At 60.9% G+C, this 54173-nt stretch carries 65 protein-coding genes, 2 tRNA genes and 1 pseudogene (1 of these 68 running past the window's edge); 51 read left to right on the forward strand and 17 right to left on the reverse strand.

What is annotated here, in order from left to right; all coding sequences use genetic code 11:
• Both BLP99_RS26660 and BLP99_RS26665 read right to left on the reverse strand, forming a co-directional pair.
• Window positions 1-252, reverse strand: a pseudogene (locus BLP99_RS26660) (IS110 family transposase); the annotation flags it as partial.
• A gap of 120 nt (window positions 253-372) precedes the next feature.
• The gene (locus BLP99_RS26665) at window positions 373-540 is read right to left on the reverse strand and encodes a hypothetical protein (RefSeq protein ID WP_168199556.1); all 168 of its coding nucleotides are present in this window, start codon (window positions 538-540) and stop codon (window positions 373-375) included.
• Between the two features lie 193 nt (window positions 541-733).
• On the opposite strand from BLP99_RS26665, the gene BLP99_RS22400 reads away from it, so the two are divergent.
• From BLP99_RS22400 to BLP99_RS22600, 41 genes are all read left to right on the forward strand, one after another.
• Window positions 734-1468, forward strand: a complete 735-nt coding sequence (locus BLP99_RS22400) for a LexA family transcriptional regulator (RefSeq protein WP_072388731.1) — start codon at window positions 734-736, stop codon at window positions 1466-1468.
• 468 nt (window positions 1469-1936) lie between these two features.
• Window positions 1937-2119: a Com family DNA-binding transcriptional regulator gene (locus tag BLP99_RS22405; protein ID WP_072459447.1), complete on the forward strand. Its 183-nt coding sequence runs from the start codon at window positions 1937-1939 to the stop codon at window positions 2117-2119.
• 9 nt (window positions 2120-2128) lie between these two features.
• A complete protein-coding gene (locus tag BLP99_RS22410) occupies window positions 2129-2710 on the forward strand; it encodes a DUF642 domain-containing protein (RefSeq protein WP_072459446.1) in 582 nt (193 codons plus the stop codon).
• Between the two features lie 57 nt (window positions 2711-2767).
• On the forward strand, window positions 2768-3196 hold the full coding sequence (locus tag BLP99_RS22415; RefSeq protein ID WP_072459445.1) for a hypothetical protein: 429 nt from the start codon (window positions 2768-2770) through the stop codon (window positions 3194-3196).
• Between the two features lie 129 nt (window positions 3197-3325).
• The gene (locus BLP99_RS22420; protein ID WP_072387887.1) at window positions 3326-3676 is read left to right on the forward strand and encodes a phage holin family protein; all 351 of its coding nucleotides are present in this window, start codon (window positions 3326-3328) and stop codon (window positions 3674-3676) included.
• A 36-nt stretch (window positions 3677-3712) separates the two neighbouring features.
• Window positions 3713-4225, forward strand: coding sequence for a hypothetical protein (locus BLP99_RS22425; RefSeq protein WP_072387885.1), 513 nt, complete (start codon window positions 3713-3715; stop codon window positions 4223-4225).
• A 3-nt stretch (window positions 4226-4228) separates the two neighbouring features.
• Window positions 4229-4840, forward strand: a complete 612-nt coding sequence (locus tag BLP99_RS22430) for a phage baseplate assembly protein V (protein ID WP_072387883.1) — start codon at window positions 4229-4231, stop codon at window positions 4838-4840.
• A gap of 10 nt (window positions 4841-4850) precedes the next feature.
• Window positions 4851-5183, forward strand: a complete 333-nt coding sequence (locus BLP99_RS22435) for a phage baseplate protein (protein ID WP_072432261.1) — start codon at window positions 4851-4853, stop codon at window positions 5181-5183.
• On the forward strand, window positions 5180-6175 hold the full coding sequence (locus tag BLP99_RS22440; protein ID WP_072459442.1) for a baseplate J/gp47 family protein: 996 nt from the start codon (window positions 5180-5182) through the stop codon (window positions 6173-6175). The genes BLP99_RS22435 and BLP99_RS22440 overlap by 4 nt, the downstream gene beginning before the upstream one ends.
• Window positions 6172-6816, forward strand: a complete 645-nt coding sequence (locus tag BLP99_RS22445) for a phage tail protein I (protein ID WP_092181801.1) — start codon at window positions 6172-6174, stop codon at window positions 6814-6816. Before BLP99_RS22440 ends, BLP99_RS22445 begins: the two co-directional genes overlap by 4 nt.
• Window positions 6813-7343: a phage tail protein gene (locus BLP99_RS22450; protein ID WP_072459440.1), complete on the forward strand. Its 531-nt coding sequence runs from the start codon at window positions 6813-6815 to the stop codon at window positions 7341-7343. The genes BLP99_RS22445 and BLP99_RS22450 overlap by 4 nt, the downstream gene beginning before the upstream one ends.
• A 24-nt stretch (window positions 7344-7367) precedes the next feature.
• Entirely contained in the window at window positions 7368-7988 is a 621-nt protein-coding gene (locus tag BLP99_RS22455; protein ID WP_072459439.1) for a hypothetical protein, read from the forward strand.
• A 9-nt stretch (window positions 7989-7997) separates the two neighbouring features.
• Window positions 7998-8255, forward strand: a complete 258-nt coding sequence (locus BLP99_RS22460) for a tail fiber assembly protein (protein ID WP_072459438.1) — start codon at window positions 7998-8000, stop codon at window positions 8253-8255.
• Between the two features lie 86 nt (window positions 8256-8341).
• Window positions 8342-8569 carry a hypothetical protein gene (locus BLP99_RS22465; protein ID WP_072459437.1) on the forward strand — a complete coding sequence of 76 codons (228 nt, stop codon included), beginning with the start codon at window positions 8342-8344 and terminating at the stop codon, window positions 8567-8569.
• A gap of 2 nt (window positions 8570-8571) precedes the next feature.
• Window positions 8572-9738: a phage tail sheath protein gene (locus BLP99_RS22470; protein ID WP_072387869.1), complete on the forward strand. Its 1167-nt coding sequence runs from the start codon at window positions 8572-8574 to the stop codon at window positions 9736-9738.
• Complete coding sequence (locus tag BLP99_RS22475) at window positions 9738-10244, forward strand: phage major tail tube protein (RefSeq protein ID WP_076405346.1); 507 nt, start codon at window positions 9738-9740, stop codon at window positions 10242-10244. The genes BLP99_RS22470 and BLP99_RS22475 overlap by 1 nt, the downstream gene beginning before the upstream one ends.
• A gap of 152 nt (window positions 10245-10396) precedes the next feature.
• Complete coding sequence (locus BLP99_RS22480) at window positions 10397-10981, forward strand: phage tail assembly protein (RefSeq protein ID WP_072432265.1); 585 nt, start codon at window positions 10397-10399, stop codon at window positions 10979-10981.
• A gap of 128 nt (window positions 10982-11109) precedes the next feature.
• Window positions 11110-13185: a phage tail tape measure protein gene (locus BLP99_RS22485; RefSeq protein WP_076405344.1), complete on the forward strand. Its 2076-nt coding sequence runs from the start codon at window positions 11110-11112 to the stop codon at window positions 13183-13185.
• A complete protein-coding gene (locus BLP99_RS22490; protein ID WP_072387861.1) occupies window positions 13185-13568 on the forward strand; it encodes a phage tail protein in 384 nt (127 codons plus the stop codon). Before BLP99_RS22485 ends, BLP99_RS22490 begins: the two co-directional genes overlap by 1 nt.
• Window positions 13561-13773, forward strand: a complete 213-nt coding sequence (locus BLP99_RS22495) for a tail protein X (protein ID WP_072387859.1) — start codon at window positions 13561-13563, stop codon at window positions 13771-13773. Before BLP99_RS22490 ends, BLP99_RS22495 begins: the two co-directional genes overlap by 8 nt.
• A gap of 9 nt (window positions 13774-13782) precedes the next feature.
• Window positions 13783-14799: a contractile injection system protein, VgrG/Pvc8 family gene (locus tag BLP99_RS22500; RefSeq protein ID WP_072387857.1), complete on the forward strand. Its 1017-nt coding sequence runs from the start codon at window positions 13783-13785 to the stop codon at window positions 14797-14799.
• A 90-nt stretch (window positions 14800-14889) separates the two neighbouring features.
• On the forward strand, window positions 14890-15456 hold the full coding sequence (locus BLP99_RS22505; protein ID WP_076405342.1) for a phage tail terminator protein: 567 nt from the start codon (window positions 14890-14892) through the stop codon (window positions 15454-15456).
• On the forward strand, window positions 15453-15635 hold the full coding sequence (locus tag BLP99_RS22510) for a DUF2635 domain-containing protein (protein WP_003198311.1): 183 nt from the start codon (window positions 15453-15455) through the stop codon (window positions 15633-15635). Before BLP99_RS22505 ends, BLP99_RS22510 begins: the two co-directional genes overlap by 4 nt.
• On the forward strand, window positions 15635-17131 hold the full coding sequence (locus BLP99_RS22515) for a phage tail sheath subtilisin-like domain-containing protein (protein WP_072459432.1): 1497 nt from the start codon (window positions 15635-15637) through the stop codon (window positions 17129-17131). Before BLP99_RS22510 ends, BLP99_RS22515 begins: the two co-directional genes overlap by 1 nt.
• A 66-nt stretch (window positions 17132-17197) precedes the next feature.
• On the forward strand, window positions 17198-17545 hold the full coding sequence (locus tag BLP99_RS22520) for a phage tail tube protein (protein WP_003198314.1): 348 nt from the start codon (window positions 17198-17200) through the stop codon (window positions 17543-17545).
• Window positions 17542-17838, forward strand: a complete 297-nt coding sequence (locus BLP99_RS22525) for a phage tail assembly protein (RefSeq protein ID WP_072432271.1) — start codon at window positions 17542-17544, stop codon at window positions 17836-17838. Before BLP99_RS22520 ends, BLP99_RS22525 begins: the two co-directional genes overlap by 4 nt.
• A gap of 130 nt (window positions 17839-17968) precedes the next feature.
• On the forward strand, window positions 17969-19543 hold the full coding sequence (locus BLP99_RS22530) for a phage tail tape measure protein (protein WP_076405338.1): 1575 nt from the start codon (window positions 17969-17971) through the stop codon (window positions 19541-19543).
• Window positions 19530-20768 (forward strand): DNA circularization protein, encoded by a 1239-nt coding sequence (locus BLP99_RS22535; protein WP_072459430.1) that lies wholly within the window; start codon window positions 19530-19532, stop codon window positions 20766-20768. Before BLP99_RS22530 ends, BLP99_RS22535 begins: the two co-directional genes overlap by 14 nt.
• 3 nt (window positions 20769-20771) lie before the next feature.
• Window positions 20772-21812 (forward strand): phage baseplate assembly protein, encoded by a 1041-nt coding sequence (locus BLP99_RS22540; RefSeq protein WP_072387845.1) that lies wholly within the window; start codon window positions 20772-20774, stop codon window positions 21810-21812.
• Between the two features lie 130 nt (window positions 21813-21942).
• A complete protein-coding gene (locus BLP99_RS22545; RefSeq protein WP_072387843.1) occupies window positions 21943-22452 on the forward strand; it encodes a phage baseplate assembly protein V in 510 nt (169 codons plus the stop codon).
• Window positions 22452-22850 carry a phage GP46 family protein gene (locus BLP99_RS22550; RefSeq protein WP_072432275.1) on the forward strand — a complete coding sequence of 133 codons (399 nt, stop codon included), beginning with the start codon at window positions 22452-22454 and terminating at the stop codon, window positions 22848-22850. The genes BLP99_RS22545 and BLP99_RS22550 overlap by 1 nt, the downstream gene beginning before the upstream one ends.
• A complete protein-coding gene (locus BLP99_RS22555) occupies window positions 22840-23880 on the forward strand; it encodes a baseplate J/gp47 family protein (protein WP_076405332.1) in 1041 nt (346 codons plus the stop codon). The genes BLP99_RS22550 and BLP99_RS22555 overlap by 11 nt, the downstream gene beginning before the upstream one ends.
• Complete coding sequence (locus tag BLP99_RS22560) at window positions 23868-24467, forward strand: YmfQ family protein (RefSeq protein WP_072387837.1); 600 nt, start codon at window positions 23868-23870, stop codon at window positions 24465-24467. Before BLP99_RS22555 ends, BLP99_RS22560 begins: the two co-directional genes overlap by 13 nt.
• 11 nt (window positions 24468-24478) lie before the next feature.
• Window positions 24479-25639: a phage tail protein gene (locus BLP99_RS22565; RefSeq protein ID WP_072459428.1), complete on the forward strand. Its 1161-nt coding sequence runs from the start codon at window positions 24479-24481 to the stop codon at window positions 25637-25639.
• A complete protein-coding gene (locus BLP99_RS22570; RefSeq protein WP_072387833.1) occupies window positions 25636-26145 on the forward strand; it encodes a phage tail protein in 510 nt (169 codons plus the stop codon). Before BLP99_RS22565 ends, BLP99_RS22570 begins: the two co-directional genes overlap by 4 nt.
• Window positions 26146-26175: 30 nt before the next feature.
• Window positions 26176-27270 (forward strand): phage tail protein, encoded by a 1095-nt coding sequence (locus tag BLP99_RS22575; RefSeq protein WP_072459427.1) that lies wholly within the window; start codon window positions 26176-26178, stop codon window positions 27268-27270.
• Window positions 27271-27278: 8 nt separating this feature from the next.
• Window positions 27279-27839: a tail fiber assembly protein gene (locus tag BLP99_RS22580; protein WP_092181837.1), complete on the forward strand. Its 561-nt coding sequence runs from the start codon at window positions 27279-27281 to the stop codon at window positions 27837-27839.
• A 112-nt stretch (window positions 27840-27951) separates the two neighbouring features.
• Window positions 27952-28863 (forward strand): gp53-like domain-containing protein, encoded by a 912-nt coding sequence (locus BLP99_RS22585; protein ID WP_072387829.1) that lies wholly within the window; start codon window positions 27952-27954, stop codon window positions 28861-28863.
• Window positions 28864-28875: 12 nt separating this feature from the next.
• Entirely contained in the window at window positions 28876-29310 is a 435-nt protein-coding gene (locus BLP99_RS22590) for a phage tail assembly chaperone (protein ID WP_072387827.1), read from the forward strand.
• Between the two features lie 22 nt (window positions 29311-29332).
• The gene (locus BLP99_RS22595; RefSeq protein ID WP_072387825.1) at window positions 29333-29896 is read left to right on the forward strand and encodes a glycoside hydrolase family 19 protein; all 564 of its coding nucleotides are present in this window, start codon (window positions 29333-29335) and stop codon (window positions 29894-29896) included.
• Window positions 29878-30414 (forward strand): lysis system i-spanin subunit Rz, encoded by a 537-nt coding sequence (locus BLP99_RS22600; RefSeq protein WP_176776523.1) that lies wholly within the window; start codon window positions 29878-29880, stop codon window positions 30412-30414. Before BLP99_RS22595 ends, BLP99_RS22600 begins: the two co-directional genes overlap by 19 nt.
• Window positions 30415-30454: 40 nt before the next feature.
• Here BLP99_RS22600 and BLP99_RS22605 read toward each other — a convergent pair whose 3' ends face one another.
• On the reverse strand, window positions 30455-31117 hold the full coding sequence (locus tag BLP99_RS22605) for a glycosyltransferase family 25 protein (RefSeq protein WP_072459425.1): 663 nt from the start codon (window positions 31115-31117) through the stop codon (window positions 30455-30457).
• Between the two features lie 168 nt (window positions 31118-31285).
• On the opposite strand from BLP99_RS22605, the gene BLP99_RS22610 reads away from it, so the two are divergent.
• The 3 genes from BLP99_RS22610 (at window position 31286) to recX (ending at window position 33398) form a co-directional block, all read left to right on the forward strand.
• The gene (locus BLP99_RS22610; RefSeq protein WP_072387823.1) at window positions 31286-31786 is read left to right on the forward strand and encodes a CinA family protein; all 501 of its coding nucleotides are present in this window, start codon (window positions 31286-31288) and stop codon (window positions 31784-31786) included.
• Window positions 31787-31869: 83 nt separating this feature from the next.
• Entirely contained in the window at window positions 31870-32922 is a 1053-nt protein-coding gene (recA, locus tag BLP99_RS22615) for a recombinase RecA (protein ID WP_072387821.1), read from the forward strand.
• Between the two features lie 8 nt (window positions 32923-32930).
• The gene (gene recX / locus BLP99_RS22620; protein ID WP_072387819.1) at window positions 32931-33398 is read left to right on the forward strand and encodes a recombination regulator RecX; all 468 of its coding nucleotides are present in this window, start codon (window positions 32931-32933) and stop codon (window positions 33396-33398) included.
• A 43-nt stretch (window positions 33399-33441) separates the two neighbouring features.
• Here recX and BLP99_RS22625 read toward each other — a convergent pair whose 3' ends face one another.
• Window positions 33442-34560 carry an LOG family protein gene (locus tag BLP99_RS22625; RefSeq protein WP_072387817.1) on the reverse strand — a complete coding sequence of 373 codons (1119 nt, stop codon included), beginning with the start codon at window positions 34558-34560 and terminating at the stop codon, window positions 33442-33444.
• A gap of 444 nt (window positions 34561-35004) precedes the next feature.
• Here BLP99_RS22625 and BLP99_RS22630 point away from each other — a divergent pair, with 444 nt between their 5' ends.
• Entirely contained in the window at window positions 35005-35199 is a 195-nt protein-coding gene (locus BLP99_RS22630; protein WP_072387815.1) for a hypothetical protein, read from the forward strand.
• On the opposite strand, the gene BLP99_RS22635 is transcribed toward BLP99_RS22630, so the two are convergent.
• Complete coding sequence (locus BLP99_RS22635) at window positions 35200-35622, reverse strand: quorum-sensing-regulated virulence factor family protein (protein ID WP_072387813.1); 423 nt, start codon at window positions 35620-35622, stop codon at window positions 35200-35202.
• A gap of 149 nt (window positions 35623-35771) precedes the next feature.
• Between BLP99_RS22635 and BLP99_RS22640 the strand changes: the two genes are divergently transcribed.
• The 3 genes from BLP99_RS22640 to BLP99_RS22650 all read left to right on the forward strand — a co-directional run bounded on the left by BLP99_RS22640 (window position 35772) and on the right by BLP99_RS22650 (window position 37846).
• A complete protein-coding gene (locus BLP99_RS22640; RefSeq protein WP_072388725.1) occupies window positions 35772-36539 on the forward strand; it encodes a tRNA-uridine aminocarboxypropyltransferase in 768 nt (255 codons plus the stop codon).
• A 216-nt stretch (window positions 36540-36755) separates the two neighbouring features.
• Window positions 36756-37409: a response regulator transcription factor ErdR gene (gene erdR / locus BLP99_RS22645; RefSeq protein WP_072459424.1), complete on the forward strand. Its 654-nt coding sequence runs from the start codon at window positions 36756-36758 to the stop codon at window positions 37407-37409.
• Window positions 37410-37480: 71 nt separating this feature from the next.
• The gene (locus BLP99_RS22650) at window positions 37481-37846 is read left to right on the forward strand and encodes a diacylglycerol kinase (protein ID WP_072387808.1); all 366 of its coding nucleotides are present in this window, start codon (window positions 37481-37483) and stop codon (window positions 37844-37846) included.
• A gap of 4 nt (window positions 37847-37850) precedes the next feature.
• Here the strand turns inward: BLP99_RS22650 and BLP99_RS22655 are convergent, their stop codons facing one another.
• Window positions 37851-38777, reverse strand: a complete 927-nt coding sequence (locus BLP99_RS22655) for a LysR family transcriptional regulator (RefSeq protein WP_165887761.1) — start codon at window positions 38775-38777, stop codon at window positions 37851-37853.
• 122 nt (window positions 38778-38899) lie between these two features.
• Between BLP99_RS22655 and fpr the strand changes: the two genes are divergently transcribed.
• On the forward strand, window positions 38900-39679 hold the full coding sequence (gene fpr / locus BLP99_RS22660; RefSeq protein WP_016966062.1) for a ferredoxin-NADP reductase: 780 nt from the start codon (window positions 38900-38902) through the stop codon (window positions 39677-39679).
• Window positions 39680-39770: 91 nt separating this feature from the next.
• On the opposite strand, the gene tsaA is transcribed toward fpr, so the two are convergent.
• The 5 genes from tsaA to rimO form a co-directional block, all read right to left on the reverse strand.
• A complete protein-coding gene (tsaA, locus tag BLP99_RS22665; RefSeq protein ID WP_092181804.1) occupies window positions 39771-40469 on the reverse strand; it encodes a tRNA (N6-threonylcarbamoyladenosine(37)-N6)-methyltransferase TrmO in 699 nt (232 codons plus the stop codon).
• 129 nt (window positions 40470-40598) lie between these two features.
• Window positions 40599-41060, reverse strand: a complete 462-nt coding sequence (locus BLP99_RS22670; protein ID WP_072387804.1) for a YehS family protein — start codon at window positions 41058-41060, stop codon at window positions 40599-40601.
• A gap of 63 nt (window positions 41061-41123) precedes the next feature.
• The gene (locus BLP99_RS22675) at window positions 41124-41834 is read right to left on the reverse strand and encodes an rRNA pseudouridine synthase (RefSeq protein ID WP_072387802.1); all 711 of its coding nucleotides are present in this window, start codon (window positions 41832-41834) and stop codon (window positions 41124-41126) included.
• 82 nt (window positions 41835-41916) lie between these two features.
• Window positions 41917-42390, reverse strand: coding sequence for a GNAT family N-acetyltransferase (locus tag BLP99_RS22680; protein ID WP_072387800.1), 474 nt, complete (start codon window positions 42388-42390; stop codon window positions 41917-41919).
• Between the two features lie 180 nt (window positions 42391-42570).
• Complete coding sequence (gene rimO, locus BLP99_RS22685; protein WP_072387798.1) at window positions 42571-43911, reverse strand: 30S ribosomal protein S12 methylthiotransferase RimO; 1341 nt, start codon at window positions 43909-43911, stop codon at window positions 42571-42573.
• Window positions 43912-44179: 268 nt separating this feature from the next.
• Here rimO and BLP99_RS22695 point away from each other — a divergent pair, with 268 nt between their 5' ends.
• Window positions 44180-46081: a potassium transporter Kup gene (locus BLP99_RS22695; RefSeq protein ID WP_072387796.1), complete on the forward strand. Its 1902-nt coding sequence runs from the start codon at window positions 44180-44182 to the stop codon at window positions 46079-46081.
• Window positions 46082-46182: 101 nt separating this feature from the next.
• Here BLP99_RS22695 and BLP99_RS22700 read toward each other — a convergent pair whose 3' ends face one another.
• From BLP99_RS22700 to BLP99_RS22715, 4 genes are all read right to left on the reverse strand, one after another.
• Window positions 46183-47469 carry a virulence factor family protein gene (locus BLP99_RS22700; protein ID WP_072387795.1) on the reverse strand — a complete coding sequence of 429 codons (1287 nt, stop codon included), beginning with the start codon at window positions 47467-47469 and terminating at the stop codon, window positions 46183-46185.
• Complete coding sequence (gene mprF / locus BLP99_RS22705; protein ID WP_072387794.1) at window positions 47469-50108, reverse strand: bifunctional lysylphosphatidylglycerol flippase/synthetase MprF; 2640 nt, start codon at window positions 50106-50108, stop codon at window positions 47469-47471. The genes BLP99_RS22700 and mprF overlap by 1 nt, the downstream gene beginning before the upstream one ends.
• A gap of 168 nt (window positions 50109-50276) precedes the next feature.
• Window positions 50277-50353: transfer RNA gene (locus tag BLP99_RS22710), tRNA-Met, on the reverse strand.
• 303 nt (window positions 50354-50656) lie between these two features.
• Window positions 50657-50733: transfer RNA gene (locus BLP99_RS22715), tRNA-Met, on the reverse strand.
• Between the two features lie 280 nt (window positions 50734-51013).
• Between BLP99_RS22715 and dinB the strand changes: the two genes are divergently transcribed.
• Complete coding sequence (dinB, locus tag BLP99_RS22720; protein ID WP_072387793.1) at window positions 51014-52075, forward strand: DNA polymerase IV; 1062 nt, start codon at window positions 51014-51016, stop codon at window positions 52073-52075.
• 197 nt (window positions 52076-52272) lie between these two features.
• Here dinB and BLP99_RS22725 read toward each other — a convergent pair whose 3' ends face one another.
• Both BLP99_RS22725 and BLP99_RS22730 read right to left on the reverse strand, forming a co-directional pair.
• Window positions 52273-53226 carry a hypothetical protein gene (locus BLP99_RS22725; RefSeq protein ID WP_072387791.1) on the reverse strand — a complete coding sequence of 318 codons (954 nt, stop codon included), beginning with the start codon at window positions 53224-53226 and terminating at the stop codon, window positions 52273-52275.
• Between the two features lie 17 nt (window positions 53227-53243).
• Window positions 53244-54173, reverse strand: the 3' portion of a protein-coding gene (locus tag BLP99_RS22730) for a proline--tRNA ligase (protein WP_072387790.1). It continues 786 nt past the right edge of the window; the window shows 930 of its 1716 coding nt (coding positions 787-1716); its start codon lies beyond the right edge, outside the window; it ends in the stop codon at window positions 53244-53246.

The raw sequence follows: 54173 nt of genomic DNA on the forward strand, positions 1-54173 counted from the left end.
GACGAACGGCTTAACGTATTGCGGGGCAATCAGTTTTACCTCGTGGCCCAATGCCTCAACCTGTCGAGCCAGCCAGTGGGCACCGCCACACGACTCCATCACCACCGTGCAGGCCGGCAGTTGGGCCAATGTGCCGAGCAATTGGCTGCGGCTGGTTTTCTTGCGCAAAACCTGATGACCTTTGGCGTCCTGGCCGTGCAGATGGAAACTGTGTTTACCAATGTCGATGCCGAGAAGCGTCATCGTGTTCATGAGAGATCCTCCGCCGAAAACGAGAAAAGCCCTGCAAGCGTAAACCTGCAGGGCTTCTCGGTCAGGCTGACCATCTCATTAAACCCGACGCTTGGTCGGGCTTCTCTTGAAATCTGGATATTAGGTTCGTTTCGCCTCGGCTTGCATCATCAACTGATTCTGCTGCTTGGTAGCTTCAATCAAAACCTCGCTGTAAACACGCTTCTTTTGGTCCGATTTTGCATTGCGAATAAAATCGGCAAAGGTGCTTTTGGCCCCTTTAGTCAAACCTAGCTTGATCGAGATCATAGGTGCGCTCCGGATGGTGGCCCGAGCGTGGCCTCTAGGTCGGCAGGGATAGGGTAGTCAATTTTATCGCCACCAGCTTTATAAAGTCGTCCCGAGTTGTCGATATGCTTGAGCAATGGATCCACATGGAAATGTGCAGATATATGCAGTTCAGCATTTGTATTCCGCAAAAAGAACAAGCATCATGCGCGTTATGCAAAAACGCAACGTTTCTACCGTATTAAGAGCATTGCTCGATCAGCACGGGATCTCCCCCACGGAGCTTCACCGGCGTACCGGCGTGCCTCAGTCCACCCTCTCGCGGATCCTCAGCGGCAAGATCGTCGATCCTTCGGATAAGCATATCTCGAAGATCGCCGAGTATTTTGCCGTGAGCACCGACCAGTTGCGCGGGCGCGCCGATCTTTCGCCCGTTGGCAGCGGGCGCCGCGACGAGCCGCATTCCGAACTCAAGGACATAAGCCTGTGGGACGACGATACCCCTGTCGAAGAAGACGAGGTCTCGGTTCCCTTTCTGCGTGAGGTTGAATTGGCTGCTGGATCAGGAAGATTCGTCATCGAGGAGAGCGAGCGCTCCAGCCTGCGCTTTGGCAAGCGCAGCCTGCGCCATAACGGCGTGCAGTTCGACCAGGCCAAATGCGTGACGGTGCGCGGCAACAGCATGCTGCCAGTACTGCGCGATGGGGCCACGGTCGGGGTGAACGCAGGCAAATGCGGGATCGGCGACATTGTCGACGGCGACCTCTACGCCATCAATCACAACGGCCAGCTGCGGGTGAAACAGCTCTACCGCTTGCCTACCGGTATCCGCCTGCGCAGTTTCAATCGCGAAGAACACCCAGACGAGGACTACACCTTCCAGGAAATGCAGGATGAGCAAATCGTCATCCTCGGTCACGTCTTCTGGTGGGGCATGTACGCCCGCTAACCTCTTCGCTGTCAGATAAAACCCGCCGTCGTGCGGGTTTTTTTTCGCCTCTCGAAAGCCCGCAACCCCGTATCTGCAAGGGGTCCATGCATTTACGCATTCTTCGTGCATAAATAAATGCATTTTCGCATTGACTGGATATGCATACATGCATATTCTGTGTCCAAGCCGCTCGACAAAGTGGCTGGCAACAACCGCTCTTTAGTTTCACCCACAGGCAGCGATGAACCGGCCTCAACGGTTCAGAGGGTTGGCAACTGGCCCAGGTGTGCAGCGTAAAGCACCAGAAGCAGTTATCCGGCGGGCAGGGACCGCGGCCGGAGGAACAATTTGAATGGATCCGTACCGCGCCAGTCGCGCCGAAAGATCAAGCGCATTACTGAAAAGCCTGGGGCAACCGGGCTTTTTGGAATGCCTGCACCGTAAGGTGCGTTCAAACACATCACCACCGCCAATGGAGGGCTTCCGATGCTGAAGGATTTCAGATGTGGTCACTGCAAAAGGCTTCTGGCCCGCGTGGGCGAGAACACCGAACTCCAGATCAAATGTACCCGGTGTGGGACGTTGAATCATGTGAAGGCCCTGAGCCTCGAGTTATCGCCGTCGAGCGACATGAATGCGGATTGCCCCGCGCAAAACATCGACTCTTGAGGTGAAAGCATGAAAAAAATCAAACGTCTTATCGGCTCGTTGGTTCTGTCCATGGCGCTGTTGGCGGCTAGCGGTGCTGCCTTCGCAGCCAATATGGTTGTGAACGGCAGCTTTGAATCCCCCGGTTGTGGCAATGACTGCGTACTGAATACCCCGTCCCAAGCCGACTTCGTGACCGGATGGACTACGTTTCTGTCAGGCGTTGAGTACATCAATGTCAGAGCTGCCATTGGCAGTTCGGTCGCCGCCGAAGGTGTAATGAGCGTCGACCTCGCCAACTACACCTATCAAAACGGTGGGGGCATCCAGCAGAACATCAACACGGTTGTAGGCGCACATTATCGCCTGACGTTCAGTGCCGGCAATTCCAAGTACGTGAACCGTACGGGAATCGGCATCATCAATGTCAAGGTGGCAGGCCAGACCACCCGTTTCGACACCCCTGTCGCCACCAGTAATGCGACCGTATGGGAAACCAGAACCTACGATTTTACCGCCGTGAGCGATCAAACCACGTTGAGCTTCTGGAATGAGCAGGATCCGAATGCTCACTTCGCCTTTATCGATAACGTCATTGTCGAGCGACTGTAACGTCGTCGGCCTTACGCACGATCCCGTCAAGCTTGATCTATCCAAAGGAAATCAATAATGAACAAACTGCTCAGCGTATTGCTCGCAGCCGTTCTGGCTACCCAGGCCATCCAAGCCATGGCCGACACCTCGCCTGTCGGTTCCTGGCAATTCGCTTCCTACCATGTTCCGGGCGGTGGTTTTTATGCCAACCAGACGATCTGTTTCAAAACAGACAATACCTGGTACTCGAGTTCCCAGGCCGGCTGGAAGGGCGCATGGTTCCAGAACGGGGACGATCTCCAATGGAACGGGAGTGTGCCAATGCCGGGTGCAGGGAGCGCTAACAATCTCGCGACCATTGCCATGGGTAAGTTAGCTGTCGCTGGTTCGATGTCGGGTAACTACGCGGAATGGGCCGCACCCAGTGCGCTGCCACTGCCCTGGGACAGGCACTACACCTACACCATGACTTACAAAGGCGCGACCTGCGCTGCGCCAAAGTGATTTCAATCTTCAGTGACCTGGCCAACGTTTGAACGCTGCTTCCAGTGACTCAATGGGTTGCAACGACCCAATCTCTTTCAACTTCAAACAACTTACCCGCCCAATCTTAATCACCCCAGGAAACGAGACATGACAAACGAGCAACAAGCGTTGCTGGACATGCCGATCTGGCTGGTCATCGTGCTCGCCCTGGTGGGCGGGGTGTCCGGCGAGATGTGGCGTGCCGACAAGGAAGGGGCGCGCGGTTGGTCCCTGTTACGGCGCCTGGCCTTGCGCTCCGGTGCCTGCGTGATCTGCGGTGTCTCGGCAATCATGCTGCTGTATGCCCTCGGCATGTCGATCTGGAGTGCTTGCGCCCTGGGTTGCCTGACCGCCATGGCTGGCGCCGACGTGGCCATCGGGCTGTACGAGCGCTGGGTCGCCAAGCGGATTGGTATCTGCGAAATGCCACCGCCGGATTCCCGTTCCGACCAACAGTGAGCCCGGTGCCCCAGCCCACAGCAAAGAGGCCATCCAATGCCCGTTCTCATTGAAAAACCATCGCAGTTGTTTTCCGCCATTGCCGAGACGCTGCGTACCACGTTTCCCGGCCTGAAGGTCGGGAGCCTCCAGGACTTCGACGACACCGGCGATCAGCCTTGGGTCTTGATCGCCATCGAGCGCGATGCGTCAGGCAACCGTGCCAACGACGCACGCATTGCCCATGTCCTGACGCTGTCCATGCAAGTCGTGTCGCCGGGCGCGGGGTTGGCGGCCTGCGATCTGGCCAGTGAGTTGAAACGCCTGATCGTCGACAACCGCTGGGGTCTGTCGGCCGAGCAATGCAGTCGGCCAGCGGATGTCGAGGGTATCGCGTCCGTCTTTAGCGGCGGGACCCGGTCCTATACCGCCTGGACCCTTTCATTCACTCAAACCCTGTACCTGGGTCCGACGCTGCTGGACGACCCCTCGGGTATCCCGAAATTTGCCCGTACCTGGGAAGTGTCGAACATCGACGACCCGGATCAATACACCTCACTTGAGGCCTGAACCATGTTCGATGGACTTGTACGCCTGCACCTGGGGCCGATCATCGAGCGCCTGGCCGAGGTGGAAGCCGAGCTGGAAGACCTGCATCGACGCGCCGACAGCTTCTGCCGCATCGGTGTCTGTCAGGAAGTGGATGCGGCCAGCAACACGTGTCGGGTCAGCCATGGGGATCTGTTGACCCCGGCGATCCGGTTCTTCAACCCGAGTGCCGGTGCCCAGAGCGAATCGCGGATCCCCTCGATTGGCGAGCAGTGCCTGCTATTGAACCACGGTGGTGGCGATGGCGGCGGTCAGTCGGTGGCGTTGTTCGGTCTCAATGGCGGTCAGTTTCCGCCCGTCTCGACACAGGCCTCGCTGACGCGTCGGCTCTATCAGGACGGCACGGAGAGCGGCTACGACCATACCAGCCATGTCCTGCACTGGAACAACGGCCCCACCGCATTCGCCGGTTCCCGTGAATCCCTGGAACTGAGCATCGGTCCGGCGCGGCTGGCGATGAGCCCAGAGACGATAGAACTGCAACTGGGCGCCGTCGGCATTCGGCTCGACGCCTCCGGTGTGCACCTGAGCGGCCCGTTGGTGGATCACCAGGGACGCGTCATCAGTACCGCATAAAGAGCTTCCCATGATCGGAATCGATAGAAACACCGGCGTGACGGTGGACGACTGGCTGCAGTTCGTGCAGCGCGCCACCCGGGCGTTGACCACGCCTCTGGGCACGCGTCAGAAACGCCCCTTGTACGGCTGCGCACTGACGCAACTGCTGGGACAGAACCTCGGCGACGATCTGCTGATCCTGGCCCAGAGCCACGCGGCCCAGGCGTTCTACAACCCGCACAACGGCATCGGTGACTTCGAACCGCAAGTCATCGTGGCCAGCCGGCATGGTGCCGGGCTGCTGCTGCGCTTCGCCGGCATCTGGAAAAACCGCAAACAGACTTTCGAGGTGGTGACATGAGCATGTTGATCCCCGGCCAGAATCAGTTGGCCGAACCTGCCATCGTGACCGTCGAAGCGTTCGAGGATCTGCTAGCAGAATTCAAGACCTTCGTGGTGGAGTACGTTGCCGCACGCTCTCCCACCAGCGCGGCGAAGCTGGTGGACAGTCTTGAAAACGAAAGCGAACTGCTGACCCTGGCGCTTGAGGCGTTCTGCGTACGGCTGCAAACCCACGAACGCAAGTACAACGCCCGCATCAAGCAGATGTTGGCGTGGTGGGCCACGGGCACCAACCTCGACGCTCGTCTCGCGGACATGGGCCTTGAGCGTCAGTTGCTTGACCCAGGCGACCCGGCAGCGTTCCCGCCCATCCCCCCGGTCTACGAGAGCGATGACGATGCGCGGTTGCGCTACTACCTGGCGCCCCATGCGCCAGCGGCCGGCTCGCGCATGCAGTATCGGCGGGAGATTTTTACCTTGGGTGAACGGCCAGTGGTGAAGGTGGACAGTGCGGCTGGCGGTGTCGTGAACGTGACCTACACATTCGATCCGGACGGTCTCGCCGCGCAGGTCAAGGACGGCAACGGACGCCGGACAGCCCCGGGTGAAGTCACCGTGACGGTGTTGTCCCGGGAGGGTGATGGCACGCCGTCCGAAGCGCTGCTGGACGGTGTTCGCCGGCACTTCGCCCGGCCTGACGTACGACCGGAAACCGATCTGGTCATCGTGCAGGCCGCGCAGATCAAGCCTTACAAGATCCGCGTCGTGGCGAAGATCAATGCCGGCCCGGATTCAGGCTTGACCCAGGTTGCCGCAGAACGGCAATTGCGGGACTACGCCGAGGCGTGTCATCGACTGGAAGGTCGGGTGGACCCGAGCTGGATCGACTACACGCTGCACAGCGCCGGCGCGGTCCAGCTCGAGATTCTCGAACCGCTGGAGCCGATCGTGACCACGGCTTTCCAGGCACCGTATTGCACGGGCGTCGAGGTCGAGGTGCAAACACTATGAGTGACGACACTCCAACCGCAAGCCTGCTGCCAGTCAACAGCTCGGCGCTGGAAAGGGCGCTGGATATCGGTTTTTCCCGGTTGCTTGAACGCATCGCTCCGCCGTTTCCCGAGTTGATGAACCCGGAGGCCACGCCTTCGGCTTTCTTGCCCTACCTTGCGGCGGATCGTGGGGTCGGCGAGTGGGAGGCGCAAGCAGCGGACCCGGAGAAGCGCCTGACGGTTTCATTGTCCTGGCAGATCCAGCGTCAGGCCGGCACTCGCCTGGCGTTGAGTCATGCCGTCGAATCGCTGGGGTTCACGCCTCATGTCACCGCCTGGTACGAACAGCGTCCCCGTGCCCGTCCCTATACCTTCGATGTGCAGGCGATCATCGGCAAGGACTGGTCCAGCGGCGACCATAGCCGCCTGATTCGGCGGATCAATACGGCCAGGAGCGAGCGCGACCAGGCCACCATCACCGTCGTGCATCAAACCAATGGCGGCCTGGCAACTGCCTTGATCGTGCATGAGCCGATGAGTGATGGCGAGCTGTTTCTATGCGGCGCGCTGCCGTCACTCGGTCTCGGCGCGAGGCTTACCAGCATCGGGGTTTCCCAACCCTACACCATTAACGATTACGACCTCAGGGCGCAGTCATGACAGAAGATATTACGCGCTTGGTTCGCTTCACTTCCGCCGGTCTGGAAGAAGTGTTGCAGGCAAAGAAGCAAGGCTTGAAAGGTGAGATCACCCACATCGGTGCCGGTACCGCTCGCTACGATCCCACAGGGACGGAGACCGCGCTTCGCGATGAGCGACAGCGTGTCGCAATCGTGGATTACGAAGATCTCGACCCAGGGCAACTGAGGATGGCCGCGTTGTTCGATGGCCCGGACGAGTACGAAATCGGCGAGTTCGGGTTTTACCTCTCCACCGGCACGCTGCTGGCCGTGTATTCGGTGGCTGGAAAGTTGCTGACTTACAAAGCCGCAGCGGCTCGTGTGCTGCAAAAATTCACGCTGGATATTTCTCCATTGCCGGCGCAAAGCGTCACGGTGGTAGTCGGAGCCGAAAACCTGAACATCCTGATCAGCGAGGAAATCGCCGCGCTGGCCACGGCCAATATCGACAACATGGCGCGGCATGTCGGCTTGATGTTCAGGGTGATGTCGCTTGAAGCCCAATAATCAATAGCACAAGGAATTTGAAACGTGAGTCTGGAAACCACTATCGCGTCGCTGGTGACAGCGGCTAATAACTTGACCACCGTGGTCAACGGGAAGATCGGCAGCATCAACACGACCATGGCTACGGCTGTAGCCCAGTTCAATGAATGGCGTAGCCTGAAGGATGTCGAAGGGGATCCGACGGCGCTGGGCACGATTCGTCGCAATCTGCTGCAAGGGCATGTCTATGGGACTGGTGGCGTCTACGGTGCAACGGCACAAGGTGATTTCGTATCGACAAACCTGGGGGCCAGCGCGAATGTTTACATGCACTTCAGAGTGCCGCTGAACATCAACGTCAACTCGGAAATGTTCTGGTTCAACATCAAGGGCTACAGCTATGGCACGGCCAAGATAATCGACGAAACCTTGGTGGGATATTGCTATCAACCCACACGAGTCCTGCAGAACGTCTCCACTTTCGGGAATATGACGCCTGCTGTCTATGTCGATACCAACGGCAATATTGTCATGCGGATTCTGATTCCCAACATTTACTACACCACTGTGCGTATCGACACCATGCGCGTGGGTAATGGCCGATTGTTCAACCAGGGCGACTTGAGCACCAAATTGTCCTTGGCCGATACCGTCGTCTTCAGTTAAGGAGCAAACATGTCTGAAATATCCAACGCCGGTCCTCTTGAAATCCCACTGGCAGTACCGACGCTTGAAATTGAGTTGGCAGCCATTCGCTCCCGTCGCAATCAACTTTTGCGAGATACGGACTTTACTCAACTGCCGGATTTTCCCGCGACAGATACCCAAAGGGCGGAGGTCAAGGCTTACCGCCAGGCCTTGCGGGATATTCCCGAAGAGGTCGACGACCCGTCCAGGTTGGTCTGGCCCGTAATGCCAGCTTTCATTAAGTAAACCCGACCGCGACAGCGGTTTTTTTTCGCCCGCAGAAAGCCCCGTGATCGGGGCTTTTGTGTTTTTGCGTCTGAAGGAACCCATAAATGCCCATTCGTAAGCAATACACCGTGCTGGTGCCATTCCCCACCGGAGGGGGGCACTGGTCGAGTATCGGTCAGCAACTGGAGCTGCTGGATGTCGAGGCCAATGCCTTGCGCAGCGCCGGTCGTCTTGAGCTGACCAGAGTCCTGGAGACGCGTAACCAGGCTGCTGACAAGCAAGCCATCACAACCAACCCGGCCAAAAAGGCCGCCACCAAGAAGGCTGAATAACCATGGCTGAGGTTTTGAACTTCGAGCACAACGGCATTACCGTCAATGCCACCGAATCTCCCGAGGCCATGGGTGGCCTGGGTGACAACGTCATCGGGCTGGTCGGCACCGCGCCGAACGCCAACCCGCTGATTCCGAAAAACACCCCGTTCCGTATCAACAGCTTCACCACCCAAGCTCAGTTGGACCCGACCGGTGCGGAGGCGGGCACGCTGTTCCAAGCGGTCTACCAGATCCTCAAAGTGGTCAAGGTGCCGGTGTATGTGGTCATCGTCGAAGAGGGCGCCACGCTGGCCGACACGCAGAACAACGTGATCGGCGGTATCGAGGCGCAGACCGGGCGCAAGTTGGGCCTGGCGGCGTTGAGCGGGGTGGCCGAGGACCTGACCATCATCGGCGCGCCAGGCTTTACCGGCACCAAGGCCGTGGCCAGCGAGTTCGCTTCGTTCGGCAAGCGCATCAAGGCGCGTGTGGTGCTCGACGGCAAGGACGCCTCGGTCGCCGATCAAGTGACCTACAGCCAGGAACTGGGCGGCGCGGACCTGGGTTTCGACCGTTGCCTGGTGGTGCACAACATGCCGGCGGTGTACTCCAAGGCTGCGAAGAAAAACGTTTTCCTGGCCCCGTCGAGCCTGGCCATCGCCGCCCTCGCCAAGGTCAAGCAATGGGAGAGCCCGGGTAACCAGGTGACCTATGCCGAAGACGTTTCGCGCACCGTCGAATACAACATCCTCGACACCTCCACCGAGGGCGATCTGCTCAACCGCTACGGCGTCAGCTACTACGCCCGGACCATCCTCGGCGGCTTCTCGCTGCTGGGCAACCGTTCCATCACCGGCAAGTTCATCAGCTACGTCGGCCTGGAAGATGCCATCAGCCGCAAGCTGGTCAAGGCCGGCCAGAAGGCCATGGCCAAGAACCTGACCAAGTCCTTCATGGACCAGGAAGTCAAGCGCATCAACGACTGGCTGCAAACCCTGGTGGCCGATGAAACCATTCCGGGCGGCAGCGTGTACCTGCATCCGGAACTGAACAGCGTCGAGAAGTACAAGAACGGCACCTGGTACGTGGTCATCGACTACGGCCGCTACGCGCCGAACGAACACATGATTTATCAACTCAACGCCCGCGATGAAATCATCGAGCAGTTCCTGGAGGACGTTCTCTAATGTTTACCAACCGCGTAAGACAGGCCATCGCGGCCACCCTGCAAGGCCTGCCGTTGTCGGCGACCGTCGAGGAATTCACCCCGCCGAAGATCGAATTCGAAATGGAGTCGATGACTGGCGGTCGCTTCATCGCCGAGGAAATGGCCAAGAGCGGCAAGGCGCTGACGGCCAAGTTGTCGCTGCAAGGCGTCGGCCCGCAAATCATGCTGGCATTGGGTGTGAGCGTAGGGGACGACATTCTGCTGAACGTGCGCGAGGCCGGTCAGGACCAGGACGGCAACACCTGGTCCACCTATCACACCGTGGGCGGCAAGTTGAAATCCCTCGAGGAAACCGCCCTGAAGATGAACGAGAAGCCCAGGACCAATCTGGAGCTGTCCTGCCGCACGTACAACCGCCTGGAAAACGGCGTTCCGGTGATCGACATCGACGTGCGCACCCAGAAGTTCGTGCTCAACGGCGTCGACATCCTCGGCGATGCTCGCCGTGCGGTGTTGCTGCCTTAAACGGATGCCCGTCAGTTGCACCCAATCCCTGTGGCAGCGAGCCTGCTCGCGATAGCGGTGTGTCAGCCAACATCGATGCTGACTAGCCCGACGTCATCGCGAGCAAGCTCGCTCCCACAGGGTGTCCTCTGATTCACCAAGGAACTGATTCCATGTCCTGGACGCCTCCCGTTCATGTCTTGCTGTCGCCGATCACCGGTGACGACGGTTCGCAGATCGAGCAGCTTCAACTCAAACCCTTGTTCTATGCCGCGCAAAAAGAGGCCCTGGCCCGTGCCGGCGATGACGAGGACGATCAATTCTTCGAACTGGCCAAACTGGCCACCGGCCTTTCGGTCAAGGAGCTGGACCAGCTCAAACGCCCGGACTACGTGAGCATTGCGCAGTACGTGCACGAGATGTCGACCCGCCCGGCGTCGTACTTCTTGGGGCAAGTCGCTGACGCTCAAACAGCGCCCGCCGACCCCGACCAAGTGCAACTGCTGCAACCGCTCAACGTCGCTGGCCGCAGCCTGATCTCGCTGACCCTGGAAATGCCCGTGCTGCGAGCGACCAAGGTGATGAAAAAACTGAAGACGGCCAAGGAGCGCGCCGAGTTCATCACCGCCCATTGCACCGGGCTGATGATTCCCGACCTGGACCTGTTGACCGTGCCTGACTGGACTCAGCTTCAGGTGCGCATCGACGATTTTTTAAACAAACCGGCGGACTTCTTTCGGAGCGCGACATCGAAGTGATCCTCGATGTGGTGCCGCTCATTTACTCGGTAAGTGAGGCGGAAATCCTGGAGTGGGACGCCGGCAAGGCCTTGCGCCGCTACGACATCGCGATCGCTCGCCTTGGCGTGAAACAGGAGTAAAGCGCGATGGCAGACAGTAAATATTCGCTCTCCTTTGCGGCGAGCGTCGATATGCCGACACTCGGCAGTGTGGCTGATGCGTCGGGGCTGAATCTGGCGTTGAGCACCGCCAGCCTCGACATCCGGCTGCTGGTATCGGAGCAAGTGAAGCTGCGCGAGACCCTGGCAACGCTGAACACCACGCTCTTGGGGCAACAGTTGCTCAAGGTGAATGCAGCAGCGCCAGCGGCGAATGCGGAGCCGAAGTCGAAACTCAGGGCCGAGGTCGATCAGCTGGCGCCCCCCGACGTCCTCAAGCCTGCCATGGCGATGCAAACGGCCATGGTCGACCTGAACCAGAAGTTGCGGCTGTCGCCGGAACAACTGCAGGTGATGGCCAACGAAAACCAGAAGATCGCCGGCGAAAAGCAAACCGCATCCAGCGGGGCGACCGCTGTGCAGCTGGCACAGATCCAGCTGGCGGCGGTCAATGCGGGGCTGGTCAAGAACGTCAAGCCCGAAGACCGCCAGCAAGTGCTGACGGATTTCGCCCGCGACAGTGCGGTGATGGCGTCGGCCTACAAAATCGAGCTGAAGGACGCCGGCGCGCTTATGGCTGGCTTGCGCACTTCATTAAACCTGGATCGAGGGAAGAGTCTCGAATTGGGCAACGCGGCCAACCGTCTTGGCGCCAGTGCCAGTTTGCAGACCTCGGCGGCGGACATCGGTTCGGTTGCCCAGCGCGGTGGCAAGGCCGGCATCGAAGCGGGCATGACACCCGAGCAGATCGCCGCCATCGCGGCCGCGCTGTTGAACGCCTCTGTCGGCAAGGACGAAGCGAGCGCCTCGCTGAAAATCCTGGGAACCGCGTTGGGCAAGGGCGACAAGGTCACGCCGGAACAGCGAACGGCCTGGGCTCGATTGGACATCGAACCGGGGGCACTGGCCAGCAGGCTGCGCACGGATGCATCGGGTGCGATCAAGGATGTTCTGGCGACGCTGCAAAGCAAGCCTGCCGAGCAGCAGGCCTCATTGCTCAAGACGCTGTTCGATGGCGACGAGGGCATCGGCAAGTTGCTGAAGTCGCCCGAGGACTTGAAAACCGCGCTCACCGTGGCATCCGATAAGGGCGATGGTGACAAGGGGGCGATGGCCCAGACCGCCGATACCCGGGGAAACACCTCGCAAGCACGCTGGAATGCACTGGATGCCAGCGTGACCCGTCTCGATACGGCGATCGGCAGCGCTGTCACGCCCATCACCGATCTGGCGATGCTTGGCGTGGACGCGCTGGCGACGGGATTGAGTGTCGCGGCCGAGTCGCTGCCGAAAATCACTGCGGCGTTGGCCTTGTTCGGCGCGGCGCTCGCATCACCGTTTCGCGGCGCCATTGTGGACAAAGTGACGTCGGGTGTCGCCTCTACCCGCGAGGCATTGCTGAAGCCCGATGCGGCGATCCAGCCAGCGGCAAGCGATGCGTCCGGAACTCAAGCCAAGGACGGCGGGCAGAAGCAACCGGGCGCAGGAACAGCCGAGACTTCCCGTCCTGATATGCGCAGCCGGCTGGGGATCTCCGCCGCTCGAGCGAGAACTTTCACCGGCAGGCTGGGCGCCCCTCTGGTGCTGGCCAGCGCTGGCTATGACGGCGTCAAGGCCCTGCAAGCCGGTGATTACAAGGCGGCTTCGGGGGCGGCCGGAGCCGGTCTTGGCGGGCTAGCGGGCGGATATGCCGGTGCCGCCACCGGCGCGATGCTCGGCAGTTTCGTTCCGGTGATCGGCACCGCGATCGGTGCGTTGGTCGGCGGTGCGCTGGGTTCCTATTTGGGCAGCAAGGGCGGCGAATCCCTGGGGGAGGCTATCTACACCGGGGCTGATCGCCTCAAGTCGCCGGACCAAGTCAACAAAGACCTGGTCAGCACCATGATTAGCCCCCAACAAAACACCATGACCGCGAACATCTACATCAACGGCCAGGACCAGGCCAGTGCCAGCCAGTTGGCGAACCTGGTCGTGCAGCAGCTTGCCGGCCAGTTCGCCCTGACAACCGTGCCCAACTCACTGGCCATGCGCAGTGACGCGGCCCTGACCGACGGAGGTCGCTGATGCGTCAACAAATGGCATTGGGCAGTTTCATCTTCGGCCTGTCCCGCAACTTTGCCTACCACAGCCTGCTGCGCACCTCGGACGGTGGCTGGAAAAGCATCGACATTCTTACCAGCAAACCCAAGTCCAGCCAGACCGGCCAAGGCCCGCAAGGGCTGACGATCACGGGCAAGTCGATGTACGCCACCGCCATGGATCGCCTCGATGAGTTGCGAGCGTTGCAGGCGCAGCGTGTGCCATTGCCGCTGGTGGACGGCATCGGCCGCAACTGGGGCCTCTGGCAAATCAACAAGGTGACGGAAACCCAGACCGAGATCATCGATGACGGCACCGCGATGGTGGTGGGGTGGGTGATCGAATTGACGGAGTTCGCCAATGCGTAGGGTTCGAAGCATCGCCGGTGATTCGGTGAATCTGTTGCTGTATCGAGAGCTGGAGCGTTGTGACGATCTGGTCGAAGCGGCGTTCTGGCTGCTCAATCCGGAACTGGCGGAATGGGGCCCGGTATTACCGGCGGGCGTAGGGGTGGTCTTGCCGGAAGTGGACCTCAAGCCCGTGGCAACCCCACCGGTTTCGGCCTGGGATTAAGGAGGCGGCATGTCATTGGGTTTCACGCCTGCGGTGGAAATTTATGGTGCGAACGCCGCGCTGCTCAACGATCGATTGCTCAATTGGACCCACGTCGACGCGGCGGGATTCGAATCCGATCAACTGACGCTCACCATCAGTCTGGATGGGCTTGAAGGGTTGCCCAGCCTGGGCGGGAAAATCGGCCTGCGGGTCGGCTACCTGGAGTCGGGGCTGGTGGACAAGGGCGAGTTCGTCATTACCCGGCGCACGCCGACGCTGTTCCCGTTGCGCCTGACATTGGTGGCCATGGCCGCGCCGTTCAGTGCGGCGGACCAGACCGGATTCAAACAGCGCCGCTCCGTCAGCCATGGCCCGACGACCTTGGGCGCGCTGTTTCGTCAACTGACCTCCAGGCACGGCTTTTCTGCGCGCGTGGCGCCGGACTTGTCGCTGATCAAGATCGAACACATCGACCAGTCCAACGAAACCGACATGGGTTTCCTGACGCGCCTGGCCCACCGTTACGACGCGGTCGCCAAGCCGGTCAACGAGTTGTATGTACTGGCGCGGCGCGGTCAGGCGAAGTCGTTGTCGGGCAAGGTCCTGCCCGAGATACAACTGTCGGTGACGACGAACAATCGACCCGGCGACCATGCCTTCATTTCGGCCAGACTGGATGAAACCGCCCGAGCGAAGTACCAGGGCTGCAAGACCAGTTGGTGGGATGCGGCAGCTGGCAAGCTGCGGGTCGAGGAGAGTGGCATCGCCCCGTTCAAGACCCTGCGCCAGCGCTTCCAGAGCGCAGACGATGCCCGCGCCGCCGGTGAAGGAGAGGTGCGTCGGATGCTGCGCGAAGCCCTCAAGGTGGCGATCGAATGCCCGGGCAATCCGGCCTTGTCCGCCGAAGGCATCGTGCTGCTGGATCCTTCCTGGCCGGATTTCATGCGTGGTCGCTGGTCGATCGACAAGGTCACCGCCAGCGGCGACCGGGAAAAAAGCTATCGCTGCTTGATTAACGCGACCTGCCTGGATGCCAAGGCCTGACCCCCGTTCTGCAAACACAGCAGAACCCACCAGTAGGAGCGAGCTTGCTCGCGATATCACGCAGCACTTTCCAACACCTGGAGTTCCTCCATGAAGATCACTCCGATCCTCACGCAACTGCGTGAGCAATGCCCAACCGTGGCCAATCGAGTGGCCGCCGGTATCGACCTTGGCACATTGCAGCCTCCCTGCGCCTACGTAGCGCCGATCAACGATCTGGCCAGCGCAAACACGGCGCAGAACGCCACCCGGCAAGCGATCCGCGACCGCTTCGAAGTGACCTTGGCTCTCGATTCCACCGACGTGACAACAGCACTGGATCAATTGCACGACCTGCGTGCCGAACTGTGGCGCGCGCTGGTGGGGTTCAAACCCGCTGGCGACTACACCGGCATCGAGTACGACGGCGGTGAGCTGGTTTCCCTCAACAGCAGCCGTGTGGTGTACCGGCTGCGCTTTTTCAGCGAGTTCCAGCTGGGTCGCAACTTGATGAGCCAGCCTGCCGAAAGCTGGCACGAGCGTGAACTGGACGGCTTGTCGTCCTACACCGGGGCCACCGTACGGGTCGATGCCATCGATCCGGCAGACCCCAACCTGAAACGTCCCGGCCCCGACGGGCGCGTGGAACTGACTTTTTCTGGAGACGTAACCCCATGAGCAAACGCATCACCGTGCTGCCGGCCCCGGGCCGTGCCGTACCGGACCCGGAAGCGGGCGATCTGTTGCCCCTCGAGGGCCGTGAAGTGCCGGACAACGCCTGGTGGCGTCGACGTCTGGCCGATGGCGATATCACTACCAAAGCCGTGAAAGCGGCCAAACCACAGGGAGCCAAATGATGGCGATCGGATTCAGCAATATTCCCGCGGACATTCGTGTGCCGCTGTTCTACGCCGAAATGGACAACTCGGCCGCCAATAGCGCGTCATCGGCCATGCGCCGGTTGATCGTCGCCCAGGTCAACGACAGTGTCGCCCCGGCCGATGTCGGCAAACTGGTACTGGTGTCCAGCGTCGCGCTGGCCAAGAACATCGGCGGGCAAGGCTCGATGCTTGCCTCGATGTACGAAACCTGGCGCAAGACCGACCCGCTCGGTGAGATCTGGTGCCTGCCGCTGCACAACGTCGAAGGCGCCGTCGCCAAAGGCGTGCTGACTTTCACCGGCACCGCGACTGAAAGCGGTGTGCTCAACCTGTACGTTGGCGGTGTGCGCGTGCAGGCCGCCATCGTCAACGGCGCCACTGCCACCCAGGCCGCCACGGCGTTGGCCTTGAAAATCAACGCCGCCGCCGACCTGCCGGTGAGCGCTGCGGCCGCCGAAGGCGTCGTGACCCTCAGCGCCAAATGGACCGGCGACAGCGGCAATGACATCAGCCTGCAATTCAATCGCCTGGGCAAGAGCAACGGCGAAGACACCCCGGCGGGGCTGACCACCGCCGTCACCGCCATGACCGGCGGCGCCGGTATGCCGGACCAGACCGCGGCCGTTGCAGCCTTGGGCGACGAGCCATTCGAATTCATCGCCATGCCCTGGTCGGACGTGGCCAGCCTCGACACCTGGCAAGCGGTGATGGACGACAGCACCGGCCGCTGGTCCTGGGCCAAGCAATTGTTCGGTCATGTCTACAGTGCCAAGCGCGGCACCCTGGGTGCCCTGGTGGCGGCCGGTCAGGCGCGCAACGACCAGCACATGACGATCCAGGCCCTGGAGCCGGGCGTACCACAACCGTTCTGGGTCCAGGCCGCCGCATTGGCCGCCCGCACCGCGGTGTTCATCTCGGCGGATGCCAGCCGCCCGACCCAGAGCGGCAGCCTGCCGGGCCTGGATCCGGCACCGGCCAGCGAACGCTTCACCCTGACCGAACGCCAGTCGCTGCTCAACTACGGCATCGCCACGGCGTACTACGAAGGTGGCTACGTGCGCATCCAGCGTTCCATCACCACGTATCAGAAGAATGCCTTCGGCCAGGCCGACAACTCCTACCTGGACAGCGAAACCATGCACCAGTCGGCGTTCATCGTGCGCCGCCTGCAAAGCGTGATCACCAGCAAGTACGGTCGCCACAAACTGGCCTCCGACGGCACCCGTTTCGGCGCCGGCCAGCCCATCGTGACCCCGAGCACCATCCGCGGCGAACTGATCGCGCAATACGCCAAGCTCGAACTGGAAGGCCACGTGGAAAATGCCGAGCTGTTCGCCGAGCACCTGATCGTCGAGCGCGACACCCAGGACCCGAGCCGGGTCAACGTGCTGTTCCCGCCGGATTACATCAACGGCCTGCGGGTGTTCGCGTTGCTCAACCAGTTCCGCCTGCAGTACGACGACGCGGCCTGACCGTTCCGTTCGAACATCTGAATCCAGCCCACCGCGCGTGGGCTTTTTATTGCAAGGAGAAACACCATGGGTCAACTGATTGCGGGCACCTGCTACGTCAAAGTGGACGGCGCTCAACTGACCATCAATGGCGGCTGCGAAGCGCCCCTGATGTTCACAAAACGCGAAACCGTCGTACCGGGTTTCTACAAGGAAACCGACATCGCCCCGTCCTTCAAGGTGACGGCCCTGCACACCGCGGACTTCCCGCTCAAGCAACTGGTGGCCGGCACCGACATGACCGTTACCTGTGAATTCAACAACGGCAAGGTCTACGTGCTGGCCGGCGCCTACCTGGTGGAGGAGCCGGTGTCCAAGGGCGACGACGCCACCATCGAACTGAAATTCGAAGGCATCAAGGGGACCTGGCAATGACCGATGTCGTGACGTTGCGCGTGGCCATCGAGGCCCACGGCGAGTCGCTGAACGAACTGACCTTGCGCCGTCCGACGGTGCAGGAGGTCCGGGCGATCAAGGCGCTGCCGTACAAGATCGACAAGAGCGAGGAGGTGAGCCTGGACATGGACGTCGCGGCCAAATACATCGCGGTGTGCGCCGGCATCCCGCCGTCGTCGGTCAACCAGTTGGACCTGGCTGACCTCAATGCCCTGAGCTGGGCCGTCGCGAGTTTTTTCATGAGTGCGGCGTCGCAGCCATCGGCGACCTGATCGCCGCCGCCTATGACCTGGCCTGGTTCTGGAAGGTTGACCCCGAACAGATGATGGCCAGGCCACTGGATGTGCTCCGCGAATCACTGGAGCACGCGCAACGGATCAATGCGATGCAGCAGGTGCAGTGATGGCAGACACACAAAACGTAGAGAAAAGAGCGGTGCTGCTGACCGGCATCGACGAGCTGTCACCCAAGCTCGCCGGCCTTCGTGCGAAGGTTGCGAGTTTCAAGCAGAACCTCGACGCCACGGGCCTGGGCAGCCTGGATATTTCCGGCCTGCTGCCCAGCGGCGGCCTGGCCCAGCCCTTTATGGACGGGCTCAAGTCGGCCCTGGCCTTCAAGGACGAAGCGGGTGCAGCGAGCGCGGCGGCCAGCGCCGTCCAGGCCCCTGAAGCGCCCCGCATGGCGGCACAGAGCCTGGATGGATTGAAGACTTCCATCAGCAATGTGTCGGTGCAGTTCGGCTCGGCCCTGGGGCCTGCGGTCAACGCGGTGGCGCTCAGTTTGCAGCCTATGGTCAGCGGCGTGGCCCAAGTACTGCAGGACAACCCGCAACTGGTACAGGGCCTGGCGAATGGCGTCGTGGCGTTCAACGCGATCCAGATGGCGGTCAGCGGTGCGAGCCAGGCGTTCGAAGTGGTGAACCTGGCCTTGAAGATGAACCCCATCGGCTTGATTGCCATGGGCATCGCCTTGGCGGCAGGGATGATCATCGCCCACTGGACGCCGATTTCAGCGTTCTTCGCCGGGCTCTGGCAGAGGCTCGCGCCGATCGTCCTGCCGATGGTCGAGTTCTTCAAGACGATGTTCGCCTTTACCCCGATGGGGCAGGTGATCAGCAACTGGGGGCCGATCAGCAGCTTTTTTGGTGCCCTCTGGAATTTGATCGTGGCGGCGGCAACGCCGGTCATCGGTTTCATGCAGACGCTGTTCGCCTGGTCACCCTTGGGCTTGATCGTTGCCAATTGGACGCCCCTGACCGGGTTGTTCGCGGCGATCTGGGACCTGCTCAAGGCCTTGACCGTGCCGGTGATGGACGCCTTGAAAGGGCTGTTCGACTGGACGCCGTTGGGGCTGATCATGGCCAACTGGGGCACGATCGGTGAAGTCTTCGCCGGGATCTGGGAAGGCGTGCGCAACCAGGTGTCGATCATGCTGGCGGTTTTCAGCGGTCTGTTCGACTGGTCACCCATCCAGGGCCTCGTCAAGCAGTGGGGGCCGGTGGGCGAGTGGTTCAGCCAGTGGTGGAACGAGTTGCAGGCGGTGATTGCGCCGATCAAGGCGTTTTTCAACGGCGGCTTCGGCGAGATGATCACTTCGTTCACCGCTAAGGTCGAGGGATTGACCGAAGCGCAGCGCGCCACCAACGCCGAAGGCAAAGGTGAGCTGGCGCCGGCGTTTTTTGGCGGGGCCAGCGAGCAGTCTCCGGGCCTGTCGTCCAGCCTGGCGCCAGCGTCCACCAACATTCCAGCGAAAATCCCGCTGGCGCCGGGTACGTTGCCACACACCTCCAGCGCCCTGGTGCAACAAAGCGCCGCCAATAACCGCACGCAACTCGAAGGCGGCCTGACCGTGCGCTTCGAAAACGCACCGGCCGGGCTGCGCGCCGATCCGCCCCGGACCAATCAACCGGCCCTGGCGGTGAGTTCGCGCATCGGCTATCGCTCACTTTCCACAGGAGGCTCCAATGAGCTGGCGTGATCGTTTGTTGCCGGCGTCGTTTCGTGGCGTCGGGTTCTGGGTCGACCAGGCGAAAAACCCGGTCGGCCACAAGGGCCAACTGCATGAGTATCCCCAGCGGGACCAGCCGTTTTTCGAAGGGCTGGGTCAGCAGGCAAGAATTCATGAGCTGACGGCGTTCATCGTCGGTCCCGATTGCCTGGAGCAGCGCGACAGGCTGCTCAAGGCGCTGGAGCAGGGCAGCGGCGAACTGGTGCATCCGTGGCTGGGGCGCCTGCAGGTCAAGGTCGGTGAATGTGACATGACCCAGACCCGCCAGGACGGCGGGCTGGTGACCTTCGCCCTGAAGTTCTACCCCGACCAGCCGCTGCAGTTCCCCTCGGCCGCGATCAACAGCCAGAAACTGCTGCTGGTGTCGGCCGACAGCCTGCTGGGCTCGGCGGTGCGGCGCTTCGAGCAAGCCATGACGTTGATCAAGGCGGCCCGGATCGGCATCGCGGACCTGCGCAACAGCCTCAAGGAGGTGTACGGCGTCATCGAGCAGGAACTCAAGCCGTTGATCGAGACCTATCGGCAACTCAGCGATCTGGTCAAGGCGGTCAAGGAGTTGCCCAGGGAAGTGGCGGCCGAGTTCGAGGGACTGCTGGGAGATATTCGCGAGTTGAAGGACTTTGCCCGGGACGGCTATCGCGGCGTGATCGCCAGCGTGTCGCAACAGGTACAAGCCATTCGCCAGGCGGATGCGCCCAAGCTCACCACCGGCAAGGACACCATGGCGGCGGCCCAGGCCGTGGCCGATCTGGTGCAGGACACGCTCCTGGTACAGGCGGCGCAATGGATTGCGGCGATGCCTGTGGCGGCGCCCGCGGTGAAACTGGGCGCCACCCCATCGGTGGCGCAGCAGGCCGTGCAGCCGGTCCAGCGCCGGGACGTGCCGGTGGCCGACGATGTGCTGGCCCTGCGCGATGCCCTCAACGACGCCATCTGGCAGGCGTCCCTCAAGGCCGATCCGGATCACTACCAGGCGTTGAACCATCTGCGCCAGCAAATGGCGGCACACCTGACGGCGGTGGCCTCGTCGGGCGTCAGGCTGATCAGCCTGTCGTTCAAGCAGAGCCTGCCGGCGCTGGTGGTGGCCTACCAGCAGTTCGCCGATGCCACCCGGGTGACCGAAGTGACCCAGCGCAACGGCGTGGCCCATCCGGGTTTCCTGCCGCCCAATGACCTGAAAGTCGCGGGGGATTGAGCCATGAACGAGCTCGACAATGCGGTCACGCTCACCGTCGGCGGGCTGGATTACGGCGGCTGGAAAAGCGTGGAAATCAGTGCGGACCTGGAGCGGCAGTTTCGCACGTTCAAACTCGACATCACCTGGCAATGGCCGGGACAGACCCAAGCGGTACCCATTCGCCCCGGTGATGAATGCCAGGTGCGCATCGGCTCCGACCTGGTGCTCAGCGGTCATGTGTTCAAGGCGCCAGTGAGCTACGACGGGCGCCAGATCAGCCTGAGCATCGAGGGCGGTTCCAAGACCCAGGACCTGGTGGACTGCGCGGCGATCAACCGCCCCAGCCAATGGCGCGGGCAAACGGTGCTGAGCATCGTCCAGGCCCTGGCGTCGCAGTATGGGGTGGGGGTAGTCAGCGAAATCCCCGAGACCGCTCGGTTGAGCACCCACAGCATCGTGCCCGGGGAAACCGTTTTCCAGTCCATCGACCGCTTGCTGACGTTGTTCCGGGTGTTCTCCACCGATGACGCCCAAGGGCGCGTGCTGCTGGCCAGACCCGGCAGCGGCGGACGGGCCAGTGATGTGCTGGAGCTGGGCAAGAACATTCTTTCTGGCAATGCACCGATGGACTACAGCCAAGTGTTTTCCGAATACCGGGTCATAGGCCAGCACAAGGGAAACGACCAGCAGAGTGGAACGGCGGTCAGCGAAGTGGTCGGCACCGCCACCGACCTGACTTTCAAGCGAAAGCGGGTGACGGTGATCAGCGAGAGCGCCCAATTGACCTTCGAGCTGGCCCAGCAAAGGGCCGACTGGGAAAGCGCCATCCGCACCGGTCGCGCCCTGACCACCACCTACCGCGTGCAGGGCTGGCGCCAGGCCAATGGCGACTTGTGGCGGCACAACACCTTGGTACGGGTGATCGACCCGGTGCTGGGGTTCGATGGCGACATGCTGGTTTCCAAGGTGACGTATTCGTTGTCGAACCAGGGCTCCGTCACCACACTGCAAGTCGCGCCGCCTCATACCTTCGACGCCAACCCGGTGCCGCCAAAACCCTGAGCCCCACGCCGATGCCTGCGTCCCATACATCCCCTGTGGGAGCGAGCCTGCTCGCGATGGCGGCAGTGCAGCCTACAGAGATGTTGATCCGAACACCGCGTTCAAGTCCCCGATTCTCAAGGAAATCTCAATGAGCCTACTGACCCGTCTCCTGGCGCGCGGCACTGTCGTGCTCGCCAATTCGGCCACCAAGCTGCAGTCGCTGCAAATGCGCCTTACCGCCGGCGAAGTGAACGATGACATGGAACACTTCGAGCCCTATGGCTTCACCAGCAACCCGCTGGCCGGTGCCGAGGGCATTGCCACGTTCCTGGGGGGCGACCGTTCCCATGCCGTGGTCCTGGTGGTCGCCGATCGCCGCTTCCGTCTCCAGGCTCTGGCCCCCGGCGAAGTGGCGCTCTACACCGACGAAGGCGACAAGCTGCACTTCAAGCGCGGTCGTGTCATCGACATCGAGACGGCAACCCTGAACATCCGCGCCAGCAGCGCGGTGAACATCGACAGCCCGGTCATCAACCACACCGGCAGGATCGTTTCCCAAGGCGACCAGATCGCCGGCGGCATCAGCCAGATCAAACATGTGCATGTCGGCGTACAGGCCGGCAACGGCCAGACCGGCGCGCCGGCGGGAGGCCAATGATGTTCATCAGCCAGAACCTGCACGCCGCGCTGACCCGCTCGGTGTTGATCAGCCTGTTCACCTGGCGTCGTGCCGCTGACGACGATGCCGTCGATGATGACGAACGTTTCGGCTGGTGGGGCGACACTTTTCCCACCGTTGCAGACGACCGCATCGGCTCGCGGCTGTGGCTGTTGCGCCGGGTCAAGCTGACCCGCCAGACCCAGCTCGATGCCGAGTTCTATGCCCGTGAAGCCTTGCAATGGCTGATCGATGACGGCCACTGCCGCGCCATCGACATCATCAGCGAACGCCTCGACGCCCAGCGCCTGAACCTGCGCACGGTCCTGACCCTGGCCGACGGCGAGCGACTGGACATCAACCCCGATAACAGTTGGCAGGTGACCTATGCCGTTTGAAACCCCTTCGCTGCCGGTGCTGATCAAGCGCGCCCAAAGCGACCTGGCCAGCGATTCGCTGCGCCAGTCCGATGCCCAGGTTCTGGCCCGCACCCTCGGCGGCGCGGCCTACGGCCTGTACGGCTACCTGGACTGGATCGCCGAGCAGATCCTGCCGGATAAAGCCGACGAATCCACCCTGGAGCGCATCGCCGCCCTGCGCCTGAACCAGGCGCGCAAAGCGGCCCAGGCGGCCAGCGGCAGTGTCAGTTTCACGGCCACCGCGGGAGCGGTGCTGGATGTCGACACGCTGCTGCAATCCACCGATGGCCGCACCTACAAGGTGACGGCCGCCCGTACCGCCAGCAATGGCATGAACACCACCACCGTCGCCGCACTGGAGGCCGGCAGCCTGGGCAATGCCGATGCCGGCCTGGTCCTTGCGCCGGTCCAGCCGATCCTCGGTATTGGCAGCGATTTCACCGTCCTGTCACCGGGGCTGAGCGGTGGTGTCGCCCGGGAAAGCCTCGAGTCCCTGCGGGCACGGGTGATCCGTTCCTACCGCATCATTCCCCATGGCGGTTCGGCGCAGGATTATGAAACCTGGGCCCTGGAATGCCCCGGCATTACCCGCGCCTGGTGCCGGGGCAGTTACCTGGGGCCTGGTACCGTCGGCCTGTTCGTGATGCGCGACGACGATCTGCAGCCGATCCCCAATGCCGAGCAACTGGAGGAAGTCCGGGCCTACATCGAACCGCTGCGCCCGGTGACTGCCGAAGTGCACGTGCTGGCCCCGACGCAGGTACCGGTGACCTACCGGCTGCGCATCACCCCGGACACCAGCGCGGTTCGCGCGGCGATCGAAGCTCAACTGCGCGACCTGCATAACCGCGAAGCCGGTCTCGGCGAGACGCTGTTACTCACCCATATCGCCGAAGCCATCAGCAGCGCCAACGGCGAAACCGACCACAAGCTGACCGCGCCCAGCGCCGACGTGACCGCTGCCAGCAATCAACTGCTGACCTTCGGGGGGTGCGTATGGCTGCAATAAGAACCGCCGAGCAGTACCAGACCCAATTGCGCAGCCTGCTCCCCAGCGGCCCCGCATGGGACCCGGAGCGGGTACCGGAGCTGGAGCAGGTGTTGGAAGGCATCGCCCAGGAACTGGCGCGCCTCGACGCCCGCGCCGCTGACCTGCTGCATGAAATGGACCCGGCGGGTGTGAGCGAACTGGTGCCGGATTGGGAGAGGGTGATGAACCTGCCCGACCCCTGCCTGGGTGCCACGCCTCTGTATGACGATCGTCGCCTGGCGGTACGCCGACGCTTGTTGGCGGTGGGCAGCCAGGCCATTGCGTACTACGTGGAAATCGCCAGGAGCCAGGGTTACCCCAACGCCACCATCACCGAGCACAAGGCGCCCCGCATGGGCCGCGCCCGGTTCGGCGAAGACCACTTCGGCACTTGGCAGGCCCAATTCATGTGGACCCTCAACACCGGCGGCCGCCTGCTGCTGGGGCGGCGTTTTGGTGCGAGCTATTGGGGGGAGCGGTTTGGGGTCAATCCGGGGTCGGCCCTGGAGTGCCTGATTCATCGCAGCGCTCCGGCGCATGCGAAGGTTCACATCAATTATGACTAGGAAATAGAGCGATGGATTACCCAAAAAGTGTGCCCAGCGCCGGGTTGGTGAATGGCAAGTTCGTGGATGAAAATCCCCTGACGGGGACGCCAGGCTCCCTGATTCCGGCAGCTTGGGGAAATGGCGTGACCCAGGAAATCTTGAATGTCATCAACGCGGGTGAATTGACGCCGGATGAGACCCGAAACGATCAGTTGCTCCAGGCGATCCAGTCCGTGGCGGCCAAGGGCTGGAATCAGGATCTGGCGCTGCCGCTTGCCGCCTTGCCTTTGCCAACGATTGCCACCGCCGATGCTCGTTTGACGATCACTCCAATTGCGGTGTCGACCGGCGGCGGGCGTGTTTCGATTCCTGCGGGGGTGTACCTCAGCATTGGGCAGGATGTGGGGAATGGGCGATTGGGACGAACACGTACTTACGTCACGCAAGCGTGGAGCAGCAATGAGTTGCTGCCCAGCGCCAGTTATTTCCTGAGAGCGCAGGTTGTTGGTGACACGCTGACTTTTTATGTGCAGCGCGGAACGCTCTATGACCTGGCGCCGGAATCCTTGAAGGGCATGGCCAACGGAGCGTCCGGTGGTGGCTTCCCATCCACGGCCTTGGACATCTGCCTGGCTTGGATAATGACCGGGGCGCCGGGCTCGTTGCCTACGGTACGCACGATCTATAACCGTGCCCAGTTGACCTGGACTCAAACGGTAAACGGTACCGGCGTGGTTTATCTGCCGCTGGATCCGCATGCGCGTGCGGCGCGGCTCGTTACAGGTAATCCCACGCCGCCGGCAAACGCCTTGACTACGCTGGTTTTTGCCCCGGCCGGTTGGCATGGGGGTAACTACAGCTTTCTGTCGCCAGCCCTGACCACCATCGGTAACAACCCGGGGGGGTGGGTTCCGGCAAACCCTTATCCGTGCGTACTTTTTTCCAGCAACGCGCTGAATGACGTCACCGTTACCACGGTCACAGCCAGTTTTGACCATTCTCAACTGCGTTCGCTGTGGCAGTCCTATCAGGCCGAGCACACGCTGGGCGCGAACAATGCCGACAGCGACGAACTGCTCCTGAGCATGGGTATCAAGGGGCACCAGGCGCTGACCGATTACAGCGTGGGCATCGCCGTCAATTTTACCAACGCCGTCAACGTCCATTTGTCCTGGGAGCTGATCCGATGAAGATCATTCAGGAACTGCATCAATACGAAGAGGGACTCCGTCCGCCTTCACCCTCCCCAGCCCATACCTGGGAGGAGGGTGAATGGGTGATTGCCGACGAGCATGCTGCCCAGCTGCTGCATCTGGACGGCGAACGCCTGTGCGACAGGCTGGACGGTGCTGCGGACCGTGCACGTCGGGCCTTGGCAGGCGATCCATTACGTGCCCTGGAATACCAGCAGGCGGCCCTTGAAGCTCAGGCATTCAAGGATCAGGGCTACCCGAAAAAAGCCGTGCCGTCGTCCGTTTCCGCGTGGGTCATCAAGGGGCGCACAGCCAGGCAGGCGGCAGACCAGATCCTCGCCAAGGCCGCCGAGTTCGATTCGAACCTGTTGGTGCTTCGCCAGATACGACTCAAGGCCAAGGCGCACATCCGCGCGCACATGGCGAAGGGAAAATCGGACCTGGCGAAAGCGGCTTTCGATGAGGCATTCGCCAACATCGAGGCATTGCGCTCCGGCGCCTGATCCTTTTATTTATCTGTAGAGAAATAACATATGGATTATCCAAAAAGCGTTCCCAGCGTCGGGCTGGTGAACGGTCGGTTCGTGGACGAAGATCCGCTGGCGGGTAAACCCGGTTCATTGATTCCGGCGGTCTGGGGCAATGGGGTTACCCAAGAAATCCTCAATGTGATCTCGGCCGCCGGCATGACGCCGTCAGAAGCGGACACCGGGCAATTGATCAAGGCGTTGCAAGCCATTCTTGGACGCAGCAGTCCGATGCGCTCGGTGGTGACGCGGTTGACGGCATCAAAGACGCTTGTTGCCGAAGAGTTGGGGTTGGTGTTGATCGATGCCGGTGCCGGTGCGGCAACCCTCAATTTGCCATCGGCAAATGCAGGGTTGGGGGTTCAGGATCTCATCGTTCGGCGTGTCGATAACAGCGGCAACCGCCTTATGGTTCAGGCCGCAGGTACCGACAGAATCAAATTTCATACTCATCTTTCTGCCAATGGTTATCCATTTCTGGTGCTGATGGGAGCAGGGGATTGGTGGCATCTACGCAGTGATGGTGCTGGTAGTTGGTGGCCGGTGGGTCGATTCGACAATACCGCGTTGGGCCGCCCATTCTTTGAAACGACTATCGTATTGAGTCCGGGAGGCTATGGTGCGTTGAACGGCGCTGTCATGAAGCGTTCCGAATGGCCATGGCTTTGGGATCATGCCCAGCAGTCCGGCATGCTTGGTACCGAAGCCAACCGGGAGGGTAATGAAGGTAAGTGGAGCTCCGGCGATGGTGCGCAGACGTTCCGTGGACCTGAGGGGCGCGGGGAGTTCTTGAGGGTGTTGGACGAAGGGAGGTCGGTGGATGTAAGTCGGGTGATGGGAAGCGCTCAATCGGCAACTGTCCACTCTCATGCATTGGGCGCGCAAGGAGCTGGGGCCATCGGTTCAAGGTGGTCCGACAGTTTAACCAGCTACGGCTCCATTACCCAAGAGGAAATCAAGATTGTTGGAGATTTGGTTAATGGTGGTCCTACTTTTCCCGTCGGAACTACTTACCAAATGGATACGGCCAATACGCTGCTTTATACCTATAAGTCGCGTCCGCGCAATATAGCCTTCCCCGCTCGCATGAAACTAATTTGAGGTTGTTTATGTTTTATTACCTTTTTGATAAGGCTGGGGAATTGAAAGGCCCCGTTGCTTTTCCCGTAACTCCAGGTGTCGGCGTTCAACTTCCAAGTAACGCCGTCGAGCTTTCTTTTAAACTTCCCCTGCCAGAGAAAGATCGAACATGGGCACTGGTGGATAATGTTCCGCGGGAGGTTGTGGATCGTCGCGGGGTGGTTTATCACAAGGCGAGCGGTAGGCAGCAAGTCTGGAGTGAACTGGGGGAGTTGCCGGAGGCTTTCACGACTGACCCATGTCCCGGAGAGCACTATGTCTGGGCTGATGATAAATGGCAGATCGACAGGGAATCTCAATTGAGCTGCATTAAGGCTGAAGCTCTGAGTAAACGCGATGTGCTTCTTCGAGATGCAATGTTGCGAATTGCACCTCTGCAATATGCAGAGGACATTGGAGATGCTTCCGATGAGGAGCAACTCGCCTTGATGGAGTGGAGACTCTACAGTGTTGAGCTGAACCGCATCCATAAGCAAGCTGCTTTTCCGGATGAAATAAACTGGCCTGTAGTGCCAGCATCTACTGTTTAGATGCATTCCTGATGATTTACTATTATTTGATGTTTCCAATGACTGTTTAAAGTTCAGTGTTGAAGATTTCGGTTGTCTGTTTCTGGTCGTTTAAATACCAAGGGAGTAAAAGGTGGATTATCCAAAAAGTGTTCCCAGTGCGGGTTTGGTGAATGGCAGATTTGTAGACGAGAACGCCTTGGCTGGGACGCCAGGATCATTGATCCCCGCCAGTTGGGGGAATGGCGTCACACAGGAAATAATCAACGTCATTCAGGCCGCCGGTATTACCCCCTCGGAAGAAACCTACAATCAGTTACTGGCGGCATTGCGCGGCACTGGATTGTTTCTTACCGCTCCTCAGTTCGATAACGATAAGACCGTTGCTACGACAGAGTTCGTAGCCCGCAGCGGATTGCAGTACGCCGGCTTTGACGTGTATTCCACACATGCGGCTTTGACATCCAAGGATATTGGTGGAGTCGCCAGCTTTGCCAGTGAAACCCCGGTTACCGCCAAACTGCCCGCCACGACAGGCGTCCTGCATGGCGCCACTGTCAGGATTATCAACGCAGGCAATGGCGTAGTGACTATATCGACGACCTTGGCGACCGATAAGTTGTCGGGATCGAACGGAGCAGAGGGTACCGTTAGTATCGGGTTAGGGGAGACCGCGGAGTTTATCAAGCTCAATGCCCAATGGCGTCTGATTGGTGGAACGGCCACCTCGAAGTATTCGGCCATGTTCTCTTCGTCGTTACAGCCCAATGGATGGAAACGTATTCCCGATACCACCAGTCCGACGGGCTATGTCATCGAACAGTGGGGAGTTTCATCGAGCGGCACGGATGCCAATGGCGTGCTGGTGACGTTTCCCATGTCGTTTCCGAATGCGGTCAGGAATATCAACGTGACCGATGGTGGACCGACCTGTGCGTCGTTCGGCGTCTCATTTGGTTCCCTGAGTCAGTTCAGGCTTTATGGTCGGGATCACAATGGTGTCTACGCGAACTGGACTGGGCTCTGGCGTGCAATTGGTTATTGAAAGGATGCCGTTATGCTGATTTTTTATGCTCCAACCACGGGTGGGTTCTACAACTCCATCGATCATGCAAATGAAATTCCCAAAGATGCTGTTGAGATTTCGGAGCACGCATACAGTGCATTGTTCGCAGCCCCTTTTTTAAATAGGTGTATCACGTCGGACGCCATGGGGTATCCGGTGCTTTCGGAGCTTGAGGTCGACAGGATCGAGACGCAGATACTCAACGAAACACATTGGCGTGACGCTCAGCTCACCGCCACCGATCGCCTCGTAGCCCGGGATCGCGACGAGATGGACGACGGCGGCGGTACGACGCTGGATCAGGCGCAGTACACGCAACTCCAGGCCTATCGGCGAGCCCTTAGAGATTGGCCCCAGGACGAGCTGTTTCCCGCGGCTGAGCACCGCCCCGTCGCGCCGCCCTGGTTGAAAGCGCAACTTCAGTGATGTTTTTTTCGATGGTCGGATTATGGACGTTACCCAGCAGCAACTCATCAAGATCATGCCCGACGCCCGCTCTCAAGCGGGCGTTTTCGTTCCTGCGCTCAACCATGCGATGAGCCGTCACCGGATCGATACGCCCAAACGCGTTGCTGCGTTTCTGGCGCAGATCGGCCACGAGTCGGGGCAGTTGCGATATGTGCGGGAGCTTGGCAGTGAAATGTATCTAAGCAAGTACGACACCGGCGCGTTGGCCGTTCGCCTGGGAAATACTCCCCAGGCCGACGGCGACGGCCAGAAATATCGGGGGCGTGGGCTGATCCAGATTACGGGCCGCGACAATTATCTGCGGTGCAGTCTCGGTTTGTTTGGCGATGAACGTCTGCTGGCCTTGCCGGAACTGCTGGAACAACCACAGTGGGCATCCGAATCGGCTGCCTGGTTCTGGGAGCAGAACGGCTTGAACGAACTGGCCGACCGTGACCAGTTCAACAGTATCACTCGGCGTATCAACGGCGGCTTGAACGGCCTGGAAGATCGTCTGCAACTTTGGGCGCGGGCGAGGGCGGTGTTATGCCAGTCTTCGACCTGATGCCTTTTTCCTTCCGTACTCTCGGGATTGTTCTCTTGCTGGCGCTGCTGGCCGCTGGTCCAGCTACGCTGGCGTGGCGACTCCAGGATTGGCGCTATGGTCGTCAACTGGCGCAAATGGCCCAGTCCCAAGCCGAGACCCTGAGTCAGTTGAGCCAGGCGGCGACAGCGCAACAAAAGGCCGAGCAAGAGAAGCGACTGGCCCTGGAACAGCAACTTTCTGCCAGCGAACACACCCACTACCGAGCCTTGAGCGATGCCCAACGTGACCAGGATCGCCTGCGCGATCGCCTTGCTACTGCCGATGTCCGGCTGTCAGTCCTCCTCGATGCCCACGATGCCTCCCCCGGTTGTGCGGTGCCTGCCGCCACCGGCTCCGGCGGCATGGATCATGGCCCCCTACGCGCCCGACTTGACCCGACGCATGCTCAACGAATTATCGCCATCACCGATGAAGGCGACCGTGGATTGATCGCCTTGCGGGCTTGCCAGGCGTATGTCAGGGCGTTGGGTCAGTAATTCGTCGAGTCGTTGTCGACCGGAAAGAATCTTGCTTGGTTTACCGGTTCACGCCCAGAACTGTCATGTAGAAGTTCTTTACTGCCGACCAGACGTGCCTATACCAATTGTTTCTCCAGAACGAATCATCGTTAGGAGCAATGTCTTCTATGTCGCTTGAAACGAGATGAGCGGGTTGCTGGCCGAACATCATGGGGAAAACGCAATGTTGTTTGATCTGGGCCCTTACGACTCTGTCGATGGGCTCTGAACGGTATTCAAGCTTTACAAACTCCGAGCAGCCTCGTTTGCTGAGTATATAAGCGTGCAGTGCGGTTACCCGGCCGCGAGCGATGGAAAAATTCCAGGTGAGCCATATTTTCCCCATCGTGTAACCGAGATGGAGAATGGAAAAATTTTCCGTCGAAATAAAGCGATTGATGTTGCGGACTGTCTGTTTTGAGAAGAAATACTGCAGTGCATCGTCTTCCAGGATCAGGACGTTTGAATAGTTGCGCTGCAATGCAATCTCTGCGCACTTCAAATGCGAATTGAAGCAGCCTCTTGCCGGATTCTCTCTATCAGGATCGACCAGTACGAACTCTATGTCCAAACCTGAGCGTTTCATGGTTTCAAGCAGTAGCAGCCTGCGATCCTTCCGATCCTTGAGGCTGATGCAGAGTACGCCATCAACCGAAAGGCGGCTGAGATCCTTGGTTTTCATTCCATCGTTCCGACTGTCATGGGCAACTGAATATAGCGAGGTTTTTTCGATGTCCATAGCGTGGTCTGGATGTGTCCTGAAAAACAGAGCGCTCTCCCGGGCCCGAGCCTTGCAAGCTTCCAACGCTCGTGTACGGTAGGCGTCATTGCGTCGAATCAGGAGAGCGTCATGGAGGAGATTACCGAGCTGGCCGCCGAACTGGGCCGGCGCCTGCAGTTGCTCAATGTTCATGTGACCACCGCCGAGTCCTGTACCGGTGGCGGGATTGCCGAGGCGATCACGCGAATTCCAGGCAGTTCGGCTTGGTTCGAAGCCGGTTTCGTCACTTATTCCAATCGCCAGAAGACCCGGCAACTGAATGTGCCGGACGAACTGTTCGGCACGGTGGGAGCGGTCAGTCGCGAGGTGGTCGAGGCCATGGTCCGGGGCGCCCAGCGACAGGGCCAGGCGCGGTTCGCCGTGGCGGTCAGCGGTATCGCCGGGCCGGACGGCGGTTCCCCGGGCAAGCCGGTGGGCACCGTGTGGCTGGCCTGGGGCGTTGGCGAAACGGTCTTCAGCGAGCAGCGGTTCTTTGCGGGCAACCGCGACGAGGTCCGCCGACAAACGGTGAAGGCCGCGCTAGAGGGGCTGCTGCAACATGCCGCCGCAGAAATCTCAAATCGGGGGTAGGCGATCCTCGATCCCTGTGGAATAATACTGGCTACTTATACAGGTGTTGGCCGTCAGGCCTTATTGATTACGTGAGGACTTTAATGGACGACAACAAGAAGAAAGCCTTGGCTGCGGCCTTGGGTCAGATCGAACGTCAATTCGGCAAGGGTGCCGTAATGCGTATGGGCGATCAGGACCGTCAGGCTATTCCTTCCATCTCCACCGGCTCCCTGGGCCTGGACATCGCGCTTGGCATCGGCGGCTTGCCAAAAGGTCGTATCGTTGAAATCTACGGTCCTGAGTCCTCCGGTAAAACCACGCTGACCCTGTCCGTGATTGCCCAGGCCCAGAAGGCCGGCGCGACCTGCGCCTTCGTCGATGCCGAGCACGCCCTGGACCCGGAATATGCCGGCAAATTGGGCGTCAATGTCGACGACCTGCTGGTCTCCCAACCTGACACTGGTGAGCAGGCACTGGAAATCACCGACATGCTGGTGCGTTCCAACGCGGTTGACGTGATCATCGTCGACTCCGTGGCGGCACTGGTACCTAAAGCCGAAATCGAAGGTGAAATGGGCGACATGCACGTGGGCCTCCAGGCTCGCCTGATGTCCCAGGCCCTTCGCAAGATCACCGGTAACATCAAGAATGCCAACTGCCTGGTGATCTTCATCAACCAGATCCGCATGAAGATCGGCGTGATGTTCGGCAGCCCGGAAACCACCACTGGTGGTAACGCCCTGAAGTTCTACGCCTCGGTCCGCCTGGACATCCGTCGTACCGGCGCAGTGAAGGAAGGCGACGAGGTTGTCGGCAGCGAAACCCGCGTCAAGGTTGTGAAGAACAAGGTGGCTTCGCCATTCCGTCAGGCCGAGTTCCAGATTCTTTACGGCAAGGGCATCTACCTCAATGGCGAGATGATCGACCTGGGCGTGTTGCACGGCTTCGTTGAAAAGTCCGGTGCCTGGTACGCCTACAACGGCACCAAGATCGGTCAGGGCAAGGCCAACTCGGCCAAGTTCCTGGCGGACAACCCGGAAGTGGCTGCGGCCCTCGAGAAGCAATTGCGCGACAAGCTGTTGAGCCCGGTTGCGGACGTCAAGGCGTTGGCTAACCGTGAGACCGCTGACGATCTGGTTGACGCTGATATCTGATCAAATCGATGACCGCCGTACTCGATACCCTCGTCGCGGTGCGGCGAACTGCGATGGACCTGCTCGCCAGACGCGAGCACGGTCGAGTCGAACTGACGCGAAAACTGCGTCAGCGTGGTGCCTGCGATGAGTTGATCGAAACGACCTTGGATCGCTTGACGCAAGAGGGCCTGTTGTCAGAGGCCCGTTATCTGGAAAGCTTCGTTTCCTATCGGGCCCGCTCCGGTTATGGACCGTTGAGGATTCGGGAGGAACTGGGTCAACGCGGCCTGCAGCGTTCGGATATCGAACAAGCCCTACGTGAAAGCGGTATCGATTGGCAGGATCAGTTGATGGAAACCTGGCGTCGCAAGTTCTCTGGGCATCTACCCGTCGATGCACGGGAACGGGCCAAACAAGGTCGGTTCCTGGCGTACAGAGGCTACTCCATGGAAATGATCAACCGCTTGTTCAGCGGTCGAGGATTGGATGATTGAAAAACGGCCCGCTATTTCGATAGCGGGCCGTTTTTTTATGGGTTCAGGTGACCTTGATCGTCTCCCAGGCAAGCGGATGGGCCTTGGGGTAGGGTTGGGCCCAGTTTTCCGGCAAGTTGATGAAGTCCACCAGCGCCCTCAACCGACCATGGTCGCGAGCGTTGAAGTTGAATGCCAATCGCGTCAGGTGGCTGAACCGTGCTTCATCAGGCTCGTCGCCGTTGTAGGCCAGCTGATGAAAGCGATCGTTCAGGCACAGGTCGGCAAACTCCACTTGCATCTGTTCCAGGGCCTGCTCGTTGAGCTTGTGGTTCATGCGGATCACGAACTGATGCTTGAGCCAGCGGCTGGAATGGAAGTTACGATAGAACTGGTTGATTTCCTCCACGGCATCTTCGGCGGTGTATACCAGGCGCATCAGCTTCAGGTCGGTGGGCAGGATGTAGCGGTTTTCCTCCAATTGTTCGCGGATGAAATCCAGGGCGCTTTGCCAGAACTTTCCTCCGGGAACGTCCAGTAATACTACCGGTACCAGTGGGCTTTTACCGGTCTGCACCAGCGTCAGCACTTCCAGTGCTTCATCAAGGGTGCCGAAACCACCCGGGCAGAGCACCAGCGCGTCGGCCTCCTTGACGAAGAACAGTTTGCGAGTGAAGAAGAAGTGGAAGGGCAACAGGTTCGGCGTGCCTTCGACGGTCGGGTTTGCATGTTGTTCGAAAGGCAGGGTGATATTGAACCCGAGGCTGTGCTCGCGGCCGGCGCCTTCATGAGCGGCGGCCATGATGCCTCCGCCTGCGCCAGTGATGACCATCATGTCCGAGCGGGCCAGCGCCGCTCCCAGCTCCCTCGCCAGGCCATACAGGGGATGTTCGATAGGCGTTCGTGCGGAGCCGAAGACAGTGACCTTGCGGCGCCCCTTGAACTGTTCCAGCGTGCGGAATGCCTGTTCCAGTTCCCGCAGGGCCTGCAACGTGATCTTGGCGTTCCAGCGGTTGTGGTCTTCCTGGGCCATGCGCAGCACGGTCAGGATCATGTCTCGGTAGATGGGGAGGTTGGGGCTGTTGGGTGACACCAGGTTGAGTTGCTCTTCGACCTTGCGGATAAGGTCGTGGCCATGGTTCTCAAAATGACGATTGAGCAGGTCATTTGGTTTGTAAGGCATCAAGCTTCTCCTTCTTGACGGAACCCCGACCCGGGCGAAAGGTTCGCCGGGGCCGCGACACTCCGTGTGTCGCCGTCAATCCAGGCGCTCGCCTGGGCGTTCGATTTGGCCTGAACCTGTTTACATATCATCGATCAGGCCATCCACCGGGTTCCGTATGTCCCTTGGATTTAAGAACAATCACACGGCAAGGTAGGGTGGCAGCCTCGTTCTGCCCAAAACATATTCATGAAGTGAGTCGATCTTGCGTTGCCATGATCATGGCGCTCAAAAGTGACCGTTGGCAACCGCTGGATGAAAGCTTTGGAGTAGCGCACCGCTCGTCCGATTGCCAGTTGCACGCATGCCGCTCTGATTTACTGATAACAGGCGTGTCAATGCAGTTCGATGCCCATGGCTGGGCACGCGATGGATTGAAGCGAATCGGGCAAGGAGGCGGGAGAAATGAGCAGGGTAACCCTGGAACTCGACAGGCAGTTGTATCTGACGCTGTTGGAAGCGGCCCAGGCCAATCGAATCAGCCTCGAGGAAGAGTGTTGTCGTCGCTTGGAGGGCAGGACCTGGCGCTCGCGATACCTGCAGGCGCTGGTGGCGGAACTGCGCGCCGACGATGAACAGCGACGCGCACGCTCGGGCTGATTACTTCTTGGTCTTGGCCGGTTTTGGGCAATCCGACTCCTGGAAGCGTTCGGTCGCGACCGGGCGGTTGGTTTTGACCTCGGTAAACTCGTAGCGCATGGTGGCGCCCTTGGCCATCAGCTTGCGAAAGCCCGGATTGGTGCATACCTTGGAGCCCAGCTGGAAATACACGGCCTTGGGGTCGGCGCGCATCTTTTCGGCATGGCTGCTCTGCACGCTGAGGTGGTTGATCAACTCGGTGCCTTCCACCGTGTAGCCCTGATCGAGAATGTCTTCATTGATCGCCCGGGGGGTGCCAACGCTGCTCTCCCTGGCCACGTTCTGCAACATCTTGTTCAGTTCGAGTTCTTTCAGCGAGGCAGCCTGGGCGCTGAAGGACGTCGCCAACAGAACGGCAACGGTAGGGACGGTAAGGCGCAGCATGAAACTCTCCTGGTTCAGTGACTGGTGGTTCGACCGGTCACGTGACTGTGCGTTCATTGGCGGCGAATTATAGGGGAGGCGAGGTGGACGGTACAGGCTCGTGCGCTCTGGTAGACTGCCGGCCTTCATTGCGCTGTCGAGTGTCGTTCGTGTCGAGTTCTCCCGCCTGTCGGCTTCATGCCCCTAACGCCGTAGCCCGCCTGCGCGATCAGCGCATCGATGAGGGGATCAAGCCGCTTCAGGCCCGTGGCTGGCGCGCACCCCGTTGCAGTGCCTGCCGGGTGATCCAGAGCCATTGCCTGTGTGCCTGGCGACCGAAGGTCGAAGCCCGTTCCGGGGTTTGCCTGATCATGACCAACAAGGAAGTGTTCAAGCCCAGCAACACCGGGTGGCTGATTGCCGACGTGGTACGCGACAATCATGCCTTCATCTGGTCGCGCACCGAGGTCGACGGACAATTGCTGGCGTTGCTGAATGACCCTCAATGGCAACCCTACCTGGTGTTTCCGGGTGAATACGTCGAGCCGTTGCGGGTCACCCACACCGTAGACCTGGATCGTTCCAGGCGACCGTTGTTCATTCTGTTGGACGCGACCTGGACGGAGGCGCGCAAGATTTTCCGCAAGAGTCCCTATTTCGACCAGTTGCCGATCCTGAGCCTGCTGCCTGACAAACTGTCGCGCTACCGCTTGCGCCGTTCCACCCGCAGCGAGCACCTGTGCACCGCCGAAGTGGCGGCGCTGTGCCTGGAGCTGGCCGGGGATCATGATGCGGCCTCTGCCCTGGACGCTTATTTCGATGTGTTCAGCCAGCATTACCTGGGCGCCAAGGGGCAACGGGAAGTGGATGTATCGACCCCGGCTCACGCTGAGCTGTTGCCCTTTATTGATACGGCTCAAGGGGCAGTGGCCGGATAGTGGCCCATACTGGAGACAGTGGTGGCCGTGCTGCTTGACCACCCCGGCTTCGCTGGGCATGCTTGGCGCCGACCGGGGCATGGCCAAGGTTTGAAACGCCATACCGTGCTGGCGTGAACAGTTCCCTCTGGATGCCGCCGCCATGGTGGGTGTCCCGAGTGGCTCTGGCGAGGTGCGATCATATCGGCCTGCCATAAGAACAGGATCATTTGAACAATGGCCACATACGAAATCCTGATTGCCGATGACCATCCGCTCTTTCGTAGCGCGTTGCATCAGGCAGTGACCCTGGGCCTGGGCCCGGATGTCCGGCTGACGGAGGTGGCCAGTATTGCGGAACTGGAGAGCCGGTTGACCGAAAAGGCTGACTGGGACCTGGTGCTGCTGGACCTGAACATGCCGGGAGCGTATGGATTTTCCGGATTGGTACTGTTGCGCGGTCAGTATCCGCAGATTCCCGTGGTGATGGTTTCGGCCCAGGAGGAAGCGTCGGTGATGGTCAAGGCCCGGGAGTTCGGTGCCAGCGGGTTCATCCCCAAGTCCAGTTCGCTTGAAATGATCCAGAAGGCGGTGAAGGCGGTCCTGGATGGTGATGCTGCCTGGCCGCCCCAGGCATTCGAGGCAGTGAGCGTGTCGCAAGAGGCCAAGGCCGCCAGCGAAGGCCTGGCCAGTCTCACGCCGCAACAGTTCCGGGTACTGACCATGGTCTGCGAAGGTTTGCTGAACAAGCAGATCGCTTATGAATTGAACGTCTCGGAGGCCACCATCAAGGCCCATGTGACGGCGATCTTCCGAAAGCTGAACGTGCGCACCCGGACCCAGGCGGCCTTGTTGTTGCAACAGCTTGAGTCAATTTCACCGCAGCCCTAGTGTGTCTGTTCACGCTTTTTTGACCGGGTTTGAATTAGCTTCTCCACTCCTTTCGATCAGTTGCCCATCCTATGTCACCTTTTAAAGGCCAAACCGGCCTGAAACGCATCCTCAACGCCTCCGGCTATTCCCTGGATGGCCTGCGCGCGGCCTTTGTCGGCGAAGCGGCGTTCCGTCAACTGGTCCTGCTCAACGTCATCCTGATCCCGCTGTCGTTCTTCCTGAACGTCAGCCGTGTCGAGCAGGCGCTGTTGATTGCGGTCTGCCTGCTGGCGCTGATCGTCGAACTGCTCAATTCGGCGGTGGAGGCGGCCATCGACCGCATTTCCCTGGAACTGCACCCGCTGTCGAAGAATGCCAAGGACATGGGCAGTGCCGCCCAGCTCGTCGCCCTGACGATGATTACGCTGGTATGGGGCGTGATCCTGCTGCAGTAGCGCTTCAGGCAATGGCCGGCAGGACGATTTCGTCGCTGCGTTGCGCGCCGGCGGTGAACGCCCGGCACAGCTCGAGAAACTCGCGCATCGCCGATGTCTGGTATTTCTGTTTGTGCCAGATGAAGTAGAACTGCCGCGCCAGGTCCATGTCCGGGGTTTCCACGGGGACCAGGCTGCCCCGACGGAACGCATCGCGCAGGGCCAGGCGTGAAATGCAGCCGATCCCCAGGCCGGACTCCACGGCGCGCTTGATGGCTTCGGTGTGTTCCAGTTCCAGGCGGATGTTCAGCGCGCTGCGATGATGGCGCATGGCTTGGTCGAAGGTCAGGCGAGTGCCGGAGCCCTGTTCCCGCAGAATCCACGCTTCATGGGTCAGTTCCTCCATGGTCGCCTGGCCGCGCCTGGCCAGTGGATGCTGGGGCGCGCAAAACACCACCAGCTCGTCCTCGACCCAACTCTGCACTTCGATATCCGGATGGCTGCAATCGCCTTCGATTAGACCCAGATCAATTTCATAGTGGGCGACCTGATGCACGATATTGGCAGTGTTCTGTACATGCAGCTTCACCTGGCTTTCCGGATGGCGCTGCATGAAACCGCCGATCAGCAGGGTGGCCAGGTAATTGCCGATGGTCAGGGTGGCGCCAACCGCCAGTGAGCCGAAGCCGGACTTGCCGTTGAGCAGGTCTTCGATCTCCTTGGCCTGGTCCAGCAACGCCACCGCCTGGGGTAGCAACTGTTTGCCCAGGGCGTTGAGGCTCAGGCGCTTACCGGCGCGGTCGAACAACTGGCAGCTGGACTGGCGCTCCAATTCGGTGATGGAGGTGCTGGCAGCCGATTGCGACAGATTGAGCTGGCCCGCAGCACGGGACACGCTCTCCTGCTGGGCGACGGCGACGAAGACCTGAAGTTGACGTAGAGTAAATCGCATATCGATATAACCGATAACCCTTATCTTAATAATCCATTTAACAGATATTGTCGCCGCTATTAGAATGCGATGCAATTGCGCTCCTTCCCGGCGCAGGCATCATTTCCAGGAGTCCCCCGTACATGAGCAACATGAACCACGAGCGTGTCCTCAGTGTTCATCACTGGAACGACACTCTGTTCAGCTTCAAGTGCACCCGCGATCCGGGCCTGCGCTTCGAGAACGGTCAGTTCGTGATGATCGGCCTGCAGCAGCCCAACGGCCGCCCGCTTATGCGCGCTTACTCGATTGCCAGCCCGAACTGGGAAGAGCATCTCGAGTTCTTCAGCATCAAGGTGCCTGATGGTCCGCTGACTTCCCAATTGCAGCACCTGAAGGAAGGCGACGAGATCATCATCAGCAAGAAACCCACCGGCACCCTGGTGCTGGACGACCTCAAGCCGGGCAAGCACCTGTACCTGCTCAGCACCGGCACCGGCCTGGCGCCGTTCATGAGCGTCATCCAGGATCCGGAAACCTATGAGCGTTTCGAAAAAGTGATCCTGTGCCACGGCGTACGTTACGTCAACGAAGTCGCCTATCGCGAGTTCATCACCGAGCACTTGCCGCAGAACGAGTTTTTCGGCGAAGCGCTGCGTGAAAAACTGATCTACTACCCGACCGTGACCCGCGAGCCGTTCGAGAACGAAGGCCGCCTGACCGACCTGATGCGCAGCGGCAAGCTGTTCCGCGACATCGGCCTGCCACCGATCAACCCCCAGGACGACCGCGCCATGCTGTGCGGTAGCCCGAGCATGCTGGAAGAAACCAGCGAAGTGCTCAACAGCTTCGGCCTGACCGTTTCGCCGCGTATGCGCGAGCCGGGGGATTACCTGATCGAACGGGCCTTCGTAGAGAAGTAAGCCCGCGAAGAAGACGACTCGGTCCAACCGATCGCCATTGAAATAGCCCGCGTCGCCTGGATAAGGCGGCGCGGGCTTTTTCGTTCCAGGATCATTGTTTCGCCGGAATCACTTCCAGCACGCGGATCAACCCCAGCCGCGGATAATGCCAGCGAACGTCCACATCCCAGAATTGCGCGCCATATTCCCGTTCCGCTGTCGGCACCTGGTACGCCGGGCGGGGGTCCTGGGCCAGGCACTGTTCGATCAGTTCCACCAGCGGCTCCTGCAGGCGCATGGCGTGGTCGCGTGCTTGGTGCAGGGCAGGGGGCGCCCATTGCACGGGGACCGGCTCGGGCGCTGCGCTGGCGATGCTGTTCGAAGCCGTGCCAATGATGTCGGCGTAGGGCACGTAGGGCTTGATGTCCAGTACCGGTGTACCGTCCAGCAAGTCGATGCCCGAGATCCACAGACGAGCGGTTTCGACCCGTTCCAGCTTGACCACGGATTGGCCGATGCCGTTGGGGCGATGGGTTGCCCGGGTGGCGAATACCCCCATGGATTTGTTGCCGCCCAGGCGTGGCGGACGCACTTTCAGCCGAGGCTTGTTTTCCAGAGCCTGGTGGAACAGGAACAGCAGCCAGACATGGCTGACCTGCTCCAGGCCCTGCACGGCGTCGCCCTGGTCGAACGGCGCCACCAGCTCCAGCACGCCGCGAGCGGCAGGCGCCAGGTGAGGTTGCCGTGGGATGGCGAACTTTTCCTTGAAACAGGAGTGGACGAAGCCGACGGGGGAGACGTTGTAAGTCATGGGATGAAATCGACGCCAGATGGAGAGGGCATGATAACGCGGGAGCTGCAATCGGCACTGTCCTCTGTGGTGAGGGGATTTATCCCCACTGGACGTGCAGCGTCCCCTCGCCACCGCGGCCCTGGGAAGTCAGCCGCGAACGCGCAGCGTCAGCCCCTTGAGGAAGTTGCGCAGCAACTGGTCGCCGCACGGGCGGTAGTTGGTGTGGCCGAACTTGCGGAACAGCGCGCTCAGTTCCGGTTTGGACACCGGGAAGTCCGCAGACTTGAGGATGGCGTGCATGTCGTCTTCCTTCAGTTCGAAGGCCACTCGCAGCTTCTTGAGGATGATGTTGTTGGTCACCGGCACTTCGATGGGCAGCGGTGGGCGGCTCTCGTCCTTGCCCCGTTTGAAGATCACCAGGCCGTCGAGGAAATGCGCCATGACTTCGTCGGGGCAGAACACGAAGCCTTCTTCTTCATCCTTCTTGAGATAGCCCGCCAGGTCCGCCAGGGACACGTCCAGGCCGCCCAGCTTGATGATCTCGATGACTTTCTTGTCGCTGATATCGAGCATGTAGCGCACGCTGCGCAGTACGTCGTTGTGAATCATGTGTGCAATCCTGATCAATCGGCGGTGGGTGCCCAGCGAGGTGCGGCACCGGAAGAAGTGACTTTAGAATTTCTCTTTGGCGGACAGGTAGCGCCACTGGCCCAGCGGCACCTTGCCGATGGACACGCCGCCGATGCGGATCCGGCGGATGGCGACGGCCTTTAGGCCGACCGCCTGGCAGAGCAACGCGATGATGCCCGGCTGCGGGTTCTTCAGCGCGAAGCGCAGGCGGTTCTCGTTCTGCCAGCTGGCCTTGACCGCGGGTAACTCCTTGCCCTTGTAGGTCAGGCCATGGTTCAGGCGGTTGAGGCCGTGGGCAAGCATCTCTCCCTCGACGTCCACGACGTATTCCTGCTCGATCTTCGCGGCGTCGGCGGTGAGCTTGCGCAGGATCTTCCAGTCCTGGGTGAACACCAGGAGGCCGCTGGCGTTGGCCTGCAGGTCGGCGCTGGCGGTCAGTCTCAGGAAATGGCCCTTGAGCGGACGTTTGCCGAAGCGGTGCTCTTCGCTCAGGGTCTGCGGGGCCAGGCTCGCCATGGCGGTGTCCACGTCCATGCCCGCCGGAACGTTCAGCAGCAGGGTCACCGGCTCCGGCGCGGTGGCCTTGGCTTGTGGGTCGAGTTCGACCTTCTGGGTGGTGACCTTGAACTGCGGTTCGTCGACGACCTCGCCATCCACGGTGACCCAGCCGCCCTCGATGAACAGCTCAGCCTCCCGGCGGGAGCAGCCGACAAGTTCGATGAGGCGTTTGGAGAGGCGTATCGGGTCAGTCATGACAAGGCCGTAGCAAAAAGAGGGTGGGCATTGTACCTGCGTGGCGCCGGTTAATCGCGGTTCCATTTGCCTCGTGTGGCTTTTAGCCGCGCACGGCCTTCAGGCCGGGCTGCCTGTAGCGCATATGCAGCAACGGGTATGGCTGGCCCATGCCGTCCCGCGCCGAGCGGCCGACCACTTCGAATCCCTGCTTGAGATAAAAGCCCAGGGCCTGCGGGTTCTGTTCGTTGACATCCAGCTGATCGGCGTTCATGTGTTCCATGGCGTAGTGCAAGAGTTGCTTGCCCAGGCCCTGGCCCCGGTGCTGTGGGTCGATGAACAGCATTTCGATCTTGCCCGCCGCGACGCCGGCGAAACCGGTAATGCGCTGGTGCGCGTCCCGGGTGCAGATGAGCATTACCGCATCCAGGTAGCGGGTGAGCACCAGGTTCTTCAGCAGCTCGATGTAGCTGTCCGGAAGAAAATCATGGGTTGCCCGCACCGAAGCTTCCCAGACCTGGGTCAGTTCCTGGTAATCGCTGGATTTCGGGGTATGGATGACCGAGTGCTGGCGCATGCCCGCCTGTTCCTTGTGCTGAATGTCCCGGGTTTCTCCATACGATAGTCGTAAAAAAGCCCCGCATCTTGTCGCAAGGCAGGGCTTTTTGGTTTTTTCGAGGCTGACGAATCAATGGCAGCAGGCACGGACCTGTGACCCTGGCCACAAAAGTCACCTGGGCCTGGGTCCACGCCAGGATCAGGCGATCTGCTCAGCCCACAGATCGTACTCATCGGCATCGGTCACCTTGCACCAGACCTTGTCGCCCGGCTTGAGATGGCTGCCGTTGTCGATGAAGACGTTGCCATCGATTTCCGGGGCATCGAAGAAGCAGCGGCCCACGGCGCCTTGCTCGTCCACTTCATCCACCAGGACCTCGATTTCACGGCCGATGCGCATTTGCAGGCGCGCCGAGCTGATTGCCTGCTGATGCGCCATGAAGCGCTCCCAGCGGTCCTGCTTGACGTCGTCCGGCACGACGTCCAGGGCCAGGTCGTTGGCCGGAGCACCTTCCACCGGGGAATACTGGAAGCAGCCGACGCGATCGAGCTGGGCTTCGGTCAGCCAGTCCAGCAGGTACTGGAAGTCTTCTTCGGTTTCGCCGGGGAAGCCGACGATGAAGGTGGAGCGGATGATCAGGTCCGGGCAGATTTCGCGCCAGTTCTTGATGCGAGCCAGGGTCTTGTCTTCGAACGCCGGGCGTTTCATGGCCTTGAGGACCTTCGGGCTGGCGTGTTGGAACGGGATGTCCAGGTACGGCAGGATCTTGCCGGCGGCCATCAGTGGGATCAGTTCGTCCACGTGCGGGTAAGGGTAGACGTAGTGCAGGCGGACCCAGACGCCGAGGGTGCCGAGGGCTTCGCACAGTTCGGTCATGCGGGTCTTCACTGGCGCGCCGTTCCAGAAGCCGGTGCGGTATTTCACGTCGACGCCGTAGGCACTGGTGTCCTGGGAGATCACCAGCAGTTCCTTGACGCCGGCCTTGACCAGGCGCTGGGCCTCATCGAGCACATCGCCCACCGGGCGACTCACCAGCTTGCCGCGCATCGACGGGATGATGCAGAAGCTGCAGCTGTGGTTGCAGCCTTCGGAAATCTTCAGGTAGGCATAGTGGCGTGGGGTCAACTTGATGCCTTGTGGCGGCACCAGGTCGATGAGCGGGTTGTGGTCCTGCTTGGGGGGCACCACCTCATGCACCGCGTTGACCACCTGCTCGTACTGCTGCGGGCCGGTCACCGCCAGTACGCTGGGGTGCACGTCGCGGATGTTGCCTTCTTCGACGCCCATGCAGCCGGTGACGATGACCTTGCCGTTTTCCTTGATGGCTTCGCCGATCACTTCCAGGGACTCGGCCTTGGCCGAATCGATGAAACCGCAGGTGTTGACCACTACCACGTCCGCGTCCTGATACGTGGAAACGACGTCATAGCCTTCCATGCGCAGCTGGGTCAGGATGCGCTCGGAGTCGACCAGAGCCTTCGGGCAACCCAGGGAAACGAAGCCGACCTTGGGATTGGCTGGCGTGGTAGTGGTGGACATGTCTAACCTCGGTGTAGGGGGATCGTCTCTTGGGAGACAGGGCGCCTGGCGCGCCTCTGATCAAAAAGTGCGCAATTCTAGCGATGGACGCGTCACTTGACCAGCTTTATGCGGGGAAAAACGACGAGTGCTGCGCTATGCTTCGCGCCTTTGCGCTTTGCTGCTTTTTACAGTCAACTGAATACCTGTAACTAGATGTTGAGCGACGCATGGGCGTGACAAAACATGTTGCGTATAAGAAGGCAGTCTTGGGAATCAGGAGTATTGGATGGGGCAGGCAAGTAGTCAGGCGGTGGAGGCCGGGCATTCGGCCGCAAACCCGCTTAGCATGCTGGTCGCGGCGGTCGGAGTGGTTTATGGCGACATCGGCACGAGCCCGTTGTACACCCTCAAGGAAGTGTTTTCCGGTGCCTATGGCGTACCCGTCAACCATGACGGGGTGCTGGGGATCCTGTCGCTGATCTTCTGGTCGCTGATCTGGGTCGTGTCGATCAAGTACATGATGTTCGTCCTGCGTGCCGACAACCAGGGCGAGGGCGGCATCATGGCGCTCACCGCCCTGGCACGGCGGGCGGCGGGAAGCCGGGCCCGGCTGCGCACGTTGCTGGTGGTTTGCGGTCTGATCGGCGCCGCGCTGTTCTACGGCGACAGCATGATCACCCCGGCGATTTCCGTGCTCTCGGCCATCGAAGGCCTCGGGCTGGCGTTCGAGGGCATCGACCATTGGGTCGTGCCGCTGTCGCTGGTGGTGTTGGTCGCGCTGTTTCTGATCCAGCGCCATGGCACCGCGCGGATCGGCATCCTGTTCGGCCCGATCATGGTCATCTGGTTCGTGGTGCTCGGTGCGCTGGGCGTCTACGGCATCAGCCAGCAACCGGAAGTGCTGCTGGCGGTGAACCCGGCCTGGGCAGTGCGTTTCTTCGTGGTCCATCCAGGCATGGGCGTGGCGATCCTCGGTGCCGTGGTACTGGCGTTGACCGGTGCCGAAGCGCTTTACGCCGATATGGGCCATTTCGGCCGCAAGCCGATTGCCCGCGCCTGGTTTCTCCTGGTGTTGCCGGGCTTGATGCTCAACTATTTCGGCCAGGGCGCGTTGTTGCTGGGTGATCCCGAGGCGGCGCGCAACCCGTTCTATCTGCTGGCGCCGAGCTGGGCGTTGCTGCCGCTGGTGGGCCTGGCCACCCTGGCCACGGTGATCGCTTCGCAAGCGGTGATTTCCGGCGCGTTCTCCCTGACCCGTCAGGCCATCCAGCTGGGCTATATCCCGCGCATGTATATCCAGCACACTTCCAGCGCCGAACAGGGCCAGATCTACATCGGCGCGGTGAACTGGTCGTTGATGGTGGGTGTGGTGCTGCTGGTGCTGGGATTCGAATCGTCCGGCGCGCTGGCCTCGGCCTACGGCGTGGCGGTGACCGGCACCATGCTGATGACCACCATCCTGGTCTCGGCCGTGATCCTGTTGCTATGGAAATGGCCGCCTGTGCTGGCGATACCGGTACTGCTCGGTTTCCTGCTGGTGGATGGCCTGTATTTCGCGGCCAACGTGCCGAAGATCATCCAGGGCGGGGCTTTCCCCGTCATCGCCGGCATCGCCTTGTTCGTGCTGATGACCACCTGGAAGCGCGGCAAGCAGTTGCTGGTGGAGCGCCTGGACGAAGGTGCGCTGCCGTTGCCGATCTTCATCAGCAGCATCCGTGTGCAGCCACCGCATCGCGTGCAGGGTACCGCCGTGTTCCTGACGGCGCGCTCCGACGCCGTGCCCCATGCGCTGTTGCACAATCTGCTGCACAACCAGGTGCTGCACGAGCAAGTGGTATTGCTGACGGTGGTCTACGAAGACATCCCGCGAGTACCGCCGCAGCGGCGCTTCGAGGTCGATTCCTACGGCGAGGGTTTCTTCCGGGTGATCCTGCATTTCGGTTTCACCGATGAGCCGGACGTGCCGCAGGCGCTCAAGCTCTGCCACCTCGACGAGCTGGATTTCAGTCCGATGCGTACGACGTATTTCCTCAGCCGGGAAACGGTCATCGCTTCCAAGCTCGAAGGCATGGCTCGCTGGCGCGAGTTGCTGTTCGCCTTCATGCTGAAGAACGCCAACGGCAACCTGCGGTTCTTCAACCTGCCGTTGAACCGGGTGATCGAGTTGGGAACGCAGGTGGAGATGTAGGCGCGTATTCCAGTCGCCTGTCTGGACAAAGGCCCCTGTCGCGTGTAGCGGCAGGGGCCTTTTTTGTGGGCAAGGAAGTGAATTCCCGCCGCAGTGTCAGATCATTGCGCAGCGGCCTGCTGGCGCTTGTTGATCTCGTCCACCAGGCGCTTGGCCAGGGCCGGGTAGTTTTCGTCGAAGTGATGCCCGCCCGGCAGCTGGATGGCTTCACCTACCGCTGTCTTGTCGGTGCAGCCACTTTCGCCGGCTTCTTCGGCGCCATAGATGCACACCACTTTGCCGGCAGGCAACTTGGCCATTTCCGGGCCGGTGGCGGCTTCGGTGCCGGCGTTGCCCAGCCAGCCCTCGACTTCGATCTCGAAGCTGCCGGTGCGGGCGAAGGCCAGCAGGATGATCGCGTCGACCCGTTGCTGTTCGGTGGCCGGCAAGCGGTTGTAGATCGCCGGCAGCACGTCGGCTCCGAAGGAGTAGCCAGTCAGGATGAAGCGCTTGGTGCCCCAGATCTGGCGGTAGTGCTGCATCAGTTCGGTCAGGTCCAGTGCGCTCTGTTCCGGGCTCTTGCGCTGCCAGTAGTAGCGCAGGGTGTCGATACCGACCACCGGATAGCCGATCCTGGCCATTTCATCGGCCACGTCACGATCCAGGTCACGCCAGCCGCCATCCCCGGAGAGGAACAGGGTCACGGTGTCCCGGGCCTGGCTGGCGGGCACTTCCACCACCGGAATGGCCAGGCCCCCCTTGCCCTTCTCGGCGCCCACCAGGATCTTGCGCAGCTCGTTGTTCAGCACTTGTGGCAAGGCGATGTCATAGTCGCTGATGCTGGTTTCGGCATTCGGTTGGTCCCGCACGAACCCGGCGCTGGTGTCATCGGGGTTATCGTTCCAGGCCACCAGCCAGTGGCCGTGGGCCGCGCTCTTGGGCAGCAGGTGGGTGCAGCCGGGTTTTTCCAGGGCCAGGTCCACCGAGACGGCCTTGGCCTTGTCATCCTTCTGCTCGGCCAGCCAGCGCCAGGCCAGCACGGCGCCAGGGCCGATGCCGCTGACCAGCGTCGCCGGTCCCTGGAGCTGCCTCAGGCCGGCTTGCAGGGCGCGTCCCTGCAACATGCAGTCCTTGGGCAGGATCACCTGGACGATCAGTGCCGAGCCGCTGCGGCTGAGTGTGCTCAGCTGAGTATCACTCAGCTTCTGCTCTTCATTGACCGCCACCAGGACCTGGGCACGCGGCTTGGTGCCGGGAACGACCCGGGTCATGGGCACGCCGTCGGCAGGCGTCAGTTGTTCAAGGGTAGGTTGCGGGGCGGGGCGGTTCCAGTACCAGTAACCACCCCCCAGGATCACCGCCAGCACCAGCAGGGCGGCCACTACATATCGCCAGGAGCGTTGCATCATCAGCGTTTCACCAGTCCAGTCAGGCCGCCCGCGATCAGGGCGGCGGTATCGGCCAGCGCCACCAGCGGATCGAGTCCGGCGGGCATGGCCATGTAACGAGGTTCCCAGTCAGGCTGGAACTTGTCTTTGAATCGGCGCAGCCCCTGGAAATTGTAGAGCTGCTCGCCACGGCGGAACACCATCGAGCCCAGGCGCTGGGTCAGCGGCGCGCCGCGACGTGGCTGCAGGCCCGACAGCGGGACCATGCCGAGGCTGAAGCGGGCGTAGCCATGGTTTTTGTAATGCTGGATCAGACCGACCATCATGAACTCCATGGTCAGCTTCGGCGCGTCGGGATGGGCACGCATCAGGTCGAGGCTGGCCAGCTCGTGACTGTGGGTTTCCAGCAGGTTGGCGAACGCCACCGGACGGCCCTCGAAGCGAATCACAGCGATGCGGAAGTGCTTGAGGTACTCGTCGCTGAAGCGGCCCAGGGAGAACCCTTTCTCGCGCACGTTCTTGCCGGTCAGCCAGGCATCGGAAATGACCTTGAGTTCATCCATCGGCGCCTGGCCCGGTTCGTGGATTTCCAGGGACAGGCCGTCCCGGGTGCCACGGTTCCAGGTGTAGCGCAGGTCCTTCATTTCCTTGCCCTTGGCCTCGAGGTCGAAACGCTTGAGGTCGATCCGGGCTTCTTCACCCAGCTTGATCGCCGTCAGGCCGATATCCATGTAGTACGGCAGGTTCTCGACCCGTACCTGGTAGAACACCGGGCGGGCGTGGTGGACATCGCACAGGTCACGGAACTGCCAGATCATTTCGGCCCGCTGCTGGGGCGGCCCGATCGGGTCATACAGCGCCACCAGGCTGCGGCCACGACGGGCATACATCAGGAAGGCTTCGTCGTTGGGATGGAACAGCAGCGCCTTGTCGCCGGTCAGGGCCAGGCCGCCGTCGGGTTGTGAAGAGGCCATCAGGATGGTCTTGGCGCGCTCCAGTTCTTGCGCCGTCGGCAAGTGGATCACTGGCCGCGCGGTGCGCAGCAGCCAGGTCAGCGAGACCACCACCAACAGCACCGCTGCCCCCAACAGCGAGCGCAGGCCGCGAGGCGCGTCGGCATCCAGGGTGAACTGCCACCACAGCTGATGACTGTAGGGAACGTCCTGGTAGGCGAACAGCAGCAGCCAGATCGACGCGCCGAGCACGCAGAGACTGGCGATCAGGAACAACGGCGAAAAGGGCAGCTCGGTGAGCCGGCTCGGACGGTAGAAGGAGCGCCGGAACACCGCCAGCAAGGCGGCCGTCAAGGTCAACAGCGTCGCTTCTTCCCAGTCGAACCCCTTGAGCAGCGAGAGCAGGGCACCCACCAGCAGCAAGACGGTGGTCAGCATCCAGGCGGCCGACAGGCGACGACGCAAGCCTTGGGCGAGCAACAGGCACAACACGCCCACCAGGCTGGCGCCGAAGTGGGACGCGTCCACCAGTCGGTGCGGGATCAGGAACCCGATATGCTCCAGGCGCGTATCGATCTCCGGCGTCACGCCGGAAAACAGCAGCACCACGCCAGACAGGAACACCAGCACCGCCAGGACCGGCGCCGCCAGGCCCGAGGCCGCCCGCAGGGTCTGGCGGGTCTGGAACAGTCGTTGTGCTTCGTTGATCAGCAACAATACGCAGGCCACCAGCATGGGCAGTAGCACGTAGATCAGGCGATACAGCAGCAGGGCGGCGGCCAGCGGTGCGGCTCCCAGCTTGTCGGCAAACGCGGCCAGCAGGATCGCTTCGAACACCCCGACGCCGCCCGGCACATGGCTCAGCACCCCGGCCGCCAATGCCAGCAGGTACACCAGCAGGAACGCGCCGAAGGGTGGCGCTTCGGGAAGCAACAGGTACAGCACCGTGGCCGCGGCCGCGACGTCCAGTGCCGTGATCACCAATTGCAGGAATGTCAGGCGTCGGCCCGGCAAGCGCAAGGTGCGGCGTCCGGCCCTGACCAGCAGGCTGTCCCGATGAGGTTGCTCCGGCAGGCGCCGGCGATAGATACCCACCGCCAGGATGCCCATGAGCAACAGTACCGCCACGGAGATCGCCGCCAACAGGGGAGCCGGAAGATGCAGCGCAGCGGAGGCGGCGGGCAGGTTGCTGAGGGTGGCCAGTGCCGCCAGTGGCGGTAGTGCACAACCCAGGGACAGGCTGGCGAACAACGTCATATGGGCGACATCCGCCGCTCCGAGGCCATGGCGGGCGTAAAGTCGGTAGCGCACCGAGCCCCCCGACAGCAGCGACAGGCCGATGGCATTGCCAATGGCGAATGCGGTGAAGCCGCCCAGGATCAATGTCTGCGGCGGCAGCGTCACGCCGGCATAACGGCTGGCGGACCATTCGTAGCCCAAGAGGATGATGAAGCCTGCGACCGTTGCTGCCACGGCGCCAAGCAGGGCGGGGCGAGGCACGTCGAGAATCGAATCGTGCAGTGCGTAAAGGTCGAGTTCGCTCAGGAGATGACGACAGGCGATCAGGGCGATCGCAAACAGCAGCAGCGTGACGGCGAGGCCGATAGGCTGTCGGTACTGACTGATCCGATCCAGCCAGCGCAATCGTTCGGCCTTGATCGGTTGTGTCGCGGAAACTGTATCTTGTGGGTCAGAGTGGGCGCGCATCAATCACCTCTTGAGCTATGCGCGACAGGATGGGGGTATCCAGCCAGGTTACCAATCCCTGCGGCAGAAAATAATTACAAAACTTTTGTAATGAAGCCGATTTTTACCAGACCTAAAAACAGCAGGCACAAAAAAGGCCACTCTTTCGAATGGCCTTTTTCAGACGTTTGGTTGCGGGAGCCGGATTTGAACCGACGACCTTCGGGTTATGAGCCCGACGAGCTACCAGGCTGCTCCATCCCGCGTCTGTGAGGCGGCATTCTACAGGCGAAAGCTTAGGTGTCAACCGTTAAAAGGTCGCGAGGTCAAATTAACGGCCAATCCGCCGTCGACGCGACTAAATGCGCGAAATCAAAAAGAATTGTCCTACAAGCCTGAAGGTCCGGGTCAGCCCATTCCCGACGGGGCGGGCTTGGCCACAGGGCAATGTCACGGCCTGCTGCCGTCTAAAGGTGAAGGGCTTATAGCAGGCGAGCCCGCTGCCAGGGGAAGACGAAACGATCGGGCACAAAAAAGGCCATTCTTTCGAATGGCCTTTTTCAGACGTTTGGTTGCGGGAGCCGGATTTGAACCGACGACCTTCGGGTTATGAGCCCGACGAGCTACCAGGCTGCTCCATCCCGCGTCTGTGAGGCGGCATTCTACAGAGGAACGATGGTCTGTCAACCCCTTGCCCTGAAAAAACTGTTCAGCTTCAAGCGCTTAGCCCTGTAGGAAAGCCATGTGACCGAGCTGTGACGCAGGCGTGGCAAGGGCTTGCGCTCTATCGCGCGCTTCGCCACGATTGAAGAAATGAATTTCTGCGACGTTCTTTTCGCTTATGAAAGATCTTGCAAACTACTGGTGCTATATACAGGTTCCGATGCGATACTGGCGGTCCGATCTATTCCACATCTCGTTTCGCTATGACGCAACGCAAAATCATCCACGTCGACTGTGACTGCTTCTATGCCGCCATCGAGATGCGCGATGACCCGCGACTGGCCGGCAAGCCCATGGCAGTCGGCGGCTCGGCGGATCGACGCGGCGTGATTGCGACCTGCAACTATGAAGCACGGGCCTATGGTGTGCGTTCGGCCATGTCGTCCGGCCATGCCTTGAAACTCTGTCCCGACCTGACCATCGTCAAGCCTCGGATGGACGCCTATCGGGAGGCGTCGAAGGAAATCCACACGATCTTCAGCGATTACACGGACCTGATCGAGCCCCTGTCCCTGGATGAGGCCTACCTGGACGTTTCCGCCAGTGCCCATTTCGGCGGCAGTGCCACCCGTATCGCTCAGGACATTCGTCGCAGGGTCTCCAATCAATTGCACATCACGGTGTCGGCCGGTGTTGCGCCAAACAAATTCCTCGCCAAGATCGCCAGCGACTGGAAGAAACCCAATGGCCTGTTCGTCATCACGCCGGATCAGGTGGAGGACTTCGTCTCGGCCCTGCCGGTCAGCAAGCTTCACGGCGTTGGCAAGGTCACCGCCGACAAACTGAACCGTCTCGGGATCGTCGATTGCCTGCAGTTGCGTCAGTGGGACAAGTTGGCGTTGGTGCGTGAGTTCGGCAGTTTCGGAGAGCGGCTCTGGAACCTGGCCCGTGGAATCGATGAGCGCCTGGTGCACAACGACAGTCGGCGACAGTCCATCAGCGTGGAGAACACCTACGATGTGGACCTGCCCGATCTGGCCAGCTGCCTCGACAAGCTGCCGGAGCTGATGCAGACCCTGAGTGGGCGCATGGCTCGCATCGACAGCAGCTATCGTCCCGGCAAGCCGTTCGTCAAAGTGAAATTCCATGACTTCACCCAGACCACCCTCGAACAGGCGGGGGCAGGGCGGGACCTGGGCAGTTATCAATCGCTCATGACCCAGGCATTCAATCGCGGTGGCAAGCCGGTACGGCTGTTGGGGATCGGGGTGCGGCTGGAGGACTTGCGGGGCGGGTACGAACAGTTGGAGTTGTTCGAGCGGTGAGGGCTCGCCAGGCGTTCCCTGTGGTAAGGGGATTCATCCCCGTTGGGCTGCGAAGCAGCCCCCAAGTAATGCATGCAATCCGTCTGATATACAGGGCTGTCAGGTTTTAGGGCTGCTTCGCAGCCCAGCGGGGCGTTGCGACGGTTTGCTTAATCCCCTCGCCACAGGGACTGCTTCGGATTCTTGGTGCTTTGGCTTCAATTGGCGCCCGGATCCGCCACCAGCCGCCCGCCGTCCTTGGTCAGGGCTTTGAGGAATTCAGTCTGCAATTCCGGATCATTGCGGGTCAGCTCGATCAGGCTCTGCTCCAGCTCGCTGGCTTCTTCTTCCAGGCCCAGCTCCGACAGGCGCTTGACCCGGTGGACCCACTGGCTCACTTCGTCGTCTTCCAGGTCGTCATAGATCAAGGCATGGGCTTCCACCAGCTTGCTGCGCAGGTTGCTGCTGATGCTCAGGGACGAATCGGTATGCACTTCGTCCAGGGTGTCCGTCACGCTGATCTGCAACTTGCCCAGATGGCTCGGGTCATGCTCGGCGAACGGGCTTTCCAGCAGGTTCAAGCGCAGCACACCGTTGCGGTCGGTGCTCAGCTCGAAGGTCTGCCGCGCAGCCTTGACCTGCACGGGGCGTTCGCTCCAGGGCAGGCTCGAATATTCGGTACGCTTGTCGCGCTGGACTTCGTCGATGCCGGCAAGGTTCTGTTGGGCGCGGCCATGGGATGGCGCGTTCATGAACGGATTGAGCCCGGCGACACCGTAGCTGATCCAGTCGTGGGTCGCGCTGTCAGGCACGTTGCCCAGGGTGAGCACATTGGCCACGTTCGCGCCGATGCCGGCCACTACCGCCACGGCGCCGAGGGGGATCTCGTAGATCTCCCGCCAGGGCTGGTAGGGCGTGTAGCGGTCGTAATGGCGCGTGACCTCGAACTCGGTGACCTCGAAGGTCTTCTGCTCGTTGATGCGTACCCGGCGCTGCGGCAGGTCGAGCACCTTGGGTTCGCCCACGTCGATCTGCAGGCTGTGATCGAGCAGTTTGCGCTCGACCCGCTCTTCGTGCTCGCTGCGTTGCGACATCTGGTTGGCGCAGCCGCTGACCAACAGGGCGCCGCACAATGCGGCGCCACCGAGGCCTAAGGTGTTTCGCTTGAACATGACGTCTCTATCTGGTGTCAGCGGCGGATACGAGCCTGGAGGAAAGAGAGCACGTCGGCGACCGGCAGCGCTTGCGGCTCGGCCTCGGTACGGCTCTTGTATTCCAGGTTGCCTTCGGCCAGGCCGCGATCACTGACGACGATCCGGTGCGGGATGCCGATCAGTTCCATGTCCGCGAACTTGATGCCGGGGCTGGTTTTCTTGTCGCGATCGTCCAGCAGCACTTCGAAGCCGGCGGCCGTCAGTTCGGCGTAGAGCTTGTCGGTGGCTTCGCGTACCAGGTCGGTCTCGTAGCGCAACGGCACCAGGGCGATCTGGAACGGCGCCAGGGCGTCGCTCCAGATGATGCCTTTCTCGTCGTTGTTCTGCTCGATGGCCGCCGCCACGACACGGGAGACGCCGATACCGTAGCAACCCATTTCCAGGGTGACCGGCTTGCCATTCTCGCCCAGCACTTCGCACTTCATCGCCTTGCTGTACTTGTTGCCCAGCTGGAAGATGTGCCCGACTTCGATGCCGCGCTTGATTTCCAGCACGCCCTTGCCGTCCGGGCTCGGGTCGCCCGCCACGACGTTGCGCAGGTCGGCGACGGTAGGAACGGGCAGGTCACGTTCCCAGTTCACGCCGAAATAGTGCTTGTCGTCGATGTTGGCGCCGATGGCGAAGTCGCTCATCAATGCCACCGAGCGGTCGATGATGATCGGCAGCGGCAGGTTCAGCGGGCCAAGGGAGCCGGCACCGGCGCCGATGGCATCGCGCAGCTCGGCGTCGGTGGCCATGACCAGCGGGCTGGCGACGCCTGGCTGGTTGGCGGCCTTGATTTCGTTCAGCTCATGGTCGCCACGGATGATCAGGGCGATCAGCTTGCCCTCTTCTTCGGCGCGGACGATCAGGGTCTTGATGGTGCGCTCGATGGGCAGGTTGTAGCCTTCCACCAGTTGGGCGAT

The organism is Pseudomonas sp. NFACC32-1 (assembly GCF_900101215.1).
In the GTDB taxonomy this organism is placed as follows: Bacteria; Pseudomonadota; Gammaproteobacteria; order Pseudomonadales; family Pseudomonadaceae; genus Aquipseudomonas.

Coding starts and splice junctions, on each gene's coding strand:
- BLP99_RS26665 (WP_168199556.1), bottom strand. CDS start 540: ATGATCTCGATCAAGCTAGGTTTGACTAAAGGGGCCAAAAGCACCTTT.
- BLP99_RS22400 (WP_072388731.1), top strand. CDS start 734: ATGCAAAAACGCAACGTTTCTACCGTATTAAGAGCATTGCTCGATCAG.
- BLP99_RS22405 (WP_072459447.1), top strand. CDS start 1,937: ATGCTGAAGGATTTCAGATGTGGTCACTGCAAAAGGCTTCTGGCCCGC.
- BLP99_RS22410 (WP_072459446.1), top strand. CDS start 2,129: ATGAAAAAAATCAAACGTCTTATCGGCTCGTTGGTTCTGTCCATGGCG.
- BLP99_RS22415 (WP_072459445.1), top strand. CDS start 2,768: ATGAACAAACTGCTCAGCGTATTGCTCGCAGCCGTTCTGGCTACCCAG.
- BLP99_RS22420 (WP_072387887.1), top strand. CDS start 3,326: ATGACAAACGAGCAACAAGCGTTGCTGGACATGCCGATCTGGCTGGTC.
- BLP99_RS22425 (WP_072387885.1), top strand. CDS start 3,713: ATGCCCGTTCTCATTGAAAAACCATCGCAGTTGTTTTCCGCCATTGCC.
- BLP99_RS22430 (WP_072387883.1), top strand. CDS start 4,229: ATGTTCGATGGACTTGTACGCCTGCACCTGGGGCCGATCATCGAGCGC.
- BLP99_RS22435 (WP_072432261.1), top strand. CDS start 4,851: ATGATCGGAATCGATAGAAACACCGGCGTGACGGTGGACGACTGGCTG.
- BLP99_RS22440 (WP_072459442.1), top strand. CDS start 5,180: ATGAGCATGTTGATCCCCGGCCAGAATCAGTTGGCCGAACCTGCCATC.
- BLP99_RS22445 (WP_092181801.1), top strand. CDS start 6,172: ATGAGTGACGACACTCCAACCGCAAGCCTGCTGCCAGTCAACAGCTCG.
- BLP99_RS22450 (WP_072459440.1), top strand. CDS start 6,813: ATGACAGAAGATATTACGCGCTTGGTTCGCTTCACTTCCGCCGGTCTG.
- BLP99_RS22460 (WP_072459438.1), top strand. CDS start 7,998: ATGTCTGAAATATCCAACGCCGGTCCTCTTGAAATCCCACTGGCAGTA.
- BLP99_RS22465 (WP_072459437.1), top strand. CDS start 8,342: ATGCCCATTCGTAAGCAATACACCGTGCTGGTGCCATTCCCCACCGGA.
- BLP99_RS22470 (WP_072387869.1), top strand. CDS start 8,572: ATGGCTGAGGTTTTGAACTTCGAGCACAACGGCATTACCGTCAATGCC.
- BLP99_RS22475 (WP_076405346.1), top strand. CDS start 9,738: ATGTTTACCAACCGCGTAAGACAGGCCATCGCGGCCACCCTGCAAGGC.
- BLP99_RS22480 (WP_072432265.1), top strand. CDS start 10,397: ATGTCCTGGACGCCTCCCGTTCATGTCTTGCTGTCGCCGATCACCGGT.
- BLP99_RS22485 (WP_076405344.1), top strand. CDS start 11,110: ATGGCAGACAGTAAATATTCGCTCTCCTTTGCGGCGAGCGTCGATATG.
- BLP99_RS22490 (WP_072387861.1), top strand. CDS start 13,185: ATGCGTCAACAAATGGCATTGGGCAGTTTCATCTTCGGCCTGTCCCGC.
- BLP99_RS22495 (WP_072387859.1), top strand. CDS start 13,561: ATGCGTAGGGTTCGAAGCATCGCCGGTGATTCGGTGAATCTGTTGCTG.
- BLP99_RS22500 (WP_072387857.1), top strand. CDS start 13,783: ATGTCATTGGGTTTCACGCCTGCGGTGGAAATTTATGGTGCGAACGCC.
- BLP99_RS22505 (WP_076405342.1), top strand. CDS start 14,890: ATGAAGATCACTCCGATCCTCACGCAACTGCGTGAGCAATGCCCAACC.
- BLP99_RS22510 (WP_003198311.1), top strand. CDS start 15,453: ATGAGCAAACGCATCACCGTGCTGCCGGCCCCGGGCCGTGCCGTACCG.
- BLP99_RS22515 (WP_072459432.1), top strand. CDS start 15,635: ATGGCGATCGGATTCAGCAATATTCCCGCGGACATTCGTGTGCCGCTG.
- BLP99_RS22520 (WP_003198314.1), top strand. CDS start 17,198: ATGGGTCAACTGATTGCGGGCACCTGCTACGTCAAAGTGGACGGCGCT.
- BLP99_RS22525 (WP_072432271.1), top strand. CDS start 17,542: ATGACCGATGTCGTGACGTTGCGCGTGGCCATCGAGGCCCACGGCGAG.
- BLP99_RS22530 (WP_076405338.1), top strand. CDS start 17,969: ATGGCAGACACACAAAACGTAGAGAAAAGAGCGGTGCTGCTGACCGGC.
- BLP99_RS22535 (WP_072459430.1), top strand. CDS start 19,530: ATGAGCTGGCGTGATCGTTTGTTGCCGGCGTCGTTTCGTGGCGTCGGG.
- BLP99_RS22540 (WP_072387845.1), top strand. CDS start 20,772: ATGAACGAGCTCGACAATGCGGTCACGCTCACCGTCGGCGGGCTGGAT.
- BLP99_RS22545 (WP_072387843.1), top strand. CDS start 21,943: ATGAGCCTACTGACCCGTCTCCTGGCGCGCGGCACTGTCGTGCTCGCC.
- BLP99_RS22550 (WP_072432275.1), top strand. CDS start 22,452: ATGTTCATCAGCCAGAACCTGCACGCCGCGCTGACCCGCTCGGTGTTG.
- BLP99_RS22555 (WP_076405332.1), top strand. CDS start 22,840: ATGCCGTTTGAAACCCCTTCGCTGCCGGTGCTGATCAAGCGCGCCCAA.
- BLP99_RS22560 (WP_072387837.1), top strand. CDS start 23,868: ATGGCTGCAATAAGAACCGCCGAGCAGTACCAGACCCAATTGCGCAGC.
- BLP99_RS22565 (WP_072459428.1), top strand. CDS start 24,479: ATGGATTACCCAAAAAGTGTGCCCAGCGCCGGGTTGGTGAATGGCAAG.
- BLP99_RS22570 (WP_072387833.1), top strand. CDS start 25,636: ATGAAGATCATTCAGGAACTGCATCAATACGAAGAGGGACTCCGTCCG.
- BLP99_RS22575 (WP_072459427.1), top strand. CDS start 26,176: ATGGATTATCCAAAAAGCGTTCCCAGCGTCGGGCTGGTGAACGGTCGG.
- BLP99_RS22580 (WP_092181837.1), top strand. CDS start 27,279: ATGTTTTATTACCTTTTTGATAAGGCTGGGGAATTGAAAGGCCCCGTT.
- BLP99_RS22590 (WP_072387827.1), top strand. CDS start 28,876: ATGCTGATTTTTTATGCTCCAACCACGGGTGGGTTCTACAACTCCATC.
- BLP99_RS22595 (WP_072387825.1), top strand. CDS start 29,333: ATGGACGTTACCCAGCAGCAACTCATCAAGATCATGCCCGACGCCCGC.
- BLP99_RS22600 (WP_176776523.1), top strand. CDS start 29,878: ATGCCAGTCTTCGACCTGATGCCTTTTTCCTTCCGTACTCTCGGGATT.
- BLP99_RS22605 (WP_072459425.1), bottom strand. CDS start 31,117: ATGAAAACCAAGGATCTCAGCCGCCTTTCGGTTGATGGCGTACTCTGC.
- BLP99_RS22610 (WP_072387823.1), top strand. CDS start 31,286: ATGGAGGAGATTACCGAGCTGGCCGCCGAACTGGGCCGGCGCCTGCAG.
- recA (WP_072387821.1), top strand. CDS start 31,870: ATGGACGACAACAAGAAGAAAGCCTTGGCTGCGGCCTTGGGTCAGATC.
- recX (WP_072387819.1), top strand. CDS start 32,931: ATGACCGCCGTACTCGATACCCTCGTCGCGGTGCGGCGAACTGCGATG.
- BLP99_RS22625 (WP_072387817.1), bottom strand. CDS start 34,560: ATGCCTTACAAACCAAATGACCTGCTCAATCGTCATTTTGAGAACCAT.
- BLP99_RS22630 (WP_072387815.1), top strand. CDS start 35,005: ATGAGCAGGGTAACCCTGGAACTCGACAGGCAGTTGTATCTGACGCTG.
- BLP99_RS22635 (WP_072387813.1), bottom strand. CDS start 35,622: ATGCTGCGCCTTACCGTCCCTACCGTTGCCGTTCTGTTGGCGACGTCC.
- erdR (WP_072459424.1), top strand. CDS start 36,756: ATGGCCACATACGAAATCCTGATTGCCGATGACCATCCGCTCTTTCGT.
- BLP99_RS22650 (WP_072387808.1), top strand. CDS start 37,481: ATGTCACCTTTTAAAGGCCAAACCGGCCTGAAACGCATCCTCAACGCC.
- BLP99_RS22655 (WP_165887761.1), bottom strand. CDS start 38,777: ATGCGATTTACTCTACGTCAACTTCAGGTCTTCGTCGCCGTCGCCCAG.
- fpr (WP_016966062.1), top strand. CDS start 38,900: ATGAGCAACATGAACCACGAGCGTGTCCTCAGTGTTCATCACTGGAAC.
- tsaA (WP_092181804.1), bottom strand. CDS start 40,469: ATGACTTACAACGTCTCCCCCGTCGGCTTCGTCCACTCCTGTTTCAAG.
- BLP99_RS22670 (WP_072387804.1), bottom strand. CDS start 41,060: ATGATTCACAACGACGTACTGCGCAGCGTGCGCTACATGCTCGATATC.
- BLP99_RS22675 (WP_072387802.1), bottom strand. CDS start 41,834: ATGACTGACCCGATACGCCTCTCCAAACGCCTCATCGAACTTGTCGGC.
- BLP99_RS22680 (WP_072387800.1), bottom strand. CDS start 42,390: ATGCGCCAGCACTCGGTCATCCATACCCCGAAATCCAGCGATTACCAG.
- rimO (WP_072387798.1), bottom strand. CDS start 43,911: ATGTCCACCACTACCACGCCAGCCAATCCCAAGGTCGGCTTCGTTTCC.
- BLP99_RS22695 (WP_072387796.1), top strand. CDS start 44,180: ATGGGGCAGGCAAGTAGTCAGGCGGTGGAGGCCGGGCATTCGGCCGCA.
- BLP99_RS22700 (WP_072387795.1), bottom strand. CDS start 47,469: ATGATGCAACGCTCCTGGCGATATGTAGTGGCCGCCCTGCTGGTGCTG.
- mprF (WP_072387794.1), bottom strand. CDS start 50,108: ATGCGCGCCCACTCTGACCCACAAGATACAGTTTCCGCGACACAACCG.
- dinB (WP_072387793.1), top strand. CDS start 51,014: ATGACGCAACGCAAAATCATCCACGTCGACTGTGACTGCTTCTATGCC.
- BLP99_RS22725 (WP_072387791.1), bottom strand. CDS start 53,226: ATGTTCAAGCGAAACACCTTAGGCCTCGGTGGCGCCGCATTGTGCGGC.